Origin of the sequence: Gallaecimonas xiamenensis 3-C-1, assembly GCF_000299915.1 — a bacterium.
GTDB classification, from domain to species: domain Bacteria; phylum Pseudomonadota; class Gammaproteobacteria; order Enterobacterales; family Gallaecimonadaceae; genus Gallaecimonas; species Gallaecimonas xiamenensis.
Map to the genome: position 1 here is coordinate 1 of NZ_AMRI01000013.1, position 53,410 is coordinate 53,410.

The window sequence follows — 53,410 nt, forward strand, 5'->3', positions numbered from 1 at the left end:
TGACATGCTCCGCCAGCAGCTGGCCGACACCGAAGAAGACCATACCTATTGGCTGGAAAAGCAGCTGCGCCTGATTGACCTGATTGGCTTGCCCAATTACATACAGGCCCAGATGTAACAGCAAAGAAAGCCGCCGCCAGGCGGCTTTTTTATGCCTGGTTCAGGGGCTGCAGGCAGACCAGTTTGCAGTCCTTGGCAGCGCTGGGCACCAGGGTGCTTTGCATAAAACGCTGCTCCACTGCGCCCCTGAAGAAACTTCGCTCTCCCCCTTCCCGGTATTGCACCGCCTGGGCCTGCCAGCAACGGCTGAATTCCTGGCTGGCGGCGCTGAGCTCTTCCACCCGCTCCTGCAAAGGCTGATCGGCCGGGTGGCAGGCAAAGTCGCTGCGAAATTCCGCCACCAGCCGCTGGGCCCTGACCGGCCAGTCGGCGATAAGGGTTCTGGCCAAAGGTGCCAGGAAGACAAATTCCAGGAGGTTGTAGCGCTCGGCGCTTTGGTCCAACCAACCGGCAAAGAGATTCTCGGCGCCGCTGTTCCAGGCTTTGAGATCCCAGCAGCGGTCCAGCAGGTAGGCCGGTACGGCCATCAATCCAGGCAGGGCCAGCAATTCGCCAGCCAGTTCCCCGGCCGGTGGGTCGAGCAGTTCCGGGTCACGTCGCCCGGCCAGTTCAAAGAGGGTGGCCCGCTCGGCAGCCGTCAGTTGCAGGGCCTGAGCCAGGCGCGCCAGGGCGTTGGCTGAAGCGCTGACCTGGCGACCCTGCTCTAAGAAGGTGACCCAGGTCATGCTGACCCCGGCGGCGTCGGCCAGTTCTTCGCGGCGCCAGCCAGGGGTGCGGCGGCGGCCAAAGGCACGGGCCGGGGGCGCCAACCGTTCACGGTGGGCACGGATAAACTGGCCCAGCAGGCGGGCGGCGTCAGGGCTCATGGCAGCTTTTGTACCAGTATAAAAACCTATCTTGTACCAGCTTAACTGACTCCCAACAATGGCCTGGCCTATCCAACCAAGGGAGATTTTCATGTCAGAACACCCCCATAACGCCCTGGTCAGCCGCCAGTTCGGTGCCATGGCCCAGGCCTATCTTGCCAGTGCTACCCATGCCAGCGGCGAAGACCTTGCATTGCTGACCGAGCTGGTAGGCCACAAGCCTCAAGCCCTGGTATTGGACATGGGCTGCGGCGCCGGCCATGCCAGTTTTACTGTGGCGCCACGGGTAGCCAAGGTGGTGGCCTACGACCTGAGTCCCGAGATGCTGGCGCTGGTGGCCACCGAAGCCGGGCGGCGCGGCCTTGGCAACATAGTGACCAAGCAGGGGGCAGCGGAACGGTTGCCCTACCCCGACGCCAGCTTTGACCTGGTGATGACCCGCTACAGCAGCCACCATTGGCAGGACATCCAGGCTGGCCTCAGGCAGATGCGCCGGGTGTTGAAGCCAGGCGGTGTCGGCATCTTTATGGATGTGATCAGCCCAGGCCGGCCGCTGCTGGACACCTGGCTGCAAAGCCTGGAATTGCTCCGTGATCCCAGCCATGTGCGTAATGGCTCACCGGCCCAATGGCGCCAGCTGCTGGCCGAGGCGGGTTTTGCCCTCACCGACCAGTGGCAGTTCAAGCTGCCCCTGGATTTTGCCGCTTGGGTAGCACGTATGCAGACGCCCCAGGTACAGGTGGACGCCATCCGCGCCCTGCAACGCCAGGCCAGCACAGAGGTAAGTGATTACTTCGATTTTGCTGATGACGGCAGTTTTCGCGTGGATACCGGCGTCTTTGTTGCCAGGGGTATCTGACCCAGACAGCTTCGGCGCCGCCCTGCCTTAAGGTTCCCCTAAGCAGCACAGGCCAAGCTCAGCGCCTTCACCATGGGGAGAGTGGTATGAAACCCGGACACACTGGCCTTAAGCGGATACTGCTGGCAGGCCGATACTCGATGCAGGGACTGGGCGCCGCCTGGCGCAGCGAAGCGGCGGTACGCCAGGAAATTGGCCTTATCCTGCTGGCCGTTCCCGCCAGCTTTTTCCTGCCGGTAACGGGCCTGGAACGGGCCTTGCTGATCGCCGCCGTGTTGCTGGTACTGGTGGTGGAACTGCTCAATTCCGCCATTGAAGCGGTGGTGGACCGCATCGGCCCCGAATACCACGAACTGTCCGGCCGCGCCAAAGATATGGGTTCGGCCGCCGTCCTTATTACCCTGCTGCTGGCGGCTTTGGTATGGCTAAGTATTCTCTGGCCCTGATCGGCGGCTGGGCCCTGGCCCTGCTGCTGGTGATTTGGCACGGCCCCGACTTTGCCCTGGCCCATTTCTGGTACGGCCTGGAAGGGGGCCAGTGGAGCCTGCAAAACCATTGGCTGGTCAAAGGCATCTTCCATGAAGGGGGCCGCCACCTGACCACCCTGCTTTATGTGGTGGTGCTGCTGGGCTTGGCCCTTAACTGGCGAAAGCCGGCGCGGCGCAACTGGCTCTACCTGGCCCTGACCCTGCCGCTGGTGGTGTTGGTGGTGGGCACCGTCAAGCACCTGGTGCCCATGGACTGCCCCTGGAACCTGATGTCCTTCGGTGGCAACAGGCCCTTTATTGCCCTGTTTGCCCAGAGGCCGGACACCATGCCGGCCAGCCTGTGCTTCCCTGCCGGCCATGCCAGCAGCGGCTATGCCTGGCTGGCGCTCTACTTTGCCCTGGGCAAACGCCGCTGGAGTTGGCTGCCGGGGATGCTGCTGGGGCTGAGTTTTGGCCTGGCCCAGCAGCTGCGGGGTGCCCATTTCCTGTCCCATGATCTGTGGACCCTGATGCTGAGCCTGACCCTGAGCTGGCTTATGGCCCGTTGGCTGCTTCCCACAACAGTTGCAGCGCCAGCGCGGTCAGCACCAGTTGAAATAGCCGATGAAAGCGCGCTTCAGACAGGCGCCCCAGCGTCTTAAGCCCAAGCCAGGTCCCCAATAGGCCGGCCAGGAACATGCTCAAGATCAGGGGCCACCAGTCCTTGAACACAAAGCCGGCCATGCCGAACACCAGGGCCTTGGGGGCGTGCTGAATGCTCATGGCCCCGGCGAAGGTGGCCACCGCCTGGAAGCGGTCGGCGCTGCGGGCCTTGATAAAGGCCGCCACCAAAGGCCCTGAAGCCCCCACAAAGAGCGACACAAACCCCGTCACCAAGGCCGCCAGCCCCAAACCGAAGCGCCCCAAGGCCCTTTTGGGCAGGGCCGGCCCCCAGCACAGATACAGCACGAAAAGGGCAATGGCCAGCTGCAAGACGCTGCCCGGCAGCTGCACCAGCAGCCAACTGGCAAGGGCCGCCCCGGCCAGGCTCAAGGGCGCGAACACCGCTAGGGTAGGCCAATGAATATGGCGCCAGGACAAGGCCCCCCGCCCCAGGTTGGACCCCAGCTGCACCAGGCCATGGACGGGAATGATGGCCGCCGGTGGCAGTATCAGCGCCATAAAAGCAATCAGGATGGCGCCACCACCGGCCCCAAGGGCGGCGGTGACAAAAGAGGTGAAGGCCGACATCAGCGTCAGCCCCCAAAAACTGGCATCCAACAAAGGCGGGCTCCTACCGGCGCCAGGCCGGCGTTACTGCTTGAAAACCTGGCCGTCTTTCATCACAAAGCTGACCTGCTGCATCAGCCTGATATCGGCCAGGGGGTCACCGGGCACCGCCACCAGGTCGGCCAGCTTGCCCGCTTCAACGCTGCCCAGCTTATCACTGACCCCCAGCAGACTGGCAGCGTCCCGGGTGGCGCTGAGGATGGCGTCCAGGGGTGCCATGCCCGCTTCCACCATGTAGCCAAATTCACGGCCGTTCTGGCCATGGGGATAAACACCGGCGTCGGTGCCGAAGGCGATTTTCACCCCGGCCTTATGGGCCTTGGCGAAGGTGGCCTGGATCAGCGGCCCTATGGTGCGGGCCTTGGGGCGGACGATTTCCGGGTAAAGGCCGTCGATTTCGGCGTTGGCCGCCGCTGTCTTTCCGGCAATGATAGTGGGCACAAACCAGGTGCCCGCCTTCTTCATGGCCTTGAAGACTTCGTCGTCCATGTAGGTGCCGTGTTCGATGGAGTCCACCCCGGCGTGAATGGCCCTGAGCATGCCTTCCTTACCGTGGGCGTGGACCGCCACCTTCATGCCGTAGTCCTTGGCGGTGGCGACGATGGCCGCCAGCTCGTCATTCATAAATTGCGGGTTCTGGCCTGATTTGGCCACAGACAACACGCCGCCGGTAGCGGTGATCTTGATGACGTCGGCGCCGTCCTTGTAGCGCTGACGCACCGCCTGGCGGGCCTCATAGGGGCCGTTGATCACCCCTTCGGCGGGGCCGGGGTTACCCATTAGGTGCATGGCGGAGCCGTTGGTGGGGTCGGCATGGCCGCCGGTGGTGGCAATGGCCTTGGCCGCCGTGTAGATGCGCGGGCCGGGCAGCAACCCCTTGTTGATGGCGTTACGCAGGGCCACGGTCACGTTGAAGGCGTCCCCCAGATCCCGCACCGTGGTAAAGCCGGCGTCCAGGGTGGTTTTGGCATAAACCACAGAGCGCAGGGCGTAGTCGGCGGGGTTGAGGGTGTAGTCTTCGCTGTAGCTGCCGGGGGCAAACTGGAAGGACAAATGGGTGTGCATGTCCATCAGCCCCGGCATCAAGGTGGCGTCCTTGAGATCCAGCACCTGGTCGCCGGCGGCCGGGGCCTGGTAGCCGGCCTTGACGGCGACGATGCGGTTGCCGTCCACCACCACGGTGCGCTCGGTCATGGGCGCCTTGCCGGTGCCGTCAATCAAGCGGCCTGCGTGGATCAGGGTGGCCGCCTGGCCGCCAAAGGCAACCAGCAGGGCGGTGGTGCAGAGGGTCAATCGCATGGCTATCGTCTCCTTGAAGGGCTTTGTCATTGATAACAAGGCATTTACATCAAGACTGCCTTGCTGCGACCAACCCCCGCCAGGGTGAGACAGATAGCCAAGAGTCCGCCCCCATCAGCCGGCATCTCCGAGGTATTGCCGTTAACCTAGCCAGGCAAGACAGTGGCTGAGGATTTGCTCTAGGCTGTAGGTTCAGCGCCCGCAGGATTTGTGGGGAGGCAGGCGGCTCGTGACGCTGGGAGCACCATTAACCACATAATTGAAAAGGAAGCACATTATGGCAATGCCAACGGCAGTAAACGGCCAAGTTACCGACGCCGTTTCCAAAGAAGACAGCAAAACCCCTAACGAGGCGCCAGCGCTGGCCGCCGGCGAATTGATGATGGCCGCCAGCCAGGCACTGGCCAACGCCGCCCACAACGCCCCAGCGGAGCAGCAAGACGATGGCGTTACCGCCCAGGCGGCATTGACGCAGGGCGTGGATACCCTGCTAAACCTCGATGCCGCAGCTGGCGAGGTGGGGACCGGCAGGCCCTGAGCCCGCACCGGCACTCTGGCGGTATCGGCTGCCTAGGCCGTTATCGCCACCTTGAGGACCGCAAGCACCGGTGACTTCATCAACCCACCATATAGGTGCCGGTACCGAAGGCGATATGGTCGCCGGCCTCGTTGTGCAGCTCCATGCGGGTCACCGCCACCTTGTTGCCAGCGCGGATAATGGTGGCGGTGGCCACAAACGCCTCGCCCCGGCCCGGGCGCAGGTAATCCACCCGCATGTCGATGGTGCCCATCTTGCCGAACTTGTCGGCCAGTTCCCTGACGGTGGCACCGTCGAATTTGTCGGTCACCGAAGCGATGGCGGCCAGGCCCCCCACCACGTCCAGCACCGAAGCGGTCACGCCGCCGTGGAGGATCTTCTGTACCGGGTTGCCCAGCAGGTCGTTCTTCATGGCAAAGCGCACTTCCACTGCGTCGGCCTCGTAGCGGGTCACCTTCAGGCCCAGCACCTTGTTAAAGGGCATCTGGGCGGTGAAAAGATCACCAACAAAAGCCAGGATCTCGTCCCGGGTTAGCGGGGTTTGGGTTAAAGACGTCATTTCCTTCCAACCTAATTTTTTGATTCTGCTGATTTTTATCTTGAGTAACCGCCGTATCACGGCCCACCAGAAAGACAAGGCTCCCTCCTTCCATTACAATGGCCGGCGCTATGAGCATGTCCCAAGCCCCCGTCTTTGTGAAGTCCTCCGATGAGTCGCCTCAGTCTGTGCTGGCGTCCGTGTTCGGCTATGACCAGTTCCGCCCAGGCCAACAGGCGGTGGTGGACGCCGTGGTGGCGGGGCGCGACGCCCTGGTGATCATGCCCACGGGGGGCGGCAAGTCCCTCTGTTACCAGGTACCGGCCCTGGTACTGCCCGGCACTGCCATCGTGATCTCGCCGCTGATCTCTCTGATGAAAGATCAGGTGGACCAGCTGCTGGCCATGGGGGTGCGGGCCGCTTACCTGAATTCGGCCCTGCCCAGGGACCAGCAATGGCAGGTACTGAACCAGCTGCATCACGGCGAACTGGATCTGTTGTATGTCTCCCCCGAGCGCCTCAGCCAGCCGGACTTCCAGCAGCGGCTCCTTGAGATCCCCATCAGCCTGTTCGCGGTGGACGAAGCTCACTGCATTTCCTCCTGGGGCCACGATTTTCGCCCCGAGTACATGGCCCTTGGCCAGCTGAAACGGCATTTCCCACAAGTGCCGTTGATGGCCCTGACCGCCACCGCCGACAAGGCCACCCGCCAGGATATCCAGCAGCGCCTGGGCCTGGACGACCCCTATTTCAACCTGTCCAGTTTCGACCGGCCCAATATTCGCTACCTGGTGGTGGAAAAGTTCAAACCCATCAACCAGTTGCTGCAATATCTGGAAGGCCAGCGCGGCCAGAGCGGCATCATTTACGCCGGCTCGCGCAAAAGGGTGGACGACATTGCCCAAAAGCTCCGGGGCCAGGGCTTTAACGCCGCCGGCTACCACGCCGGGCTCAGCAATGACGAGCGCCAGTTCGTGCAGGACGCCTTCCAAAAAGACGAAGTGGACATAGTGGTGGCCACCGTGGCCTTCGGCATGGGCATCAACAAGCCGGACGTGCGCTTTGTCGCCCACTTCGACCTGCCCAAGAACATCGAGTCCTACTACCAGGAAACCGGCCGTGCCGGCCGTGATGGCCTGCCGTCCGAGGCCTGGATGCTGTTTGAGCCGGGCGATGTGGCGCGGGTACGCAGCCTGATTGAGCTTTCTGAAAACGAGGCCCAGCAGAAGGTGGAGCTGATGAAGCTCAACGCCATGGCCGGCTTTGCCGAGGGCCTGACCTGCCGGCGCCAGGTGCTGCTGAACTACTTCGGCCAATACAGCGGCGAGCGCTGCGGCAACTGCGATATCTGCCTGGACCCGCCCCAGACCCTGGACGGCACCGAACTGGCCCAAAAGGCCATGAGCTGCATCTACCGTACCGGCCAGCGCTTCGGGGTTGGCCATATCGTCGAGGTGCTGCGCGGTGGCCAAACGGCCCGCATCAAGGAACTGGGCCACGACAAGCTCAGCACCTGGGGCCTGGGCAAGGACCAGGGCCACGATTACTGGGTCAGTATCATCCGCCAGCTTATTCACCACGGCCTGGTGATGCAGGACATCACCCGCCAGAGTGCCCTGGTGCTGACCGAGGCGGCCCGGCCGGTGCTAAAAGGGGAGCGGCCGCTGCTGCTGGCGGTGCCGCGCCTGGTGACCCGTGTCAAACAGACCCGCGCCACCGACAACAGCGCCGCCGACAAGGTGCTGTTTGCCCGCCTCAAAAAGCTGCGTAAGCAACTGGCCGACGAATTCGAAGTGCCCCCCTACGTGGTGTTCAACGACGCCACCCTGGCAGAGATGGCCAGCCATTTCCCTACCTCTGACGCCGAGCTGCTGGCCATCAGTGGCGTCGGCCAGACCAAGCTGTCGCGCTACGGCGAGCCCTTTTTGGGCCTTATCACCGACTACCTCAACAAGGGCTAAGGCCGGCTGGCGATCAGCCTTCCAGCCAGGGGGCCAGGCTGTCGAAGCCGGTCTGCTTGCCGTCAAAAAGCCGCAACAACAACACCCCCAGGATCTGGGCCAAGGCGCCTTGGGCTTTGTCTTCACCCGTGATGGCCGCCAAGGCGGACAGGTAATGGGCTTTGGCCTGCGCCAGTTGGCTGTCGGCAGCGATGGCGTCATTGTCGCGGCCCCTTATGTAGTCCAGCAGCAGGGTCAGCTCACCGGCAAAGTCGGCTTCCATGGCCAGGGCCAGGGTTTCCAGGGCAGCCTGTTGCTGCTGGCGGCTTGGCTGTTCTGCCAAGACCAGCTCCGGCAGGGCGGTGCCGTAGACCGAACTGGCCGCAAAGAGCGCTTCCTTGCTGGCAAAGTAGTGATAGAGAACTCCCTTTGACACCCCCAGAGCATCGGCCATGGCCCGCATGCTCAGGCCGTGGTAACCCTTGGCCCGAAAGACTGCCACGGCGCGGCTGGCCAGTTCCTGGCGGTATTGCTGATGGTCGACACGTTTTGGCATGGGAACTCCTTTTTAGACCACTCGGACTATAAAGAATTGACAGCCCTCAGCCAACGCCGTAGCTTTTATGGACCACTTGGTCTGCAAAAATAACCATGGAACGGATAGCGGAAAACCTCTGGGTGGCAGAGGGTCCTTCGGTGCCCTTCTTCACCCTCCCCTACAGCACCCGTATGACCCTGATCCGGTTGGCCGATGGCCGGCTTTGGGTGCACAGCCCCATAGCCTTGACCCCGGAGCTCAAGGCCGAGGTTGACGCCCTGGGCCAGGTGGCCTACCTGATAGCCCCCAACCAACTGCACCACCTGTTTCTACAGGCATGGCAGCAGCAGTATCCAGGGGCCTTGAGCTTCGGCACCAAGGGCGTCATGGCCAAACGCCCGGACCTCACCTTCCAGCATTGCCTGGACCAGCACTTCACCAGTCCCTGGCCCGAGATCAGCGCCCTGCTTTTTACCGGGTCCAAGGCCATGGAAGAAGCGGTGTTCCTGCACCAGCCGTCGCGGACACTGATCGTCACCGACCTGGTGGAAAACTTTGCCCCCGAAACCTTTACCCCCTTGAAGCGGCGACTGGCGGCCTGGGCCGGCATACTGGCCCCCAACGGCAAGATGCCCCTGGACTGGCGACTCAGCTTCTTGTTCAGCAAGACACAAGCCAGGCGCCATGTGCAGCAGCTGCTGGCCTGGCAACCACAGCGGCTGATCATGGCCCACGGCCTGATGGTGCAAAACCAGGTACCGGCCTTCCTGGCCCGGGCCTTCAGCTGGGTGGGGCCACTGGAGCAGAGCCAGCCATAAAAAACGGCAACCCTGGGGTTGCCGTTCAGCATGCCATTGGCGAAAACGCAGCAGCCTTGCTAGCCCCTTGGGCGCTTGATAAAGCAGGTGGCGTAGCCGCTGGCCAGCAACTTGCCGTCGGCGCTGCGGATGCTGCCTTCGGCTATCCCCAGGGAACGGGAGATATGGGTGACTTTGGCCTCGGCAATCAGCGCCTCATCCATGGGCAGCGGCCGCATCATTTTGACGGCAAGGTCGACAGTGCCATAACTGACCCCGGCTTCCAGCAGGCTGTGCACGGCGCAACCGGTTACCGAGTCGAGGACAGTAGCGGCAAAGCCCCCATGGACCCCGCCCATGGGGTTGCAGTGGCGCTGGGTAGCGCGGCACCCCAGGGTCACTTCCCCCTGGCCCACCGTCAGGTTGTACATGCCCATGGTGTCGAAAATGCTCGGCGGCGCGATATCACCGCTGATGATGGCCTGGAGGTGCTCAAAGCCGGTTAGATGGGAAATAGACATAATGGCTCCCGGTTAGAAAGGCTGGAAAAGTGCCTCAAGGGCGGCCAATGGCAAGGCGGCAATAGGGCAGCAGCACCCAGGCCACCAGGAGGCCACCAAGCAGTGCCTCGAGCAGGATAAAGAGATGGATCTTGGTGGAGATGCTGGTAAAGGGCGCAAAGCGGTAATGGCCCAGGGTCAGCATATTGCAAAGCCCATAGACCGCCAGCAACAAGGTACCGGCGCGGTAGCGCCCCCATTTCACCCAAAGGTACCCAAGGGGGGCCAGGGGCGTCATCAACACCCAGAACAGGTCAATCATGTGGGTATTGATCCAGACCGGCTCGGGATAGTCGGCAAAGAACAGCATGTTGTCGAGGTAATGCAAGATGCTGCTAAGGAAGGTAGCCAGCACCAGCCATTTGAGGGCGCGTAGCCAGGCAGAAGCCGACATCAGGCCGCCTCCCCTTTGGCCGCCTGGGCCTTGAACCAATCGAGGCTGGCCTGCCACAGGGGCGCGGCGTTTTTGCGAAAATACCCCATATGGCCAATGCGGCCGCCCAGGGCGTTGGGCGACAGGTTGACCCTGGTGATGGGGGCCTGGCTGTAGTGCTGGATGAAGGCGTCCCGCGATTCGGGCATGGCCCAGAGGTCGTCCAGGGCATTGGCGGCCACTATGGGGCTTTGTACCGACCGGTAGAGCTGGTCGATGCCGGCCATGGCCGGGTCGTCAAAGAAGTAGTGGGGATAACGGCACCAGTGGCGCCACTGCAAGAAGGCATTCTTTGGCAGATCTTCCCCCATGCCGAGCACCTTCCAGGCGCAATAACCCTTCCACCAGGTCAGCACCGGCAATACCAGGTGCCACATGGTCAGCACCTTGAGCTGCTCCAGCCGTGGCATGTAGCCATGCCAGCCAGCGCCGGTACCGAACACATAGAGCCCCGCCACCTTGTGGTGATTGGGCAGCAAGCCGAAGGCATGGCCGCCGTAGGAATGGCCGATGACAAAGAGCGGTGCATCCCCTTTGGCCATAAGGTCCACCGCCGCTGCCAGGTCGCGCTTGCCCCAATCCAAAAGATCCATCTCAAAGTCTTTGAGGCTGGGTGGTTTTGACTCGCCAATGCCCCGGTAGTCGAAGGTCAGGCTTTCAAAGCCCTGCTCACTGGCAAACTGGGCAAAGCGACGATAAAAACCCTGGGGCACACCGGTGGCGCCGGCCACGATCACCCGCCCCTGCAATGGTCCTTGCGCCGGGTAGCGATAACCCTGCAGCCGGTATTGATCGGCGGTGTAAAACGACACGGATTCCATCTGCGCCTCGCATTATAACAAGTGTCTTAAGTTGACTCAGATGCTAACCTATGACGATTGTTATAACAAGGGTGTGGACCTATGAGTAAGAACGCCTCGGACGGACGTCAGCGGGTCATCGAAGCGGCCGCGTCCATGCTGGCCATGCACGGCTTGCAGGGTGTCAGCATTCGTGAGGTCACCAAGTTTGCCAAGGCGCCGCTGGGATCCACCTACCACAACTTTCCCGGCGGCAAATACCAGATAGTGGCGGAAGCCATCGACTGGGCCGGGCAGCAAACCTTGGCCCGGTTAAGGGCTTGCCTGGCACAAGACCCGCAGAACGGCCTGCAGGCCTTTTTGCTGCAGTGGCGCCAGCGCCTGCTGGATTCGCAGTTTCGTTTTGGCTGCCCGGTGGTGGCGGCGGCCATCGAGGCCTCCCAGGAGCCAGAAGCAGAACAGGTAACGGCGGCAGTATCCCAGGCCTTTAGCGCCTGGCAACGGCTACTGGCCGAACACCTGTTGACCCTGGGCCATGGGGCCACGGCGGCGCAAACCCTGGCCCTTAGCATCATCGCCAGCATAGAGGGGGCCGTGGCGCTCTGCCGTGGGCACCAGAATATCCAGGCCTTCGATGCCATAGTGGAATGCATTCCCCTACTGGTCGGCCGCAAGGTGGCTTAATAAAAAAGGGCAGCCATCAGGCTGCCCTTTTTTATTAAGCCATGACCGGCATCAGGCGGGGACGTCAAAGGCCAGGAAGCGGGTACCGGCTTGAGCCACGAACGCCTTTTCTTCACCGGCGCTCAGCTCCAGGCCGTCCCCCGGGCCCAGCAGCAGCTCTCCGCTGGCAATGCCACCCTCGATGACATGGAGATAACGCTTGCGGCGGCTCTGGGCCTTGAAGCTCACTTCGTCGCCTTCCTCCAGGCGGTACTGGGCCAGTTCGGCGTCCTGGTTGATGGCCAACAAGCCACCTTCCCCTGCCAACACCACTTTGCCTTGTTGCTCAGGTACTTCGGCTTCCTGGTAGCTGGGGTCCAGGCCACGGCTGTGGGGGGCAATCCAGATTTGCAGGAAGTGCACAGGTTCGCTGTCGGAGCCGTTGTATTCGCTGTGGCGAATACCGGTACCGGCGGACATGCGCTGCACCATGCCCGGCACCAGGTGGCCGATGTTGCCCTGGGAGTCCTTGTGGGTCAGCTTGCCTTCCAGCACCACCGAGATGATCTCCATGTCGCTGTGGCCATGGGTACCGAAGCCGGCCCCGGGAGCGACGGTGTCGTCGTTGATCACCAGCAGGGCGCCGCTACCTGTCCACTGGGGATCGTAGTGGTGGCCAAAAGAGTAAGTGTGCTTGGAGTCCAGCCAGCCGATATGGGTGGGCAGGCGGTCTTGGGCTTTACGAATACGCATTTGAACCTCCTCAATGTTGATGGGCTCATGATGGCTTAGAGATAATCGAACAAAAAGCGACGAAAATTGACTCAACCATTCTATAAAGTCGATTTATTTCCAACCCTGGCCCTATGGGACACTAAAGCCTTGAGGAGGAGCCATGGCCCTGATGTTCGATAACCGCTTCGCGCGGGACTTTCCCAGCCTGTATAGCGCCCAGGCTCCGGCCGGCTTCGATACCCCGGAGCTGCTGCTGCTCAATGAGCCCCTGGCCACACAATTCGGCCTGGCCGGCCAGCCGCAGCAGTTGGCCGACTGGTTTGGCGGCAAGGCCGACCTGCCCGGTGCCCAGCCCCTGGCCCAGAAGTACGCCGGCCACCAGTTCGGTGTCTATAACCCCTTCCTGGGGGACGGTCGTGGCCTGTTGCTGGGGGAAATCAAAGACAACCAGGGCCAATTCTGGGATCTGCACCTCAAGGGGGCCGGCCCCACCCCCTATGCCCGTGGCGGTGACGGCCGGGCCGTGCTGCGCTCCTCCATTCGTGAGTTTCTGGCCTCCGAAGCCCTTTTTCACCTGGGGGTCCCCACTACCCGCGCCCTGTGCCTGGTGGCCGGCGAGCTGCCGGTGCAGCGGGAGAGGGTGGAACGGGGCGCCATGCTGACCCGGGCGGCACGCAGCCATATCCGTTTCGGCCATTTCGAACACTGCTTCCACAAGGGTCTGGTGGAGGAACTCAAAGGGCTGAAACAGTATGTGGTCGAGCGCCATTGGCCGGATTTGGCCGATCAGCCCGACAAGCTGTTCTTCGAGCGGGTAGTGCACAAGACGGCGCAGATGATCGCCTATTGGCAGGCCTACGGTTTCGCCCACGGGGTGATGAACACCGACAACTTCTCCATCCTCGGGGACACCTTCGACTTTGGCCCCTACGGTTTCTTGGACGACTACCAGCCTGGCCTTATCTGCAACCATTCCGACCACAGCGGCCGCTACGCCTTCGACGCCCAGCCCAGCATTGCCCTTTGGAACCTCAACTGCCTGGCCATGGCCCTGAGCCCGCTGATCGCCTCGGACGATCTGGTGGCGGCCCTCAAGCAGTTCCAGCCGGCCCTGGCTGGCCATTACCTGAAGCTGATGGGCAAACGCCTGGGCCTGGAGAAAGCCGGCCAGGACGATGTGGAGCTGATCAACAACCTGCTGGCCATGCTGGCCGATGAGGGCCAGGACTACAGCCTGGCCCTGCGCTGGCTGAGCCAGGCCCAAAAGGGCGACAGCCTGATACCCTGTCGCGACCACTATGTAGACAGGGCCCGCTTCGACGCTTGGGGCCAGCAATACCTCAAGCGCCTTAGCGAACAGGATCTGACCGACGAGGACCGCCGCCAGGCCATGGACGGGGTAAACCCCCTTTATGTGCTGCGCAACTACCTGGCCCAGAACGCCATCGCCGCCAGCGAGCAAGGAGACCACAGCGAGCTGCGCCACCTCTATCAGCTGCTGCAAAACCCCTTTACCCAGCAGCCGGGTATGGATGACTACGCCAAGCGGCCCCCGGACTGGGGTAAACACCTGGAAGTGTCCTGCTCCAGTTAAGCCTTCATTCTTTTAACGAGTAACCCATGGCCTTTGACCAAGACAACGCCACCCTGCTGCTGCCCCTGGATACCGACTGGGAGCGCTTTGCCGACGATATCCAGCCCTGGCTGGCCCGCCTGGAACTGACAGTACTGCGCCAGGAAAGCGGCGCCGACCGCCACCAATGGTGGGTCAGCTTTGAAGGCACCGAGCTGCGGCTGGAATATGAAGATCTCAGCGCCAGCACCTGGCTGGCGGCGGAAGATGATGAGGGCCTGGAAGTGCTGGCCTTCTTGGCCAAGTGGGCCAAGCTGGGCTGAACAGCCGCTTTAACTGGCCACCTTGGTGGTGTTGCGCCCGGCACTCTTGGCCTGGTAGAGGGCGTCGTCTGCGGCCTTGACCCAGGCCTGGGCGTCGCCCATGTCGGCCGTCAGTTGGGCGATACCGGCGCTAATGGTAATGGTGATGGGCTTGCCGTCCAGCCGCGCCGGCCGCGCGGCCAGGGCAGTGCAAAGGCGGTCGGCCAGTTGGCAGGCCTGGACGGCATCGGTGTCGGTCAACAGCAAGGCAAATTCCTCGCCCCCGTAGCGCCCTGCCTTGTCAGTGGTGCGCAGCTTGTTGCTCAGCAAGGTGGCGGTGTGCTGCAACACCATGTCGCCGGCTTGGTGGCCGTGGGTGTCATTGACCTGCTTGAAGTGGTCGATATCGAACATCATCAGGGTGCTGGTGCGGCCAGAACGGCGGCAGCGGGCATATTCCTCGGCCAGCATCGCCTCCCAAGAGCGGCGGTTGAGCAGGCCGGTCAGGGGATCGGTGCGGGACAGCACCGACAAACGCTGGTTCATGTCTTCCAGGGCCAGGCGGGAGTTGGCCGCTTCGGTCACGTCGTAAACCACCAGGGCTATCTTGTCGACGCTGCCGTCGGCACCGGCAATGGGCATGAAGGTCAGGTTCTGGTACATGGCGCTGGATCTGCCGGTTAATGACCGGTAGGAGCTGAACGCAAAGAGGTGGGGCCGCTGCTCCCAGGTGGTGAAGGTGACGGTGTTAAGGGCCATCACCGTTTCCACCCGCTGGCGCAGCCAGTCCTGGGGCAGTTCGGGGAACAGGGCAAACAGTTCCTGCCCTTCCACGTCCCGGGCCGCCTTGCCGGAATGGTTGGCCATGAAATCGTTCCAGAAGGTAACGATGAAGTGCCTGTCCATCACCAGCAGGCCCACGTCCAGGTACTTGAGGACCCCCAACAGTTGCTGCAGTTCGAGAAGGGACAGGCTCATCATCTCAGTTCACCAACTGGGTCAGGCGCCTTTCCAGGGCCGGCAGAGAGTCAGGGGTGACCAGCAACACCAGTTCCTGGTGTACCTCTTCGTCGGGGATCTGGTAGCCAAAACGGATACACAGCACCGCTTTGTCCCCCAATTCCGCCAGCACTCTCTGGTCAGTGCGGTCCAGGATGATGGGATGGCCCTGGCTGAATTCCAGTTCCAACTGGGAGGCAATACCCTTGAGGCAGGCACCGATCAGGATGGAAGACAGCTCTGTCATCAACGCCCTCTCTTCGGGCTGGCGGCTACTGAGGCTCATCAGGGCGGCGATACGGTGGGCTTCTTCGCTGGACAATTCCATCAGCACTTCGCCACAGATGCCGGCCCCCACAAAGCCTTGGCTGATCACCTGGTGGCCGGGGCGGCTTTGCCATTGGTCGATAAGGGCACAGAGCTCGCTGGCGGTCATAGCCTGAATGCGGGGCACGGGGATCTGTACGAAGACATTGAAGATGCCCGCCATCAGGCCGGCAGCGCGGCCCATGGCGACGTTGGCCACTTCCCTGAGTACTTCCATGCGGTCGGTACCGGCAATGGACTCCTGGGGTGAGGGGGGCGCCTCACTGAGGGACTCGCTGCACAGGCCAAGGGCCACCAGTTCGGCAAGCAAATCGTCACGGTTCAGGGGTTTTTGCAGGAAGCTTAGCGCTCCAAGGGCCAGTACTTTCTCCCTGGCCTTGGGTTGGACGTCGCCGGAGATCACCACCACCTGGCAGCGTGACGACTGGGCACGCAGCTGCGCCAGTACCTGGTAGCCGTCCAAGTCTGGCATGTTCAAGTCGAGAAACAACAGATCCCCTTTGCCTTCAGCAATCAGCGCCAGGGCCTCTCGGCCACTGGCAGCAAAATGCTGCTGCTCGGCAAAACCGCTGGGAAGCGAGCGTGCCAGAAAATTACGGGCAAGGCGGGAGTCGTCGCAAATGATGACGCTGTAGCCCAAAATTCAAACAATTCATCAACATCTAAGACGGCTAGTGTCGTTTCTTTATACAGCTGTCGTCAACCAAAAAAAGCATTTGCCTTTCACTGATCAGATATCTTGCCTAGTTGCCTGCCCGACTGACTGACAGCCAGGGCTGGCCACACCAGCAGCCAGGAAAAACTCAGGGACAACAACAGATCCAAGGGCCAATGCATGCCCAACACCAGGCGCGACGCCATCATTGCCAGCGCCCAGGCCAGCATCAAAGCGCCGCTGAGCCAGGCCCTGGCCCGCCAGAACAGCACTATGGCAAACAGCGCCAGGGTAACCGCAAATTGGGTATGCCCGGAAGGCAGCGAATAACCCCGTTCGGCGCGCCAGTGGCCCTTTAGCCAGCCGGGAATGGGGGCCGCGTCGATCAGCCGCTCCTGGGCCAGGCTGTCCAGGTGGTAGAACTGCCCCTGATGCTGCTGGTCCAGGTACTGTACATAGGGACGGGGCTCCTGAAAGCTGTGCTTGAGCACCCCTTTAACCCCTTGGCCGGCCACCAGGGCACAGGCCAGGCAAAGACCGTGCAGGCCAGTGGTGCGCCAAGACCACCCCAGCCGCCACTTGAGCCAGGCCAGCACCAGCAGTGATGTCATGATGGCCATGGGAAAAGAACCGCTCAGGGTCAGCCATAGCCAGGCAGGCGCCTGGTCGGCCATGGCCGCTACCTGCCAATGCCAACCCGAAAAGAGCACAACGGCCGGCAACAGGGCCAAACCTAGGGAAAGAGCGAACAGATTCAGGGCAAGGCGCATCTTGATCTCCGGCAAACCAGGCACTACCCTAACGGCCCGCTCAAGGAGCGGTCAATCGTCAACCCGGGTTCCCTCACCCCGCTATCAAAAAGGTAAGCTCATGCTGACTGCTTCCCAAGGCCGTTACCTGGCCAAACTGATCGCCTTCCACATCCTGGTGATCACCGCTTCCAACTATCTGGTGCAACTGCCCTTCACCCTTTGGGGCCTGCATACCACCTGGGGCGCCTTTACCTTTCCCTTTATCTTCCTGGCCACAGATCTGACGGTCAGGCTGCTGGGGGCCGAACCGGCCCGGCGGGTGATTTTCTGGACCATGATCCCGGCGCTCTTTGTCAGCTACGGGGTCAGTGTGCTCTTTCCCCAGGGCAATTTTGCCGGTTTCGAGCAAGCAGGGGCCTTGAACCTGTTCGTGGCCCGGATCGCTTTGGCATCTTTCCTGGCTTATGTGCTGGGGCAGGTACTGGATGTGCAGATCTTTAACCGCATGCGCCGTCTGGGGCCATGGTGGCTGGCTCCGGCCGCCTCCACCGTGCTGGGCAACCTCTTCGATACCCTGGTGTTTTTCTCTGCGGCCTTCTACCAGAGTGACGATCCCTTTATGGCCAGCCACTGGCTGCAGATCGCCTGGATGGATTACGGCTTCAAGCTGCTGATAAGCCTGGTTTTCTTCTTGCCGCTTTACGGGGTGCTGCTCAATTGGTTGCTCAAATGGGCGGAGCCGAGACCGGCCGCCGCCTGAGCCTCAGCCCTGGGCTTCGATGAGGTAAACGCAGCGGCGGCCGTCCGCCAGCAGATGTTCGGTGCGGCTGACCTTGGCGTCACCGGCGAAGCATTCGTTGAACAGGGCCAGCTCTGACCGGCAGAACTGCTGGCAGTGCTGGGCTGCCGTACAGATGGGGCAATGGTTCTCTATCAGCAACCAGCGCCCCTCTTCAGGCTGCTCCACCTCCGCCATGTAGCCTTCGGCGCTGCGCAGCTCCGCCAGGCGTTCCACCTTGGCTGCCAGGCTGGACAGGGGCGCCATGGCCAGACGATAAGCCTCGCGCATCTGTTGCTCCCGGTGGCCGATAAGGGCGTCCAGGCCGTTGTCGCCGAACAGGCTTTTTACCCCTTCGATCAGGGTCAGGGTCAGGTCAGCATGACGCTCGGGAAAACGGGCATGGCCAGCTTCGGTCAGCCGCCAAACCCTGGCCGGGCGGCCAATGCTGCGCTTTTCCATAAAGCTTTCCACCAGGCCTTGCTGCTCTGCAGCAAGCAGGTGCTGACGGGCGCCCATGGCGGTCATCCCAAGATCAGCCGCCAGCACTTGGGCTGTCTGCTCACCTCGGGTTTTCAACAAGTAAAGGATGCGATTGATACTGGGCATGGGCCCATTATGAGCGGGAACGGCGACGGGACTCAACGACTAAGGGCTTGAGGCGAAAAGATCAACAGGGTGCCTTGACAATTAAATAAGAACCATTATCATTTGAGGTGCGTTCCAGTTACGCACTGATGCATTCAAGAGGCTTTGGCTGCATCGCACGACATTGCTCACATTGCTTCCATATGGAAAAAGGCCGGCGACCATGCCGGCCTGTTTTTATCCTCAGAATACCTTTTGGCGCTGTCCTTCAACCTGCACGCACTGGTAACGGTCTCGTCCACCTTCCTTGGCTTGGTAAAGAGCCTTGTCCGCCTGTTCCAGCAGGGGTTTAACCCCTTTGAGATCGCCGCTGGGGTAGCCGCTGGCAATGCCGATGGACAGGGTCACCCAGCTGCTGATGGGAGAGTCTGGATGGCGTATGGCCGCCTGGCGGATATTGGCCTGGATCTTGTTGGCCAGCCCTTTGGCCTCCAGCAGGCCGGAGCCGGGCAGGATCATGGCGAATTCCTCACCACCGTAACGGGCTACCACGTCGCCGGCCCGGCGCACCGACGACATCAGCAGGAAAGCCACCTGTTGCAGGCAACGGTCCCCTTCCAAGTGGCCGGCACTGTCGTTGAAGCGTTTGAAGAAGTCGATATCGATCATCAGCACCGTTAAGGGCTGGGACTGGCGGGCACAACGAAGCCATTCCTCTTCCAATTCCTGGTCGAAAATGCGGCGGTTAACCAGTTGAGTGAGGGCGTCGATGCGGGACAGCTGCTCCAGACGCTGGTTAACTTCGGCCAGCTCGTGGTTGCGTTCGGAAAGGGCCCTGTTGAGCTCCCGCACCTGGTCTTCGTTGATCAGGGCCTCGGTGATGTCTTCCCGCAGTATCAGCAGATGCCTTACCTGTTGCTCATCATCACAAAGGGGCACCTTACGGGTGCGCAGCCAGCGCACCCCGTTGGGGGTGGTGAAGGCTTCCTTGTCCACCAGCTGCAGGCGGCCGCTGTGGATGGCGGCCCTGTCGCTGGCGATGGTGGCCTCGGCTTCGGCCTCGGGCAGTAAGTCCCGGTCCGAGCTGTCGATCAGTTGGTCACGGCTGCGGCCCAGCAAATCCTCGGCGGCGCGGTTGACCTGCACATAGGTGAGGTCATCGGCGTTTTTTACCTGCAGGGTCAGCGGCAGGTTTTCCACCAGGGACCCCAGGAAACGCTCCCGCTCACGAATGCGCTGGTTGGCCTGTTCCAACTCGCGGGTACGCAGCCTGACCTGCTTGCCGATCACAAAGGCCTGGCCGGTCACCAGCAGCACGGTACAGCCCACCACAGACACCAGCAGCAACCCCCCCACCAGGATCAGCCAGAGGCCGGCATTGGCCTGGGTCAGCACATAGTAGTCGGGGTAGTGGAACCGCAGCAGCCATTCACGACCGCCGCTGCTGAGGCTGCGCTCCACCCACAGGCCCTGGCCCGTATCGAAATCCTCCGAGGGCGGCGGCAGGAAATACTGCTGTGACGCCTTGTCCTGGGCCGACATCTGCAAGGGGGACTGAGCTATGGCATTCAAGGCGCCGCTCAGCACAGAGTTGGCGTCGATCACCGCCAAGACATACCCCATCATGGTGCCATCGGCATGGCGAACCGCCCTGAAGGCCAGGAAGCTCTTGCCGTTCTTGCTCTGCACCAGGGACAGCACATCGCTCAGGCTAGTACGGCCCGACACCATGGCCCTGGTCATGGCGGCCTCGCGGCCGGGATGGGAGCCTGGCGCATAGCCAAGAGCCCTTTCGTTGCCTTCCAGGGGTTCGAGGTAATAGATGGGGTAGTAAAAGGCGGTAGGCGGGGCCGGTATCATCTTGCCGTCAGGGCCTTGCACCGTAAAATGAAAAGCCCTGCCCAGCTCGCTGCTGGCCTTCTCTTCCATGGCCAGGCGCTCCTGATGAGCGACCCTGGGTACCCATTCCAAGGCCCTCAGGCCCGGCATTTCCTGTAACAGCTCGCTGGCCGCTCGGTGAAATTCCAACCGCGATACATGTTCCGAGCTGCGGAAGATCTGGGCCAGGCCGGTCAGGGAATTGAGGTAATGGTCGGTACGGGACTGTACCGCCGCCGCCAGCACGTCGGACTGGCGCTGCAGTTCCAGCCCCACCCTGCTGCGCTGGCTGCTGGCGATCTGCTGGGTGCTCCACAACAGCCCCGCCACCAGCATCACCATGGTCAAGCCTGTCCACAGCAGCCGGGAGCGGCCAGGCCTGTTGGCCCAGAGCAGAATAAAGGGGGACAGCAGGGCCACCCCCATGGCGTCTCCCGTCCACCAGGTCAGCCAGCCGGTCAAGGCTACACCGGGGGGATTCACCCCCGCCAGGCTCAGGGTCACCTGGCCTATGCTGGCGGCCACCACCGAACTGAGCAGGGCCCCCTTGCCCATCAACTGCAGGATCTCTCCCAGGGTCGCCAACTGCCAACGGCGCTTGTACGCCAGCAGCCAGGCACCAAACAGCCCTTGCAGGGTGGCACCGCTGGCGATGGCCAGGGGCACCAGCCAGGCGGACCAAAGACCCGACAGCAGGGCTTCAGGCTGGCCCACCACCAGGGCGTTGGTGAGGAAGGAACCGAAGAAGATACCGGGCCAGATGCGATGGCCCCAGGTGAGGAGGGCTACCAGGGCCACACCGGCAGCAGGCCAGATGGGGCTGGCGTAACCTGGAGGCAAGGCCAGTTGGATACCCAACCAGCCTGCCACGAAATACGCGAAGGCGACCGTCAATAGTCGCTGGACCAGAGTTCCGCTCAAGTCGCCTCCGTGGCTTTCAATCACTTAGCCAAGCTAGCAGAAGCCGCCGGCCAAGTCACATGCCATGTCAGGCCAAGCGCAGCACTTCCTCTACCAGCTTGTCGATGCCGCTCTTGGCTTCCAGAATGTTGCCCGCCAGCATGTAGGCCGGGGTAGACACCACCTTGCGGGCCTCATCGACCCTGAACTGGTCTACCGGGCAGGCCTGGTGCACACCGCCCATGGCATCGAAGGCCCCTGCAGTGGCTTGGTCCGTGCCTATGGTGCCCTCAACACCCTGGCCATAAACCCGAGGCAGTATGGCTGGCGCTATGCAGATATAACCCGCCGCCTTGCCGGCCTGGGCAAAATCCTGGCAGGCAGCCAGCACATCGGGCTGCACCTGGCATTCGGCACCCTTGAAGGCGAAATCCGACAGGTTCTTGGCGGCACCGAAGCCGCCAGGCAGGATCAGGGCATCAAAATCAGCGGCCTTGAGGCCTTTGACGTCCTTAATCTCCCCCCGGCAGATCCGCGCCGCTTCCACCAGCACATTACGCCGCTCGGCCATCTCTTCCCCGGTCAGGTGGTTGATCACATGGTGCTGGTCCACATTGGGTGCAAAGCACTGCACCTGGGCACCGGCCTGGGCCAAGGCCAGCAGGGTCAGCACGGACTCGTGGATCTCGGCGCCATCAAAGACACCGCAACCGCTCAAAATCACTGCGACTTTTTTCATCCTTACCTCCTAATTCTTCCAAGCCATGGTAGGTCAGGCCTGGCGACCCTGTCACCGTTCACCCGGCCAAATTGGCTATTGCACATCTTTTAGGCAGTGCTAGACTGCATCCTTGTGTGTCAAAACACAGCCCCATTCGACTAACAAAAAGGATTTTGGTTATTCACAAGCAAGGACAGGCTATCCACATTTCCATCACCCTTTAACTCTTACCGCTGACGCCAGCTGTGGCGCCGCTTGTAGCGTGACTCCCCACAGCGCCATCCGCCGAGAATGGCCGCTGCCTCTTATTTATTCAACAGACTTATCCACAGGCCGAAACACCTCCTGCCATCCCCCTTCTTTGGGCGCCCTTACGTTTCCTCAGGGCCAGCGCTGTGGCATCCTTGGCGCCATTAAGGATCACCTGGACTCCCATCATGGCAACCATTCCCGACAACCCCCTTATCCTGGTAGACGGCTCTTCCTATCTTTACCGTGCCTACTATGCACCGCCGCACCTGACCAACTCCCAGGGGGAGCCCACCGGCGCCGTTTACGGGGTGGTCAACATGCTCAAGTCCCTGTTGCGCCAGTTCAACCCCTCCGAGATGGCGGTGGTGTTCGACGCCAAGGGCAAAACCTTCCGTGACGAGCTTTTCGAGCAGTACAAGGCCCACCGCCCCTCCATGCCCGACGACCTGCGCAGCCAGGTGGCGCCGCTGCATGCCCTGGTCAAGGCCATGGGCCTGCCGCTGATCATCATCGAAGGGGTGGAAGCGGACGACGTCATCGGCACCCTGGCCAAGAAAGCCTCCGCCGAGGGCCGCCACGTGCTGATCTCCACCGGCGACAAGGACATGGCGCAATTGGTGGATGACAAGGTGACCCTGATCAACACCATGACCAACAGCGTCCTGGACCCGGCCGGGGTGGTGGAAAAATTCGGGGTAGGCCCCGAGCTCATCATCGACTTCCTGGCCCTGATGGGGGACAAGGTGGACAACATCCCCGGAGTACCCGGGGTCGGCGAGAAGACCGCCCTTGGCCTGCTGCAAGGCATAGGGGGGATGGACGCCCTCTACGACAACCTCGAGAAAATCGCCGAGCTCAGTTTCCGTGGCGCCAAGACCATGGGCAAGAAGCTGGCCGACAACGAAGACCAGGCCCGCCTCTCCTACCTGCTGGCCACCATCAAGACCGACGTAGACTTGAGCGAAGAGCAGCTGGACATGCGCATCAAGGCCGAAGACCGTGACGCCCTGGTGGAATGGTACGGCAAGCTCGAGTTCCGCCGCTGGCTGTCGGACGCCCTGGAAGGCAAGGCCCCGGAGCAAAACCCGACACAGGCCAGCACCGGCAACGCCGAAGAAGAAACCATCGAGGACCCGGCCGGCATAGACCGCAGCCAATACCAGTTGGTCAACACCGAGGCGGCCCTCAAGGAGTGGATCGCCAAACTGGAAAAGGCCGAGCTGTTCGCCTTCGACACCGAAACCACGGCCCTGGATTACATGGTGGCCGACCTGGTGGGCTTTTCCGTGGCCCTGGCGGACGGGGACGCAGCCTATATTCCCTTCGGCCACAGCCTGCTGGACGAGACCCCCCAACTGGAAAGGGGCCTGGTGCTGGACGCCTTCAGGGCCCTGCTGGAAAGCGACGACCACAAAAAGGTGGGGCAGAACCTCAAGTACGACATGAGCGTGTTGGCCAACCACGGCATCACCCTCAGGGGCATCGCCTTTGACACCATGCTGGAAAGCTATGTGTTCAACTCAGTGGCCGGCCGCCACGACATGGACAGCCTGTCCCTCAAGTATCTGTCCCACAAGACCATCAGCTTCGAAGATATCGCCGGCAAGGGTGCCAAACAGCTGACCTTCGACCAGGTGGCCATCAAGGACGCTGCCCTCTATGCCGCCGAAGACGCCGACGTTACCCTGCGCCTGCACCAGAACCTGTGGCCCAAGCTGCAAAAGGAACCCAGCCTGCAGGCGGTCTTCACCGACATCGAGCTGCCCCTGGTGCCGGTGCTGTCCCGTATGGAACGCAATGGCGTGCTGATCGACAAGCATCTGTTGGCCAAGCAGAGTGAAGAACTGGCCGAGCGCATCCAGGCCCTGGAAGCCAAAGCCCACGAGCTGGCCGGGGAGGAATTTAACCTGGGCAGCCCCAAGCAGCTGCAAGCCATCCTCTTTGACAAGATGGGCATCAAGCCCCTGAAGAAGACCCCTTCCGGGGTGCCTTCCGTGGCCGAGGAAGTGCTGCAAGAACTGGCCCACGACCACCCCTTGCCCAAGGTGATCATCGAATACCGGGGCCTGGCCAAGCTCAAGTCCACCTATACCGACAAGCTGCCGCTGCTGATCCACGACAAAACTGGCCGGGTCCACACCAGCTACCATCAGGCAGTCACCGCCACCGGCCGATTGTCCTCCTCAGACCCCAACCTGCAGAACATCCCGGTACGTACCGAAGAAGGCCGGCGTATCCGCCAGGCCTTTGTTGCCCCCAAGGGCCGCAAGATCCTGGCAGCGGATTACAGCCAGATTGAACTGCGCATCATGGCCCACCTGTCTGGTGATGATGGCCTGCTTACCGCCTTCGCCCAGGGCAAGGACATCCACGCCGCCACCGCCGCCGAGGTGTTCGGTGTGCCCCTGACCGAGGTCAGCAGCGAACAGCGCCGCCGTGCCAAGGCCATCAACTTCGGCCTTATCTACGGTATGTCGGCCTTCGGCCTGGCCCGCCAGTTGGATATTGGCCGCAACGAAGCCCAGGGCTATATGAACACCTATTTCGAGCGCTACCCAGGGGTGCTGGACTATATGGAGCGCACCCGTCAGGGCGCCGAGGAAAAGGGCTATGTGGAAACCCTGTTCGGCCGTCGTCTCTACCTGCCGGAGATCAATGCCCGCAACCAGGCCCGTAAAAAGGCCGCCGAGCGCGCTGCTATCAACGCCCCCATGCAGGGTACCGCCGCCGACATCATCAAGAAAGCCATGATCGCCGTGGATGCCTGGGTCAACCAGCAAGCCGACAAGGTCAAGCTGCTGATGCAGGTGCATGATGAACTGGTGCTGGAGGTAGACGAAGACTTTGCCGACGAGGCAGCCAAAGCCATCAGCGCCCTGATGGAAGCGGCGGCCGAGCTCAAGGTGCCGCTGCTGGTAGAGCCAGGCATGGGCAGCACCTGGGATGAAGCTCACTGACCTCAACCTGTAATATTTTTACCAAAAGCCAGGCTTCACCGGCGAAACCACCGCGATTAAGATCGCATTACCGTGCAAAGATGAAAAAAAACTACATGAAGTGCTTTTAATCTGAGCAGTGCCTCGCTAGACTGCTCGGGTAGGGTACAAAAGACCCCGTTAACGGGTCTTTGTTTCACGTAGTGGATTTGGCTACATAGCCGCCTCGCTCAAACGAGCGGGGCGTTTTTTTTGCCCTGCCTTCATTCCAGCCGTTCAAAGTAAAATCATTGATAAACAATGGTTAACGACACTTTCACCCTTGTCTCAAAAAAAATTTAGAGCAAATACTTCAAATCGCTCAAAAAGTGTTGTACCTTGTAATTGCTGCATAACCTCATGGCTTGGCAACGAGCCTGTGGTGATTTTCTGCTGACATATTAGCTTCTCCCCCAATAAGCTAATATTTCTCGACCGGTGGTTTTACCACCGGTTTTTTTTGTCTGAAATTCAGCACCTTATAAAAAAGGCCCCGCGTGGGGCCTTTTGTCATTGTTCGGCATCGGTCTCTGGTTCGTCTGGCAACTCGTCGGCCAGGCTCAGCCAGCCGGCCAGGTGACGACGCACCTCATCCAGGCCAAGGCCCCTCAGAGCCGATATGGCCATCACCGTCACGTCGCCGCCAAAGGCCAGAGCCGCTTCCCGGCACTGCAGCAGGGTTGTCTTGCGGGCACCGCTCTTGAGCTTGTCGGCCTTGGTCAGCAGCGCCAGCACCGGCAACCCGGACTCCACCGCCCAGTAGATCAGATCCTGATCAATCTCCTTGAAAGGATGGCGGATATCCATCAGCACCACTACACCGCGCAGAGACTCGCGCTTTTCCAGGTACTCGGACAGGCTGGCCTGCCATTTTTCCTTGAGCTCCAAGGGCACCTTGGCAAAGCCGTAACCGGGCAAGTCCACCAGGCAATGGCGCGGATCGGCCAGGCTAAACAGGTTGATCAGCTGGGTACGGCCCGGGGTCTTGGAGGTACGGGCCAGCTGTTTTTGGCCGGTAATGGCATTAAGGGCACTGGACTTGCCGGCGTTGGAACGGCCGGCAAAGGCAATTTCCACCCCTTCATTGCGGGGTAGGTGGCGAATATCAGGCGCAGAAGTGATGAATCTGGCTTGTCGGAAATCGATCTCAGGGGTCGGACGCATCAGCTCTCCCGCGCGTAAACTACAGACAAATTGGATTTTTTGTGTACACTACGAACAACCCTGAACCTAAATTCAGGGCTACCGGACCTGACCGGATCAGGTGTTATTGATCGGGTTGCAGCCAGGGACCGCTCGCAGAATTCTAACATGCCTGGGCGCTCGTGCTATGGGCACGACTCAGCCAGGTACCCGAGCAATACAACCAGTTGGAACGCCATGAAGAAGATTGCACTCGCAGTGATGCTCCTGGCCGGTACCTCCAGCCCCTTGTTCGCCCAGGGCGACGCCGAGGCAGGCAAGGCAAAATCTGCCGTTTGTGCCGCCTGTCACGGACCTGACGGCAACAGCCCGGTAGGCATGTACCCCCGCATTGCCGGCCAACACGCCAGCTACATCCTCAAACAGCTCCAAGACCTGAAACTGGGCATGACCTCAGGTGGCAAGGAAGGGCGCTATGACCCCGTCATGAGCTCCATGGCCGCCCCCCTGTCCGACCAGGATATGGAAGATCTGGCGGCCTACTACGCCAGCCAGACCATGACCATGGGGGCCACCCCAGAAAGCGTGGTGGATACCGGCCACAAGCTGTTTATGGGTGGCAACCTCGAAAAAGGCATACCCGCCTGTACCGCCTGCCACGGCCCCAGAGGCGACGGCCATAGCCTGGCCCGCTACCCCGACATCTCCGGCCAGCATCCAGAGTACATCAAGAGCCAGTTGGAAAAATTCCGCGCCGGCCAGCGGGCCAACGACCCCAACGGCATGATGCGCGATGTGGCGGCGAAACTCAGCGATAACGACATAGAACTGCTGTCAAAATACCTGACCGGGCTGCATTAAGGGATTTGAAAGCGGATGAAAAGGCACCAGTTGGTGCCTTTTTTGATAACTGTGATCGAGCACGGAATTTTGGCAATACATTAACAAAATGGCTGCAGAAAGGTTGCACCACCGGGTGGGCGGGAGTAACTTCACCGACGTCGCAAGGTTTGCAGGGTTGCCCACGGCACGGGCGCCCAAACGAAGGAAACGGTAATAAGGTCAGGAAGGCCAAGCATCGACAAACCTGTGGGAAAAGCGCTAATCAACCGAGAAAAAAGGGGTAAGGCGACCATGAAGGTCCCAAGCCTCCAAGGATGAAAAAGAAAGCGCCAGGATCGGCGTAAAAATAATAACCATGCAAGGATAGCTGGCAAAAAAAAGATGGAAGCCCGTTAGACCGAAAAAAAACAATAACGGTCGTATACGATGGGAGACGTGTCAACTTTCGACACAAGGGATAAGGCGATCGCATCAGCATCGCCTTTTTCTTTATCCAGCGCTCCCGTAGAATAAGCCCCCATGCACCCATGTCCCCTCTGTAACGGTACCCTGGCGCCCTTTGGTGCCGACCGCCGACGCCCTTATTTTCGATGTGCACATTGTGCCCTGGTCTCAACGGACCCGGGTTGCCACCTCGATGCCGGCGCAGAGAAGGCCCTGTACGACATCCACGACAACCAGCTGGACGACCCGGGTTACCGGCGTTTCCTGTCGCGCCTGACCGGGCCATTGCTGGCCAGGTTGGCACCAGGCAGCCAAGGCCTGGACTTTGGCTGCGGCCCTGGCCCGGCGTTGGCCGCCATGTTGACCGAGGCGGGCATGCAGATGCGGCTCTACGATCCCTACTATGCACCGGACCCAACAGCGCTGGCGCAACAGTACGATTTTGTGACCTGCACCGAAGTGGTGGAACACTTCAACCACCCGGCGGACAGCTGGGCCAGGCTGGCCGGCCTGGTCAAGACTGGCGGCTGGCTGGGGGTGATGACCAAACTGGTAATAGACCAGGACCGTTTTGCCAACTGGCACTACAAAAATGACCCCACCCATGTGAGCTTCCACAGTGAAGCTACCTTTGCCTGGTTGGCCGAGCGCTTCGGCTTTATCTGGCAGCGGGTGGATACCGATGTGATCCTGCTGCAAAAAAGGTAGGCAGAGATGACCCGAATTAAGAAGACCCGCGCCCCGGGTAAACTGGGCGCTTCCAAGAAAGTCGATACCGGCAACACCAAGCTGAGCACCGCCAAGGGCAAACGCCACAAGGCCGGTAACAAATCCGGCAGCCGCCAGGCGGTAGCCGGCGCCAGCACCGGCAACGGCGGTCGCAAGGGCGGCCAGGGCAAGGACCAGCGCCTGGGTTCCACCAAGCCGGTAGCCCTGGTCAGCCCCCAGGCTGCGGCGCCGGCCGCCAAGAAAGCCAAGGCGCCCAAGCAAGCCAAACCCGAGCTGGATCTGGTGGCCCAGGCCGCCCTGCTGGAAAACCTGGAGAACGACGAGCGGCTGAACGCCCTGCTGGACCGCCTGGACGAAGGCCAATTCCTTAGCAGCGAGGAAGAGCAGTACGTCGAAGAGATGACCACCAAGATCGAACAGCTGATGACCGCCCTTGGCATCACCGATGACGAAGACGAACTGATCGACGACATCGACTGGGATGACGAGGAAGAGCCGGCATGAGTGCCTGGACCATAGCAGCCGTTATCGGTGCCCTGATCGTCGTCGCCCTGGCTTTCTACGCCGGCAAGCTGCTGTTCATGGTCAAGGCCCAGCGCCAAAAGGAAGAGGCCTTCCTGGCCGAGCACAACCAGAAGCTGGAAAAAAGCATCCGCATCATCGCGGCGGCCATGCTCGAGGACCAGTGCGAGCTGTCCGAAGGGGTGATCCGCATCCGGGTACTGATGGACCACCTGCTGCCCTACCAGGCCTACGGTGACCGCTTCCCGGCCCTGTTCGACCTCTATGAGCGGGTCAAGGACCTGCCCACCCATGAGGCCCGCCAGGCTCAGGACAAAAAGGAAAGGCGCCGCCAGGACCGGGAAAGGGAAGGCTGGGAGCGGGAGCTGGCCGACGCCATCAAGGCCGAAGCCGCCCAGCTCAAGGACTTTCGTCATTGAGTCAGATCAAGGGACCTTGAGCCGGAGGGCGCCATAATGGCGCCCTCTTTGCTTTGTGGAGCCCGGCCGTGCACTTCGACCCTGAGCTTATCCGCCGCTATGACATGGCGGCCCCCCGCTACACCTCCTACCCCACGGCCCTGAGCTTCACCGAAGCGGTCAGGGGCGACCAATGGCGTACCGCCGTGCAGCAGGCCCGCTCCCGTAAACTCAGCCTTTATGTGCACATCCCCTTCTGCCGGGAGCTCTGCTACTACTGCGGTTGCAACAAGGTGGTGACCCGCCACGGCCACAAGGCCGATACCTACCTGGATCACCTGGCCAAGGAAATCGCCTACCAGGCGCCCCTGTTCGCCGACTTTGAGGTGCAGCACCTGCACCTGGGGGGCGGCACCCCCACCTTCCTGGACCAGGCCCAGATGACCCGGCTGATGACCCTGCTCAAGGGCCATTTTCGCTTTGCCCCGGCCTTCCACGGCGCCATCGAAGTAGACCCCAGGGCCCTGGCCGTCAAAGACCTCGACTGGTTGGCGGCCCTGGGCTTTAACCGCCTGTCCATGGGCGCCCAGGACTTCAATCCCAGGGTGCAGCAGGCCATCAACCGGGTGCAGAGTACCGAGCACCTGACCGCACTGATGGCCAGGGCCCGCCAGTTGGGCTTTGGTTCCATCAACCTGGACTTCATCTACGGCCTGCCGTTCCAGGACGCCGCCAGCTTCCGCCAGACCCTGGACCAAGCCCTGGCCCTGGCGCCGGACCGCTTCTCCATCTTCAACTATGCCCACCTGCCGGAGCGTTTTGCCGCCCAGCGCAAGATCAAGGACGACAGCCTGCCGGCCCCCGCCGAGAAGCTGCGCATGCTGGGGGGCGCCATAGGCCAGCTGACCGAGGCCGGTTACGCCTTTATCGGCATGGACCACTTCGCCCGCCAGGACGATGAACTGGCCCTGGCCCAGCGCCAGGGCCGCCTGCACCGCAACTTCCAGGGCTATACCACAGACGGGGACTGCGAGCTTTTGGCCCTGGGGGCCTCGGCCATCAGCCAGGTGGGGGGGCTGTACGTACAGAACGAGAAGGACTTGCGGGCCTACCAGCAGGCCACGGCCGAGCATGGCCATGCCAGGGTCAAGGGGTACCAGATGAGCGACGACGACAAGGTGCGCGCCGCGGCCATCGGCGCCCTTTTGTGCAACTTTCGCCTGGACTGGCCCAAGCTGGACCAGGCCTTCGGCATCGACAGCCGCGCCTATTTCGGCGAAGACCGCCAGCTGCTGGCACCCTTTATTCAAGACGGCCTGGTGCATGAAGACGAGCAGGGCCTGACGGTCACCGAACAGGGGCGGCTGTTGGTGCGCACCATCGCCACCGCCTTTGACAGCCACCTGCGCCGCCAGGTGCGCCAACACCGCTTTTCCCGGGTGATATGAAAAAGGGCCTGGCGGCCCTTTGTTACTGCTTGGCGCTGATCAGCGCCTTTTTGTCCGCCTCGCTCAGGAAGCTCATGGCCAGGCCATGGCGCTGGCAGGCGTGGATCTGTTCCAGGCTGAGCCCGGCCTTGGGAGCCGCCACCTGGTATTCGTAGTCCAGCTCCACGGCGCTGACGCCGGGGTCGTCGGTGTTGAGGCTGACGGCGATGCCGCTGGCCAGGAAGGTGCGGATGGGGTGCACCTCATAGCTGGCCACGGTGGAGGTGTGGATATTGGAGGTCAGGCAGGACTCGATGCCGATACCCTGCTCGGCCAGGTAGGCCAGCAGCTTGGGATCTTCCACCGCCTTGACGCCGTGGCCGATACGCACGGCCCCCAGCTCACGCAGGGCATGCCAGACCGACTCCGGGCCGGCTGCCTCACCGGCGTGAACGCTGACCTTGAGGCCGGCGTCCTGCACCTGGCGAAAATGCGGCTCGTACAGGGGGCCGGGAAAGCCCAGCTCGTCGCCGGCCAGGTCCACCGCCACTACCTTGTCCCTGTTGGCCAGTATGGCGTCCAGTTCCCGCTGGCACTGGGCGGTGCCGAAGGTGCGGCTCATGATGCCAATCAGGTTGGTCTTGACGCCAAAATCCTTGCTGCCCGCCGCCACGCCGGCGGCCACCGCTTCCACCACCCCATGGGGATCCAGGCCATGGCTCATGGCCATGTACCAGGGGCTGAAACGCAGTTCGGTGTAGTCAATGCCGACCCGGGCCGCGTCTTCGACGTTTTCATAGGCCACCCGGTAGCAGGCGTCGTAGTCCCCCAACACCTTGACCATCCAGTCCAGTTTGGCCAGGAAGGCCACCAGGCTGGGCTCGTTCTCAATTACATGCACATAAGGCTTCATGCCCGCTTCGTCCTGGGCCGGCAAGCTGACGTTAAAGCGACGGGCCAGGTCGATGATGGTGCCCAGGCGCACGTTGCCGTCCAGGTGCCGGTGGATATCCACCAAGGGGAAAGTCTTATCAATCATCACGGGTATCCGCTTATGCTCTAGTTAGACACAGTGTAACGGATGCCCTTTATGAGCCACAGCGCCTGCTTCAGTTATTGCCTTGGAGATCGCTTCGATCTGGATATTTTGCCACCGCTGTTGGCTGCCGAGGGCCATGTGCTGCGGATCAAGGACGCCTTGCAGGTACAACTGGCCAGCGGCCTGGTGTTTGCCTTCGACTACGGGGTACTGGTGTGCTGGGGCCTGGACAGGGACGCCAGCCAGGCCCTTTGCCAGCGCCTGCAAAAGGCGGTGCAGGGGCCCATCAAGGCGACGGTGGACGAAATCAGCTTTGCCACCAACAGCCAGCTCGACCGGCTCCATATCCAGCACGACCACTTCCAGTTCCCCACCGACGCGCCCCTGGCCAAGCTGGCGGTCAGCCACGCCCTGGCCCAATCGGTCAAGCTGGAGGCCTTCGAAGAACAGGTGGTGGCCAATATCCGCGACACCTCGGCCATTCCCGAGACCCTGGCCGCCAAGGGCAAAATCCGCCTGCCAAGGCGGCGCCTGGCCATTCTGCGCGGCCGCCTCTACCTGGCCAAGAGCCGGGTTAACCTGCATTTTGACCTGTTGGACAAGCCCGACTTCTTCTGGGACCACACCGAGCTGGACCCTTACTACGATCTGAGCCGCGCCAACCAGGAGCTGGACAGCCGCCTGACCATCCTTAACAAGCGGCTGGAGGTGATAGGGGAACTGCTGGAGATCCTGGCGGACGAGGAGCACCACAAGCATTCGAGCTTTCTCGAATGGATCATCATCTGGCTGATCAGCATCGAGATCCTCATCTTTATCTTCCACGACTACCTGGGCTGGTTCTGATGCGCTATCTTGTGCGCCCCCAAGGAGGCCCTCGATGATAGACAACCACTGGCAACCCCAATGCAGCCTGGACGCCCTTAAGCGCCGGGCCCGGCTCTTTGCCGATATCCGCGCCTTTTTTGCCGCCCGCCAGGTACTGGAAGTGGACACCCCGGTATTGTCGCAAGGCAGCATCTCCGACCCCCACATCGAGGTGATGACCAGCACCTACACCGGTCCCCTGGCCCCAGAAGGCCTGACCCTCTACCTGCAGACCTCCCCGGAATTTGCCATGAAAAGGCTGCTGGCGGCCGGCTCCGGCTGCATTTACCAGCTGGGCAAGGTGTTTCGCAACGAGGAAGCCGGCCGGCGCCACAACAGCGAGTTCTGCATGCTGGAGTGGTATCGCCTGGGCTTTGACCACCACCAGCTGATGGACGAGATCCGCGACCTGCTGGTGGCGGTGGCGGGCCTGGATGCGGCCAGCATCGAAAAGGTCAGCTACCTGGAGGCCTTCCAGCGCACCCTGGGCATCAACCCCCACACCGCCAGCCTCGAGCAGCTACAGGCCCTGGCCCAGCAGCACGCCCATTACGGCCAGACCGAGACCGACCGGGATACCCTGCTGAACCTGCTGGTAAGCTTTGTTATCGAACCCAGCCTGGGCCTGGCAGGGCCGAGCTTCCTGTACGACTACCCCGCCAGCCAGGCGGCCCTGGCCCGCACCACCAAAGACGCCCAGGGCCACGCCGTGGCCTGCCGCTTCGAGCTTTTTATCAAAGGGGTAGAGCTGGCTAACGGCTACTTTGAATTGACCGATGGCGCCGAGCAGCGCCGCCGTTTGCTGGCGGACGGGGAAAGCCGCCGGGCCCTTGGCCGGCCCTATAACAACCCGGACCTGCGCCTGGCAGACGCCTTGGAAGCCGGCCTGCCGGACTGCGCCGGCGTGGCCCTGGGAGTGGACAGGTTGCTGATGGTGATCCTGGGGGCTAAGGACATCAGCCAGGTGATGCCCTTTAGCCTGGCCCGGGCCTGAGCCCGGCTCAGGCCGGGCTGCGCATGGTGCCTATCTGACGGTTCACTTCGGACACCACCCGCAGCTTTTCGGTGCTGGGTTTGCCCGGGGGCAACAGACGGCCCCGCTGAAAACGAAAGGCACCTATGCCCCGGATCCAGATCACCCCTTCGAAAAAGGCGGTGACATGTTTGGCTACTTGCTTGACGTGGTACTGGGGAAACTTACGCACTACTTGCTCCTCCCAAAAAGACGGTCCCGAGTCTAGCGACTGCTTATGACAGTCTTATTGACTAGGACGGCCCTCTGGGGTTCCCCCTTTAATACAGATTTGTGCCCTGGGTCAGTTTTCAGTTATCCAGGGCCTGGGCCCGCTGGCGCAGGGGGTCGGGCAAGGTCTTTTTCGGCTCCACCCCCAGCTCCAACAGCATCTCGGTCTGGCGCACCAGATTGCCCTTGCCCGCCGACAGCTTGCCCATGGCCTCGCTGTAGCGCTTCTGGGTGTTGTCCAGGGCGCTGCCCAGCTTTTCCAGGTCTTCGACGAAGCCGACGAACTTTTCATAAAGGGCGGCGGCCCGGCCGGCGATCTCCTGGGCGTTGCGGGACTGCTGCTCGTAGCTCCACACCCGCTTGATGGTGCGCAGCACCACCAGCAGGTTGGTGGGGCTGACCATCAGGATGTTTTTTTGCAGCGCCTCGGTGAAGAGCTGCTGGTCCGCCTCCATGGCGGCAAAAAAGGCACTCTCGATGGGGATGAACATCAACACATAGTCCAGGGCGTTGACCCCATTGAGGCGCTCGTAGTCCTTGCCACCCAGGCTGCGAATGTGCTGGCGCAAGGCCTGCACATGGGTGCGCAGGGCCGCCTCTCGCTCCAGGTCGTCTTCGACGGTGAAATAACGCTCGTAGGCCACCAGGGACACCTTGGAGTCGATGATGATGTCTTTCTGGTCCGGCAGATGTACCACCACGTCCGGAATAAAGCGCTCGCCCGCCTCGTCCTTGAGGGCCACCTGCACGTCAAACTCGTGGCCCTTGCGCAGCCCCGACTCTTCCAGCACCCGGTTCAGGACCATCTCCCCCCAGTTGCCCTGGAGTTTCTTGTCGCCCTTGAGGGCGCGGGTCAGGGCCTGGGCCTCTTCGCTCATCTGGCGATTCAGCTCCTTGAGGGCCTTGAGTTCGTTCATCAGCCCCTGGCGCTGCAGGCGTTCGTTGTCGTAGACGCTGTCCACCTTCTTGTGAAAATCCCCCAACTGCTGGCGCAGGGGAGCCAGCAGGTGTTGCAGGCTGTCGCTGCTTTGCTTGGAGAAGGCGTCGGCTTTTTGGTCGAAAATGCGCTGGGCCAGGTTCTGGAACTGCTCGGAAAGGCGCTGTTCGGCGTTTTGCAAGGTGGCCAGTTTTTCCTGGGCGGCACGCTGCTGCTCTTCCAGGCGGGCCTGCAATTCGGCGCGCTGCTGCTGGCTGCGGGACAGGGCCTGGCGGGTCTCTTCCAGGGTGTCGGTCTGGGCGTCCCGCTCTGCCATCAACACCTCCAGGCGCTCGCTCTGTGCTTCGTGACGGCTTTGCAGGCTGCCAAGAGCCAAGGCCAGGCGGCGGTTGTCGCTGCGGCTACGCCACAACAGCGCCGCCAGCAACAGCACCAGGGTGCCCAGCGCTGCTGCCAACCATGGCCAGGGTAGAGCCGTCATGAAGCCACCTTGCGGTAATGGAGTTGCACCAGGCCGCTGTCGAAGGTGCGGATCCCGGCCAGGTGCCAGTCCTGCTGGCGGCCGGTGGGCAGGAACAGGGGAATGCCTTCCCCCAGGGTGACCGGGATCAGCGACAGTATCACTTCGTCCACCAGGCCCTTGTCCAAGAAGCCCTGCAAAGTCTGGCCGCCCCCTACCAGCCACAGCTGGCGGTGCTTGCCCTTTAGGCTGTCCAGCAAGGCCTCGGCGCTACCGGTAAAAGGGGTGACGGGGCCGGCTTGAAGGTTGTCGGCACTGGTCAGCACATAGGTGGGCTTGCCTTCGTAAGGCCAGGCGCCCATGGTCATCACCTCGTCGAAGGTGTTACGGCCCATGATCAGGCCGTCCATGCGGGCCCAAAAGTCACCATACCCGTAGTCTTCCCCGGCCTTTTCGACCTTGGCCAGCCATTCCAGCTGGCCCTTGGGCCCGGCAATGTAGCCGTCGAGGCTGATGGCGATGTAAAGGGTCAGTGTCGGGGTGGTGGACATCTTTGCTATGCTCCTTGCATCAATGGCTTGCCTATCTTACCCATGTTCACACTGCACCCCCAACTGGCAAAGGACAGCCTGGCTGTCACCGAGCTGCCCCTCTGTTCCCTGCTGATGAGCAAAGACGCCAATTACCCCTGGTTTATCCTGGTGCCCCGCCGGGACGGCATCAAAGAGATCTACGAACTGAGCGACGCCGAGCAGGCCCAGTTCTGGCAAGAGTCGGCCCGGGTGTCCCGGGTGCTGATGGGCCACTTTGGCGGCCACAAGCTCAATGTGGCCGCCCTTGGCAACATGGTGCCTCAACTTCATGTGCACCATGTGGTGCGTTTTGAAGGGGACGCCGCCTGGCCCAAGCCCATTTGGGGCCAGGTCCCGGCCAAAGACTTCGCCGCCGGCGAAGCCGAGGCCCGCATCGACGCCATCAAGGCTCTGCTGGCCTGAATCGACCGGCACCCTCCCCTTGCCCCAGCCGGCCTGGCTGGGGTTAACTGTTTGAAAATCGATAGAATGGAGTACCAGATGGGTATCATCACCTGGTTAGTGCTCGGCCTGGTGGCCGGGATTTTAGCCAAATGGATCATGCCGGGCCGCGACGGCGGCGGTTGCCTTGTCACCATAGCCCTTGGCATAGCCGGCGCCTTTGTGGGCGGCTGGCTGGGCACCTTTATGGGCTTTGGCCCCGCCACCGGCTTTAACCTTGGCAGCATCTTCACCGCCGTGGCCGGCGCCCTGGTGCTGCTGGCCCTGTATCGGGTGCTGCGCCGCTAAGGCTTTTTGAGCAGCGACAGGGTATGGGCCAGGGCTCCTGGCCCCAAGGAGGGGCCATGGCCAGGTATCACTACCTTGGCCTGGCCGAAGCGCTGCTCAAGGGCCGTTATCGCCACCGGCCAATGGCCCAGGTCGGCGTCTTCCAGGTTGCCAAGGGACTTGGCCTCTTCATCCTTGACCAGGCAACCGCCAAAGAGCACCGATTGCCCGGCAAACCAGACCACCAGGTTGTCCGGGCTATGTCCAGCCCCCGGATAGTAGAGTTCAGCCGGCCCCAGTTTTAGCTGGCTGCCCGACCATACGGTCAGCCTGGGTTCCTTAAGCAGGGCCGCCGTGCTTTCGTGGGCCCAGACCGGCAAGCCGGCGTCCAAAAACACGCCCATGCCGCCGCGCCTGTCCAGGTGGGAATGGGTTAAGACCACGTCCACATCCTTGATGCCTTTGGCCTGTATCCAGTTCAGCAGCTCCCGCCCCTGGACCAGGTCCCAGCCGGTGTCCACCAGCAGCGCCTTGTTGCCTTGCAGATAAATGACCCCATTGGTGGGCACCTTGCCATAAGGGGCGAAATCCCCCACCAGGGTGTAGCGATAGAGGTGGTCCGACAGGGGCTTGATGTCCATTGCGTGCAGGGAAAAGCTCCCCAACAGAGCCAGCAACCAGGGGGTCTTCATGGTAGGTCCTTTAAAAAAGCCCACGCCGTCAACGGCATGGGCACAGAATGAGGATTAGGGGCCCATAATGCCATCAGCCTACCTAAGCCAAGGCTGAACAAGCTAGCCGCCCTTCTTTTGCGCCAGCGCAAAGTTTACCCAGCCCAAAAGCGGACAATGCGCACAGCCAAAGAGGAGCTTAGTTATGAAGCGCTGGATCAACACCCTGAAACTCGACTACTTCGAAAGCCTGGCCCTGCTGACCATGAGCCTGGTGGCGGTGATCGCCACCCACCTGGAAGGCTGGCCCGTTGACTGGCTACGCTGGCCGGCGATGTTGGTGCTGGCCGTCTCCATCGGCTGGTTTGGCTACCGCCACCTGCTGCGCCCGGGGCGCAGTCACTGAGACAAGGGGCAACCTTGCCGTTACAATGGGCGACCAGTACCCGGAGCTTGTCGCCCATGGAAAAAGAACTGCACAGCCTCAGCCCCCTGGCCCAACGGGCCTTCGCCGCCGCCCTGGCCCAACGCATGTTGCCCAATTTCCTGCTGTTTGCCGACATCACCGAACAGACAGAGGCCGGCCATGCCCTGCAGTCGGCCCTGGACACCGTCTGGGAAAAACTGCTGACCCCCAAAGCCAAGATCAACTTCGAAAAGCAGCAGCTGAAGCTGGCCGAGCTGGAGCCTGACCCGGCCCAGCACGACTTCTTCGGGGTCTATCCGGCCTTGGATACCTATATGGCGGTGATGGCGGTGCTGGCCGCCATGCAGGACAAGGACGAACAGCCGGCCTTGGACGTCAGCCGCCTGTCCCGTGGGTCGGTGCAGTTCTATCTGAATATCCAGGCCGAGACCACCCTGGACTACGAGGCCCTGGACCAGGAGCCGTTGTGGCAGGAAGAACGGGACTTCCAAGAACAGCTGCTGGCCCTGCTGCAAGGGGATCTCATCGAAGAGCAGCTGCGCGACGCCAAACTGATGGGCCGCAACGATGGCATCTCCAATCTGGGCATAGGGCTGGAAGAGTAAGGACTGGCTCACAATTTCGGCATTGCCCCTGCCAAAAGCCTAAAAAAGCGATAGCTGAACTTAAAGAACTCCCGGCGATAAGGCGCTTAGCTCTAGCATCTTGTTGTTGTGGAGTTCCCCATGAAACGCACCCTGGCCCTGTGCCCTCTTTCGCTGCTTGCCCTTAGCCTCGGTGCCCAGGCCCAGGACGCCCGCGTCCAAGCCATGGGCGGTGCCGGCAGCGCCAACGCCAGCTACCTGGCAGCCCCCTTCTACAACCCGGCCTTGCTGTCGAACTTCGACGAAAGTGACGACATCGGCCTGCTGCTGCCTGGCCTGGCCATACGCGGCCGGGACGAAGACAACCTGCAAGACCAGATTGATCACTTCCAAGACCTCAACGATGCCCTGAGCGCCATTCAGCAGGATCCGTCCAACGCCACCCAGGCCCAGACCGAACAGCTGATCAGCCAGTGGCAGGACGCCCTGCGCCAGATGAACGGTGACACCCTGGACGGGGAGCTGGAACTGGGCCTGGCGGTGGCCATTCCCAGCCGGACCCTGGGCATGGCCCTCTTTGCCAGCCTGCGCGCCCAATTCCAAGGCCGGGTCAATATCGACGGTGACGACCTGGATTGGACCCCGGTAGAACTGCCCAACCAGGACTTTGACAATCTTCAGTCCAACGCCCAGATCCTGGGCCTGGCGGTGGCCGACCTGGGCCTGACCTTCAGCCACGGCTGGGATCTGGCCAGCGGCGATCGCCTGATGCTGGGGGTCAGCCCCAAGGCCCAGCGCCTCTATACCTACCTGTACCAGGCGGACGTGAACAATTTCGATGAAGACGACTGGGACAACAGCCAGTACCGGGAAGAAAAATCCGGCCTGAACCTGGACCTGGGCCTGGCCTACCAACACGGTGACTGGCGCCTGGCCCTGAGCGGCCGGGACCTGTTCAAGCAGGACATCGAGTCGGCCCTGGTGGCTGGCCAACGCTTCAGCTACAGCCTCAAGCCCCGCCTGACCCTGGGTGGCGCCTACGATAACGGCTGGCTGGCGGCCACCTTGGAAACCGAGCTGACCAAGACCGAACTGCCGTCCCTCAAAGATGAGCAGCAGCAATGGCTGCGGGCCGGCCTGGAACTGGACGCCTTCCAATGGGCCCAGCTGCGCCTGGGTTACCGCCATGACCTGGAAGGCAGCCAGGACGACGTCCTCACCGCCGGCATCGGCATCTCCCCTTTTGACACCCTGCACCTTGACCTGGCTGCGGAGACGGGCAAGGACGACCACCTTGGTGCTGCCCTGACCCTCTCCTTCACCTTCTGAGTCACGCCCCTCCTAAGAGGGGCGCTTTTTATGCGCTTTTCATTTACCATTTGCGCAAGCCCAACGCTTTGCAGGCCCTGTAATACATGGACTTTTTCGCTGCCGCCGTCACCCTGTTCCTGATCATGGACCCCTTGGGCAACATGCCGGTGTTCATCTCCATCCTTAAACACTTGCCCCCCAAGCGCCGCCGCCTGATCCTGGTGCGGGAGCTTTGCCTGGCCTTAGGGGTAATGTTGATCTTCCTGTTCGGCGGCGAGACGGTACTGCATTTTCTCGGCCTCAAGCAGGAGTCGGTGTCCATTGCCGGCGGTATCATCCTCTTTCTGATCGCCATCAAGATGATCTTCCCAAGCCCAGGCGGCGTTACCGGCCTGGCGGTGGGGGAAGAGCCCTTCCTGGTGCCCATGGCCATACCGCTGATGGCCGGCCCCTCCATCCTGGCGTCCCTGATCCTGATGTCCAATCAGGCCCCCAATCAGCTGGGTTTGTTGACCCTGGCCCTGGTAGGTGCCTGGGCGGTCAACGCCGTGATCCTGCTGTTCTCGGAAGTGCTGATGAAGATCATGGGGGAGCGGGGCCTGACCGCCATGGAAAGGCTGATGGGCATGATACTGGTGATGATCGCGGTGCAGATGTTCCTGGACGGCATCGCCCGCTACCTGGCCTGAAAAAAATCCCGCATCAGCGGGATTCTTTTTCCATCTTGGCCAGCAGCGCCTTGCGCCGCTCGTTGGCGGCGATGCCACCGAAGATAAAGACATCCACCTTGCCGGCCAAATCCAGCTGCAGCACCTTGCTAAACAGCACCACCTGCAGGCCGTGCAATACCACCAGCACCCCCAGCACGATGTAAAACAGGTTCTCAAGGGGCGCCTCAAGGGGGCGGACCAGGTTGATAAGGCACAGGGCCCAAACCCCGGCCATCAGCAGGCGGCGGATCATGTTCATCATTCAGTTTCCTCACGTTGATAGAGCCTGGCCTGCACCTGGCCGGCATTAAGCTCACGGTGCAGGCGCCAGTTACCGGGGGCCTCCAGGGCCAGGCCCTGCTCCACTTCCACATAGACCCAGGCCGACTCGGCCAGCCAGCCCTGGCTTTCCAGCAGGGCCAAGGCCTTGGCGGCCAGGCCCTTGTGAAAGGGCGGGTCCACAAACACCAGGTCAAAGGGCTGGGACGCCGGCTTTTGCAGGTAGGCCAGCACGTCTGCTTCCACCACCTGGCCCTTGTCGCTGCCAAGGCGGCCCAGGTTGTCGGCCAGTTGGCGGGCCACTGCCTTGTCCTTTTCCACCAGCACCAGGGCGCTGGCGTGGCGGGACAGGGCCTCAAAACCCAGGGAACCGGCCCCGGCAAAACAGTCCAGCACCCTGGCCTCCAGGGTCTGGCCCTGGAGCCAGTTGAACACCGTTTCCCGGACCCTGTCGGTGGTGGGCCTTAAGCCCTCGGCGTCCCACACCGGGAGCTTGCGGCCCCGGTACTGCCCGGAGATGATGCGAATTTGTCCGCTTGTGCCTTTGACTGCCATGGCGGTTCTTTGTCCTTGGGGTTAGACTACCGGCTTTAAAAATCCCGCTATTCTAGCCCCCAGACAGCAGATTGCCATGAGCAAAAAGAAAGGTTTGTTTTCCTGGCTTGGCCTGGGCCGCGACAAGGCCGAGCCCGAGCAGAAGCCCCAAGACGCCCCCCAGCCGCCTCCCGCCACCCCAGAACCCCTGCCCGAAGCCGAGCCGGCGGCAAGCGAAGCCGTGCCCCTGGAAGTGGAAGCCGAGCTGGTAGAGCCCCCCTTGGTTGAAGAGCCGGCGCCAGTCCTGGAAAGCCAGCCTGAAGCCGAAGCCGAAGCCGAAGCTGTAGCCCAAGCCGAAGCCGAAGACGAAGCGGAGGCCGAAGCCAAAGCCGAAGCCGAACCGGAAGCCGAAGCCAAACCCGAAGCCGAAGCAGAAGCCGAGGCCGAAGCCGAAGCAGAAGCCGAGGCCGAAGCCGAAGCAGAAGCCGAGGCCGAACAGGATGCTGCGCCTGCCGTCGAGGAAATCAAGGCCGATTTGGCCACCCAAGCCGCCAAGGCCCATGCTGGCCGTGAAAAGCCCGGTTTCTTCAGCCGCCTTCGCCTCGGCCTCAAACGCACCCGTGAAAACATCGGCGCCGGCTTCCTGGCCATTTTCCGTGGCAAGAAGATCGACGACGAGCTGTTCGAAGAGCTGGAAACCCAGCTGCTGCTGGCCGATGTCGGGGTGGAAACCACCAGCCGCCTGATCGACCGCCTTACCAAGCAGGCCAGCCTCGGCCAGCTCAAGGACGGCGAAGCCCTCTATGATCTCCTGAAAAAGGAGATGCACGCCCTGCTGGAACCGGTTTCCAAGCCCCTGGTCATCGACCGCAAACCCCATGTGATCTTGATGGTCGGGGTCAATGGCGTTGGCAAAACCACCACCATCGGCAAGCTGGCCCGCCAATTCAAGGACCAGGGCAAGTCGGTGATGCTGGCCGCCGGCGACACCTTCCGCGCCGCCGCCGTAGAGCAGCTGCAAGTCTGGGGGGAGCGTAACGACATCCCGGTGGTAGCCCAGCACACCGGCGCCGACTCCGCTTCCGTGGTGTTTGACGCCCTGCAGGCCGCCAAGGCCCGTAACGTGGACGTGCTCATTGCCGATACCGCCGGTCGCCTGCAAAACAAGGCGCACCTGATGGAAGAGCTCAAGAAAATCGTGCGGGTGATGAAGAAGCTGGATCCGGAAGCGCCCCACGAGGTGATGCTGACCCTGGACGCCGGTACCGGCCAGAATGCCCTGAGCCAGGCCAAGATCTTCAGCGAAGCAGTAGGCCTGACCGGCATCACCCTCACCAAACTCGATGGTACCGCCAAAGGTGGGGTCATCTTTGCCATTGCCGACAAATTTGGTATTCCTATCCGATACATAGGTGTGGGCGAAGGCATAACCGACCTGCGGACCTTCCATGCAGGCCAGTTTGTGGACGCCCTTTTCGAGACAGAGGAAAAATGATCCGTTTCGAGCAGGTCTCCAAGGCGTATTCCGGCGGTGCCCAGGCACTGCAGAATGTCAGTTTCCATCTCGGCAAAGGCGAGATGGCATTCCTGACCGGCCATTCCGGCGCCGGCAAGAGCACCCTGCTCAGGCTGATCACCCTGCAAGAAAGGCCGTCCGCCGGCAAGGTGAGCATCAACGGTCACGACATCAGCAGGCTGCGCTCGGCGCAGATCCCTCTGGTGCGCCGAGACATCGGCATCATCTTCCAAGACCATCGGCTGTTGATGGACAAGACGGTGTTCGAAAACGTGGCCCTGCCGCTGATCGTGGTGGGCTTTACCGCAGGCGAGATCCGCAAGCGAGTGCAGACCGCCCTGGGCTGGGTGGGGCTGTCGGACAAGGCCCATTGCTACCCCATACAGCTGTCCGGTGGCGAGCAGCAGCGGGTGGGCATAGCCAGGGCCGTGGTCAACAAGCCGCCGCTACTGCTGGCAGACGAACCCACCGGCAACCTGGACCCGAAACTGTCCATGGACATACTGCGCCTCTTTGAAGACCTCAACAGCCTGGGGATCTCGGTGTTGGTGGCCACCCATGATCTGGGCCTTATCGCCCGCATGCGTCACCACACCTTTACCCTCAAGCAAGGCCGGATGCTGGGCGACTCCCTGGCGGGAGACGACCTGTGAGCCTGTTATTTGAAAACCGCACCGTCGGGGCCAGCGCCGCCAGACCAGGCCTTGGCAGCCGCCTGCTGATGTACTTCGTACGCCACGTCCAGCAGGCCGTCGGTAGCCTGGGGGAGCTGTACAAGGCACCCCTGGCCAGCCTGCTGACCATAGCGGTACTGGGCTTTTCCCTGACCCTGCCCACCACCTTCTATGTGCTGCTCAAGAACGTGGAGGCGGTATCCGGCCAGTTCGACAAGGCCTCCGAGATCACCTTACTGCTCAAGGACAGGATCACGGAGGACGACGCCGCCAAGGCCGCCACCCGCATTGGCCTCTACCCGGAAGTGGCCGAGGCCAGGCTTATCACCCGTGACGAGGCCCTCACCGAGTTCCGCCAAAAAAGTGGCTTCGGTGAAGCCCTGGACTACCTTGACGACAACCCCCTGCCCAATACCCTGATCGTGGTGCCCACAGACCGCCATGCCGGCCCCAAGGCCGCCGAGGCACTGCTGGACAAGCTCAGCAAGGAAAGGGAAGTGGCCCAGGGCCGCCTGGACCTGGACTGGCTCAAGCGCCTGGACGCCCTGGTGGGCATGGTTCGTGACGGGGTAGCCCTGGTAGCCGCCCTGTTGCTGGTGACCATGGTGCTGGTGGTGGGCAACACCATCAGGCTGATGATCGAACACCGCCGCGACACCATCAATGTGATGAAGATGGTAGGCGCCACCGACGCCTTCGTGCGCCGGCCCTTCCTTTATACCGGCCTCTGGTACGGCTTGGCCGCCGGCCTGCTGGCCGCAGCCCTGGTCACCCTGGGGCTCTGGTGGCTGGAACGCAGCGTGGCGCGGGTGGTGGACCTTTATCAGACCCAGTTCCGCCTGGATGGCCTTGACGGCCAGGAATGGCTGGCATTGCTGGGGTTGTCGGTGGCCCTGGGCCTGGGCGGCGCCTACCTGGCTGTCTGGCGCCACCTCAAGGCCATGGACCCGGCTTGATCCCGGCGGAACTTTTTCATACAGTTGGGCTCTTAGGTACGGGTTTTGTGACCTACATCCGGTTTTTTGAGGGAGTGAGATGAGCGACCATCTGCAATCCATGGCATTGACCTTACCTGCCAGCGGCAGCCTCGAGGCATACGTCCATTCGGTGAACAGCATCCCCATGCTGAGCGCCGAGGAAGAGCACGCCCTGGCCACCCGGCTGCAGGAAGACGGTGACCTGCAGGCGGCAAAAGCCCTGATCATGTCGCACCTGCGTTTTGTGGTGCATGTGGCCCGCAGTTATTCAGGGTACGGCCTGCCCCAGGCCGACCTTATCCAGGAAGGCAACATCGGCCTGATGAAGGCGGTCAAGCGCTTCGACCCCACAGTGGGAGTGCGCCTGGTGTCCTTTGCCGTGCATTGGATAAAAGCCGAGATCCACGAATATGTGCTGAAAAACTGGCGCATCGTCAAAATCGCCACCACCAAGGCCCAGCGTAAGCTGTTCTTCAACCTGCGCTCCAAGAAAAAGCGCCTGGGTTGGTTCAGCCATGACGAAGTGCAGATGGTGGCAGAGGAGCTGGGTGTCAGCCCCTCTGAGGTACGGGAAATGGAAGCACGCATGAGCTCTCCCGACCAGGCCTTCGAACTGGCCAGCGACGATGACGACGAGTCCTACGCCCCGGTGCACTACCTGGAAGACAAAGGGTCTGATCTGGCCCAGAGCATCGAGGAAGAGCAATGGGAAGCCCAATCCCACGCCCGCCTTGGCCACGCCCTGGCAGTGCTGGACGAGCGTAGCCGCGACATACTGCAAAGCCGCTGGCTGGACGAAGACAAGGCCACCCTGCAGGAACTGGCGGACAAGTACCAGGTCTCTGCCGAGCGGGTACGCCAGCTCGAGAAAAACGCCTTGAGCAAGCTCAAGAGCGCCATGGTGCATTAAGCAAAAAGCCGGCGACAGCCGGCTTTTTTCATGAAAAGGGCCTTGCGGCCCTTTTTGCGTTTACAGGGCTTTTTGCCAAGCCTCGCCGTCCACGGCTTCAAAGCCCAGGGCCAGCAGGAAATCCCCTACCATGGCCCGGTTTTCCACCGGGTAGTCGCTGGCCAGGGCCCGGACCTGGGCCAGGCCCATGTCCTTGGCCCGCTCCAGGGCCTTTTGCATCAGGTAACGGCCGACGCCACGGCGGCGGGTTTCGGAGCGCACTCCCAGGTTCACCAGGCGGTCGCCGTCCAGACGCACGGCGCCGATATGGCGGTCGTTAAAGGTGGCGATAAACCAGAATGGGGCTTGCAGATCGGCCGGCAGGTGGCCGTAGAGCTTGCCAAGGTCCGTTTCCATCTGGGCGGAAACGGGGGGGTTGGCATGGATAGTCAAACGCATGAGCGGGTCCTTACAGGTCCTTAGCCTCGGTTGGGCACCAGTGTACCAGAAGACGCCACCTGGACTTCAGGCAAGAGGCTGGTCACAGGCACCAGCTGAGTGTCCTGCAAATTTGCCAGTTTTTGCTTGAGAAAGGCCAGGGTAGCGCTGTGGGGATGGGCGATCACCACCACCTGGCCGTCGCGCTTGGCCAGGCGCAGGGCCCGCTGCCATTGGCTGTCCAGGTCGGTCAGATCGTTGTCCAAGAACACCTTGCGGGCTACCGCCGGCACACCGGCGTCCAGGGCAGCAGCCAGGGCCTGTGAAGCGGCGGAGGTGCGCGAATCGACAAAGTAGAGGCGGGGGGGAGCCAATATCGCCATCAGCCAGTCCATACGCTGTCGGTCCTGGGTCAAAAGGGACCCCATATGGTTATTGACCCCCTTGGCCTGGGGAATGGCGGCGATGGCCTGGTCGACAATGTGCTCGAGCTGGTCGCGGCTCTGGGTCAGGGTCAGGGTGTCGGCCTCCAGGGGCCTTTGGCCCAGGGGTTCCATGGGCAGGTGCAGCATCACCGGCTGGCGAGCCTCTGCGGCCAGCTGGGCACCATAGGGGGTATGGGGCAACACGCTCAGGGTAACGGCTTCAGGCAGGGCCAGGGCCCGGGCATCGTCCTTGCTGTAGCCGATGTCGTCGAGGATAAGGGCCAGCTTTGGCTGGGCTGCGGCCAGGCAAGGCAGCAGCCCCAGAAACAGGGCAAAACAGCGCACGGTGATCCTTGTTGTTATACGTGTTGGTCTTCCAGGAAGCGCAGGGCCTCCCACAGCAGGGCGTCATCGGCCCATTCCCCGCCCACGGCCAGTTCTGCCTGGTGGGTCAGGGGGTAATGGCTTTTCATGCGAGAACGCAGCTTGGCGTCTCCCATCAGGCTGCCGGCCTTGAGATCGGGCTCTATGCCCTTGCCCTGGATGGACAGGCCATTGGGAGTCAGGTAATGGGCTGTGGTGATCTTCAACGCCCTGTTGCCGTCCGACAAGGGGATCAGGCTCTGGACGCTGCCCTTACCGAAGCTCTTTTCACCCAGCAGCAGGGCACGGCCCCTGTCCTTGAGGGCACCGGCCAGGATCTCGGCGGCCGACGCCGATTCCTTGTCAATCAGCACCAGCAGCGGCAGGCTCTCGAAGGGGTCACCGCTCTTGGCGTCAAAAACCTGGTTGGCGTAGTCGGCCCGGCCATGGGTGCTGACGATGGGCCCCTTGTCCAAAAACAGATCGGCCAGGTCCACGGCGGCAGGGAAAACCCCACCGGGGTTACCGCGAAGATCCAAGATAGCGGCCTTGGGCTGGTGTTGCTTGAGGGCCTGGGTCACTTCCGCCGGAGTGGAATACTGGAACTGGCTGATGCGCAGCCAGAGCCGGTCACCGTCCAGGGGATAGGCGCTCACCGAATGCACTTCCACTTCCGCTGGGGCCACCTGGAAGCGCAGCATCTTGCCGGCCCTGTCGATATCCAGGTTCACCTCCCCTTTTGGGGCACCCCTAAGGCTGGCCACCAGGGCGTTCAGGCTCTTGCCGGCAACGGCGGCGCCGTTGATGGCAAGCACCCTGTCACCGGCCTGGATACCGGCCTTGGCGGCGGGGGACTCGGGGATGGGCTGGGTCACCAGCAGGTGCTGCTGGTCATCGAAATTCACTTCCAGGCCAAGGCCTGAGTAATGGCCGTCGGCCATTTCCTGAAGGGCACGGATATCCTCCCCTTCCAGGTACTTGGAGTAGTCGTCCAGGGAGGACACCAGCCCTTTGAGGGCCTTATCGGCCAGCTGTTCCTGATCCACCGCTTCGACATAGAAATGGCTGATCTGTTCCAGGGTTTCGCTGACCCGCTGGTCGGCACTCATCACCCCCTGGCCAGCCACGGCCAAACCCAGTCCAGCCAAGGCTACCCCTGTTACCAACCCTGCCAACCAGGATCCCATGGACATGCTTCCCTCCTTAGATCAGCGGCACCAACGTGCCGGGTCTACGGCCTGCCCCTCGCGACGTATCTCGAAGTATAGCCCCGGCTCATTTTGGCCCCCGGAGCGGCCCACCAGGGCGATCTGCTCGCCGGCGGTTACCTCGTCACCTACGCCCCGAAGCAGTGCCTGGTTCTGGCCGTACAGGCTCATGTAGCCGTCACCATGCTGCACTACCAGCAGCAGGCCAAAGCCCCGCACCCAGTCGGCATAGACCACTGTACCGCCGGCCACGGCTTTGACCTTGGCCCCTTCGGCGGCGTTGATGATCACTCCTTTCCATTCGATACCGGCGGCCCTGTTCTTACCGAACAGTTTTTGCACCCGGCCATCCACCGGCCAGGCCAACTTGCCTTCCTGGCCCTTGAGGGTCTGGGTGCCGGCCCTGAGCCTGGCCTTGCGCTCGGCTTCCTTGATCAGTTGGTTCAGGGCGTTCCTGTCACCCACCAGTTGCTCCAGTTCACTGGACTGGTTCTGGATCTGGCGGCTGAGCTTGTCGATGGTGCCCTGGCGCTGCTGCTTTTGTCCGGCCAGGGACTGCTGGCGTTCCTTGGCCTGGCTGCTGAGGCTGGCCAGGCGGGCCAGGGCCCGGTCCAACTGCTGCTGGGTGCCTTGCAGCTGGGCCTTGGTGGCCTTGAGTTCTTTGAGTTGGTCGAGGCGGGCGTCGTTGAAGCGCTGGTAGTAACCCATCATCCGCTCCATTTCCCCCAGAGATTGGAGGTTGAGCAGCATCTTCAGGTAGTCGTCCTCACCGCTGGCGTAGGCGGCCCTGAGCTGCTTGACCAGCAGCGCCTGCTGGGCCTTGGATTCGACCCTGAGCTTGTCCAGCTGCTGCTGCAACTGTTGCCGTTGCTGCTGCTGTTCGCCCTGCTGGCGGCCCAGCCGCTCCAGTTCGGCGCTCAGCTTGCCTATCTCGGTGTCAATCTTCTTGAGGTTGCCCTGCAGCTGCTGCCGCTCGGCCTTTTGGCGGGCTATGGTCTGGCGGGTTTCCTTGATCTGCTGGTCAACCTGCTTGAGCTGGTCCTTGTCGACGGTGGCCAGACAGCCAAAGGCGGCCACCAGGGCCGCCAAGGTCAGGCTCGTGACAAGGCCGCGCCTCATTCAACGATAAACAGCGGTTTGCCGGTCATTTCGGCAGGCACCGGCATCCCCATCAGGGTCAGCATAGTGGGGGCGATGTCGGACAGTACCCCCCCTTCTACCGCCTTGGCCGGGCGCCCCACATAGATCAGCGGCACCGGGTCTGAGGTGTGGGCGGTATGGGGTTGGCCTGACTCGTGGTCCAGCATCTGCTCGGCGTTGCCATGGTCGGCGGTAATAAGGCACTCGCCCCCCACCTTGGCCAGGGCCTGGGTGACCCGGCCGATGCAGTGGTCCACCGCTTCACAGGCCTTGACCGCCGCCTCGAAGACGCCGGTATGGCCGACCATGTCGCCGTTGGGATAGTTACAGACGATAACGTCGTAGTCCCCGGACTCGATGGCCGCCACCAGCTTGTCGGTGAGCTCGGTGGAGTTCATCTCCGGCTGCAGGTCGTAGGTGGCCACATTGGGGGACGGGACCAGGATACGGTCTTCACCGGGGAAGGTCTGCTCGACACCACCGTTAAAGAAGAAGGTGACGTGGGCGTATTTCTCGGTTTCGGAGATGCGCAGCTGGGTCTTGTCGTGCTTGGCCAGCCATTCACCCAGGGTGTTGGACAGGCTCTCTGGCGGGTAGGCGCAACTGGTGTGGATATCGGCGGCATACTGGGTCAGCATCACGAAGTCGGCCAGGGCAGGGCGCTTGGCCCGCTCGAAGCCGCTGAAACCGTCGTCCACAAAGGCACGGCTCATCTGCCGGGCCCGGTCGGCCCGGAAGTTCATGAAGATGACGGCGTCGCCGTCGGCCATGGCCACCGGCTCACCGACGGCGGTGGCCTTGACGAATTCGTCGTTCTCGCCCCTTTCATAGGCGGCGTCCAGGGCGGCCAGGGCGTCGGGGGAGTGGAACTGGGCCTTGCCCTGGGTCAGCAGGTCGTAGGCGGCCTGCACCCTGTCCCAGCGGTTGTCGCGGTCCATGGCGTAATAACGGCCCACCAGGCTGGCGATGCGGCCCTTGCCCAGTTCGGCGCACTTGGCGTTGACCCTTTCCAGGGAAGCCTTGGCGCTACGTGGCGGAGTATCACGGCCGTCCAGGAAGCCGTGCAGGTAAATGTGCTCGGCGCCACGGCGGGCCGCCAGTTCCATCATGGCCAGCAGGTGCTCTTCATGGCTGTGCACACCACCTGGGCTCAGCAGGCCCATGATATGTACCGCCTTGCCCTTGGCCACGGCTTTGTCCACGGCGGCGCACAGGGCCGGGTTGTCGAAGAAGTCGCCGTCGTTGATGGCTTTGCCGATGCGGGTCAGTTCCTGGTAGACCACCCGGCCGGCGCCCAGGTTGACATGGCCCACTTCGGAGTTACCCATCTGACCGTCGGGCAGGCCCACGTCCAGGCCGGAACCGGAGATCAAAGAATGCGGTTTTTCGGCCCAAAGTTTGTCAAGGTTAACGGTGTTTGCCGCAAGAATGGCGTTGTTTTCCGGATTTTCCCGGTAACCCCAGCCATCCATGATGATCAATACCAGCGGTTTCTTGGCCATGACGTTACCCACATCGCGCTTTTATCCATCGAATTGCGCCTAGTTTAAACACAAAGGCCTGTCACAAACCAGCGGCAGGGACTGGCTTTGAAGGGGCACCAAGGTATACTCAAGGCCCCTAAAATTCTGTGGATAGGCAAGCATGACCCTGTCAGAACTCACCGCTTTTCTCGGCAACCACCTGATACTGACCACCCTCTGGGCGGTTCTCTTTATCCTGCTGGTCGCCTCCCTGGTACAGGGTGCCCTGTCTGGCATCAAGAAAGTCAAAGCCCAGGAAGCGGTCTTCCTGATCAACCAGGACAATACCCTGGTGGTCGACGTCCGCGCCCAGGCCGATTTCAAGAAAGCCCATATCGCCGGTGCCCTGAACCTGTCCAAAGACACTTTGTTAAAAGGTGATGTAAGCCGCCTTGAAAAGCACAAAGACGCCCCCATCATCCTGGTATGCGACATGGGCCACAGCGCCTCGCAGGTTGCCAAACAGCTGAGCAAGGCCGGTTTCAAGTCCTTGTTTGTGCTCAGCGGCGGTATCCAAGGCTGGCGTGACGCCGGTATGCCGGTGAAAGGTTAAGGAGTCTTTAATGGCCAACATCGTTATTTACACCAAAACCGGATGCCCCTACTGTGTACGGGCCAAAATGTTGCTGACCGAAAAACAACAAGGGTTCAAGGAAGTCTGCAATGACAATGACACCGAACGCCGCCAGCATATGCTGGAGCTGACCGGTGGTCAGAGCTACACGGTGCCGCAGATTTTCATCAACGATCAGCTGATCGGTGGCTGCTCCGATCTGGAAGCACTTAACGCTGCCGGTAAATTGGACGCCCTCTTAGGCGCCTGAGCGAACCCATAACGACAACGACACATTAAGACAGGTTAAAATCATGGCTGAAGAACAGAACAACGCCCAACAGCAGGCGCCCCAATTCCATATCCAGCGCGTCTACACCAAGGATATCTCCTTCGAGACCCCCAACTCCCCGGCCATCTTCCAAAAAGAATGGAAGCCGGAAGTGAAGCTGGACCTGGACACCCGTTCCAACAAGCTGGCTGACGACGTTTACGAAGTGGTACTGGCCCTGACCGTGACCACCACAGTGGAAGGCGAGACCGCTTTCCTGTGCGAAGTGCAGCAAGCCGGTATCTTCACCATCGGCAACATGCCTGAGCCGCAGCTGGCCCACACCCTGGGCTCCTTCGCCCCGAACATCCTGTTCCCCTACGCTCGCGAAGCCGTATCCAACCTGGTTAACCGTGGCACCTTCCCGCCCCTGAACCTGGCCCCGGTCAACTTCGACGCTCTGTTCGCCCAGTACGTGCAGCAGCGCGCAGCCCAGGCTGCCGACGGTGCCGCCGAGGAGGCCCAGGCCTAAGCCTGAGAAAAACGCATGACAGCCGAGCAACCGGCCATTTGCGTCCTGGGGGCGGGGTCTTACGGCACCGCCCTTGCCATTTCTTTGGCACGCAATGGCAACCGCATCCTTCTGTGGGGGCATAACGCCACCCACCTGGCCGACCTGGCCAAAGAGCGGCAGAACCGCCGCTATCTGGAAGGTATTCCCTTCCCCGACAGCCTGGAAATGGAACCGGACCTGGCCAAAGCCGTGTCCAGTTGCCGCGATATCCTGGTGGTGGTGCCGTCCCACGCCTTCGATGACGTGCTTAACCAGATGAAGCCGCATCTGCGCCCGGACGCCCGTGTGGCCTGGGCCACCAAGGGCCTGGAACCGGACACCGGCCGCCTGCTGCAGGACGCCGCCCGTGAAGTGCTGGGTGACACCATGCCTCTGGCCGTGGTCTCCGGCCCCACCTTCGCCAAGGAGCTGGCCGCCGGCCTGCCCACGGCGATCTCCATCTCCAGTACCGATGAAGACTTCATGCACCGGCTGGCGGACCTGCTGCACTGCGAAAAGCGGCTGCGCACTTACGCCAACCCGGACTTTATCGGGGTGCAACTGGGGGGCGCGGTCAAGAACGTCATTGCCATAGGCGCCGGCATGGCCGACGGCCTCGGCTTCGGAGCCAACGCCCGCACCGCCCTGATCACCCGTGGCCTGGTGGAACTATCCCGCCTGGGCGCTGCCCTGGGGGCCGATCCGGCCACCTTTATGGGCATGTCCGGCCTGGGGGATCTGGTACTGACCTGTACCGACAACCAGTCCCGCAACCGCCGCTTCGGCCTGGCCCTGGGCCAGGGCAAAGGGGCCCAGCAGGCCATGGACGAGATTGGCCAGGTGGTAGAAGGCTACCGTAACGCCAAGGAAGTCTTTGAACTGGCCAAGCGGCTGGGGGTGGAAATGCCCATCACCGAGCAGATCTACGCCGTGCTCTACGAAGGGCGCGACCCCAAGGAGGCCTCCAAAAACCTCCTGGCCCGGGAACGCAAATCCGAATCCCTGTCATGACAAACCGGCCTTATGGCCGGTTTTCTTTTTGAACAGTTCCCTTCCCTGATATGCCTTTGCAGCGGCGACAAGCAGCCACTAGATTGCTGGTCAGAAAATCAACAAGCGCAAGGATGCCACATGCTAGAGCTGCAAAACTCCGTGGGGTTGTCGGGCATCAACCTGCCCGGTGACGTCAAACTGGTGCAGATACTGCTGAACCTGCACAACACCCCGGCCAAGCACATAGGTGAGGACGGCCTGTGCGGCAATAAGACCATCAAGGCCATCATCGCCTACCAGAACCGCATCATGCCGGGCTGGAAGGCCGATGGCAGGATTGACCCGGGTGGCCGCACCTTTATGAAGCTGCTCAGCGAGATCAGCCCCAAGGACCAGGACAAGATTGCGTTGTCCCTGCATTCGGGCAAGAAAGCCAAGCTGGTCAAGCTCAGCCCGGCGTCCACCCAAGGGGTCAACGTTACCTACAGCAGCACGGTTCCCGCCAACAAACGCCTGGTCAGCGACTACGCCATCAAGGTGGTGAAAAAGGCCTTGGCCGATGCCGGCATGAAAAAGGCGGTGATCACCAGCACCCTGCGCTTCCCGTCCGAACAGGCAGCCATCATGTACCGCAACGCCAAGATCAGCCTGGCCAAGCAAAAGCAGCTCTATGGCAGCAACGGCGACAAGGTGCTGGATGTCTACGCCGCCAATAAGACCAAAGCCCAAAGTGAGGTGGTGGCGCTGATGACCAGCAAGATTGAGGAACTGGCCGAGGACGGGCGCAAGGTGTCCAAGCACTGCACCTCGGTAGAGGATTACGGCCGCCTCAACGTCTTCGACATCGGGGTCAACTCCACCCGGGCCGCCGACCCGGACCATTTCAACCTCAACAAGTTGACCACCGCCCTCAAGGCCTTGGCCACGGACGGTTA

General features: G+C 61.8%; 61 protein-coding genes and 1 pseudogene (1 of these 62 cut by a window edge). 34 read left to right on the plus strand and 28 right to left on the minus strand.

All coding sequences use genetic code 11. The features are described from left to right. Positions 1–118 (plus strand): annotated as a pseudogene (locus B3C1_RS10220) (bacterioferritin); the annotation flags it as partial. A gap of 31 nt (positions 119–149) precedes the next feature. On the opposite strand, the gene B3C1_RS10225 reads toward B3C1_RS10220, so the two are convergent. After that, positions 150–926 carry a helix-turn-helix transcriptional regulator gene (locus B3C1_RS10225; protein WP_035481832.1) on the minus strand — a complete coding sequence of 259 codons (777 nt, stop codon included), beginning with the start codon at positions 924–926 and terminating at the stop codon, positions 150–152. A gap of 91 nt (positions 927–1,017) precedes the next feature. Between B3C1_RS10225 and B3C1_RS10230 the strand changes: the two genes are divergently transcribed. From B3C1_RS10230 to B3C1_RS10240, 3 genes are all read left to right on the plus strand, one after another. Then, positions 1,018–1,785, plus strand: a complete 768-nt coding sequence (locus B3C1_RS10230; protein ID WP_008484663.1) for a class I SAM-dependent methyltransferase — start codon at positions 1,018–1,020, stop codon at positions 1,783–1,785. An 86-nt stretch (positions 1,786–1,871) separates the two neighbouring features. Further along, the gene (locus B3C1_RS10235; protein WP_008484664.1) at positions 1,872–2,231 is read left to right on the plus strand and encodes a diacylglycerol kinase; all 360 of its coding nucleotides are present in this window, start codon (positions 1,872–1,874) and stop codon (positions 2,229–2,231) included. Further along, positions 2,207–2,914 (plus strand): phosphatase PAP2 family protein, encoded by a 708-nt coding sequence (locus B3C1_RS10240; RefSeq protein ID WP_083858306.1) that lies wholly within the window; start codon positions 2,207–2,209, stop codon positions 2,912–2,914. The genes B3C1_RS10235 and B3C1_RS10240 overlap by 25 nt, the downstream gene beginning before the upstream one ends. On the opposite strand, the gene B3C1_RS10245 is transcribed toward B3C1_RS10240, so the two are convergent. Both B3C1_RS10245 and B3C1_RS10250 read right to left on the minus strand, forming a co-directional pair. Then, positions 2,808–3,536 carry a TSUP family transporter gene (locus B3C1_RS10245; RefSeq protein ID WP_035481790.1) on the minus strand — a complete coding sequence of 243 codons (729 nt, stop codon included), beginning with the start codon at positions 3,534–3,536 and terminating at the stop codon, positions 2,808–2,810. The genes B3C1_RS10240 and B3C1_RS10245 overlap by 107 nt on opposite strands. 30 nt (positions 3,537–3,566) lie before the next feature. Continuing rightward, positions 3,567–4,841 carry a metal-dependent hydrolase family protein gene (locus B3C1_RS10250; protein ID WP_008484668.1) on the minus strand — a complete coding sequence of 425 codons (1,275 nt, stop codon included), beginning with the start codon at positions 4,839–4,841 and terminating at the stop codon, positions 3,567–3,569. 277 nt (positions 4,842–5,118) lie between these two features. Between B3C1_RS10250 and B3C1_RS10255 the strand changes: the two genes are divergently transcribed. Continuing rightward, positions 5,119–5,379 (plus strand): RebB family R body protein, encoded by a 261-nt coding sequence (locus B3C1_RS10255; protein ID WP_035481795.1) that lies wholly within the window; start codon positions 5,119–5,121, stop codon positions 5,377–5,379. A 79-nt stretch (positions 5,380–5,458) separates the two neighbouring features. Here B3C1_RS10255 and B3C1_RS10260 read toward each other — a convergent pair whose 3' ends face one another. Beyond that, positions 5,459–5,938, minus strand: a complete 480-nt coding sequence (locus tag B3C1_RS10260; protein WP_008484670.1) for a thioesterase family protein — start codon at positions 5,936–5,938, stop codon at positions 5,459–5,461. 116 nt (positions 5,939–6,054) lie between these two features. Between B3C1_RS10260 and recQ the strand changes: the two genes are divergently transcribed. Next, positions 6,055–7,878 (plus strand): DNA helicase RecQ, encoded by a 1,824-nt coding sequence (gene recQ / locus B3C1_RS10265; protein WP_008484672.1) that lies wholly within the window; start codon positions 6,055–6,057, stop codon positions 7,876–7,878. Positions 7,879–7,891: 13 nt separating this feature from the next. Here the strand turns inward: recQ and B3C1_RS10270 are convergent, their stop codons facing one another. Beyond that, positions 7,892–8,413, minus strand: coding sequence for a TetR/AcrR family transcriptional regulator (locus B3C1_RS10270; protein ID WP_008484673.1), 522 nt, complete (start codon positions 8,411–8,413; stop codon positions 7,892–7,894). Between the two features lie 95 nt (positions 8,414–8,508). On the opposite strand from B3C1_RS10270, the gene B3C1_RS10275 reads away from it, so the two are divergent. Beyond that, positions 8,509–9,213 carry a DUF4336 domain-containing protein gene (locus tag B3C1_RS10275; protein ID WP_008484674.1) on the plus strand — a complete coding sequence of 235 codons (705 nt, stop codon included), beginning with the start codon at positions 8,509–8,511 and terminating at the stop codon, positions 9,211–9,213. A gap of 59 nt (positions 9,214–9,272) precedes the next feature. On the opposite strand, the gene B3C1_RS10280 is transcribed toward B3C1_RS10275, so the two are convergent. From B3C1_RS10280 to B3C1_RS10290, 3 genes are read right to left on the minus strand one after another with little or no spacing between them, the layout of a single operon-like run. Continuing rightward, positions 9,273–9,713, minus strand: a complete 441-nt coding sequence (locus tag B3C1_RS10280) for a PaaI family thioesterase (RefSeq protein WP_008484675.1) — start codon at positions 9,711–9,713, stop codon at positions 9,273–9,275. Positions 9,714–9,747: 34 nt separating this feature from the next. Further along, the gene (locus tag B3C1_RS10285) at positions 9,748–10,146 is read right to left on the minus strand and encodes a hypothetical protein (RefSeq protein ID WP_008484676.1); all 399 of its coding nucleotides are present in this window, start codon (positions 10,144–10,146) and stop codon (positions 9,748–9,750) included. After that, positions 10,146–11,006, minus strand: coding sequence for an alpha/beta hydrolase family protein (locus B3C1_RS10290; protein WP_008484677.1), 861 nt, complete (start codon positions 11,004–11,006; stop codon positions 10,146–10,148). The genes B3C1_RS10285 and B3C1_RS10290 overlap by 1 nt, the downstream gene beginning before the upstream one ends. Positions 11,007–11,087: 81 nt before the next feature. Between B3C1_RS10290 and B3C1_RS10295 the strand changes: the two genes are divergently transcribed. Beyond that, complete coding sequence (locus tag B3C1_RS10295) at positions 11,088–11,669, plus strand: TetR/AcrR family transcriptional regulator (RefSeq protein WP_008484679.1); 582 nt, start codon at positions 11,088–11,090, stop codon at positions 11,667–11,669. 51 nt (positions 11,670–11,720) lie between these two features. Here the strand turns inward: B3C1_RS10295 and B3C1_RS10300 are convergent, their stop codons facing one another. After that, on the minus strand, positions 11,721–12,401 hold the full coding sequence (locus tag B3C1_RS10300) for a pirin family protein (RefSeq protein ID WP_008484681.1): 681 nt from the start codon (positions 12,399–12,401) through the stop codon (positions 11,721–11,723). A gap of 142 nt (positions 12,402–12,543) precedes the next feature. Between B3C1_RS10300 and B3C1_RS10305 the strand changes: the two genes are divergently transcribed. Beyond that, positions 12,544–13,977: a protein adenylyltransferase SelO gene (locus tag B3C1_RS10305; protein WP_008484682.1), complete on the plus strand. Its 1,434-nt coding sequence runs from the start codon at positions 12,544–12,546 to the stop codon at positions 13,975–13,977. Between the two features lie 26 nt (positions 13,978–14,003). Further along, complete coding sequence (locus B3C1_RS10310; RefSeq protein ID WP_008484683.1) at positions 14,004–14,279, plus strand: DUF3630 family protein; 276 nt, start codon at positions 14,004–14,006, stop codon at positions 14,277–14,279. Positions 14,280–14,288: 9 nt separating this feature from the next. On the opposite strand, the gene B3C1_RS10315 is transcribed toward B3C1_RS10310, so the two are convergent. From B3C1_RS10315 to B3C1_RS10325, 3 genes are all read right to left on the minus strand, one after another. Further along, a complete protein-coding gene (locus B3C1_RS10315; protein ID WP_237750990.1) occupies positions 14,289–15,236 on the minus strand; it encodes a GGDEF domain-containing protein in 948 nt (315 codons plus the stop codon). 4 nt (positions 15,237–15,240) lie between these two features. After that, the gene (locus B3C1_RS10320) at positions 15,241–16,224 is read right to left on the minus strand and encodes a response regulator (protein ID WP_008484685.1); all 984 of its coding nucleotides are present in this window, start codon (positions 16,222–16,224) and stop codon (positions 15,241–15,243) included. 83 nt (positions 16,225–16,307) lie between these two features. Then, positions 16,308–17,009 (minus strand): phosphatase PAP2 family protein, encoded by a 702-nt coding sequence (locus tag B3C1_RS10325; RefSeq protein WP_051012910.1) that lies wholly within the window; start codon positions 17,007–17,009, stop codon positions 16,308–16,310. 100 nt (positions 17,010–17,109) lie between these two features. Between B3C1_RS10325 and B3C1_RS10330 the strand changes: the two genes are divergently transcribed. Further along, positions 17,110–17,751 (plus strand): 7-cyano-7-deazaguanine/7-aminomethyl-7-deazaguanine transporter, encoded by a 642-nt coding sequence (locus B3C1_RS10330; RefSeq protein WP_008484688.1) that lies wholly within the window; start codon positions 17,110–17,112, stop codon positions 17,749–17,751. A 3-nt stretch (positions 17,752–17,754) separates the two neighbouring features. Here the strand turns inward: B3C1_RS10330 and B3C1_RS10335 are convergent, their stop codons facing one another. From B3C1_RS10335 to elbB, 3 genes are all read right to left on the minus strand, one after another. Continuing rightward, positions 17,755–18,378: a helix-turn-helix transcriptional regulator gene (locus tag B3C1_RS10335; RefSeq protein ID WP_008484689.1), complete on the minus strand. Its 624-nt coding sequence runs from the start codon at positions 18,376–18,378 to the stop codon at positions 17,755–17,757. Positions 18,379–18,600: 222 nt separating this feature from the next. Continuing rightward, positions 18,601–21,156: a diguanylate cyclase domain-containing protein gene (locus tag B3C1_RS10340; protein ID WP_192813368.1), complete on the minus strand. Its 2,556-nt coding sequence runs from the start codon at positions 21,154–21,156 to the stop codon at positions 18,601–18,603. 67 nt (positions 21,157–21,223) lie between these two features. Then, positions 21,224–21,874 (minus strand): isoprenoid biosynthesis glyoxalase ElbB, encoded by a 651-nt coding sequence (elbB, locus tag B3C1_RS10345; RefSeq protein ID WP_008484691.1) that lies wholly within the window; start codon positions 21,872–21,874, stop codon positions 21,224–21,226. A 419-nt stretch (positions 21,875–22,293) separates the two neighbouring features. Between elbB and polA the strand changes: the two genes are divergently transcribed. Further along, entirely contained in the window at positions 22,294–25,065 is a 2,772-nt protein-coding gene (polA, locus tag B3C1_RS10350; protein ID WP_008484692.1) for a DNA polymerase I, read from the plus strand. Positions 25,066–25,593: 528 nt separating this feature from the next. On the opposite strand, the gene yihA is transcribed toward polA, so the two are convergent. Beyond that, positions 25,594–26,247, minus strand: a complete 654-nt coding sequence (gene yihA / locus B3C1_RS10355; RefSeq protein WP_035481798.1) for a ribosome biogenesis GTP-binding protein YihA/YsxC — start codon at positions 26,245–26,247, stop codon at positions 25,594–25,596. Positions 26,248–26,463: 216 nt separating this feature from the next. Between yihA and B3C1_RS10360 the strand changes: the two genes are divergently transcribed. The 5 genes from B3C1_RS10360 (at position 26,464) to hemN (ending at position 30,610) form a co-directional block, all read left to right on the plus strand. Then, positions 26,464–27,087 (plus strand): c-type cytochrome, encoded by a 624-nt coding sequence (locus B3C1_RS10360; protein ID WP_035481800.1) that lies wholly within the window; start codon positions 26,464–26,466, stop codon positions 27,085–27,087. 501 nt (positions 27,088–27,588) lie between these two features. Beyond that, positions 27,589–28,221 (plus strand): class I SAM-dependent methyltransferase, encoded by a 633-nt coding sequence (locus tag B3C1_RS10365; protein ID WP_008484696.1) that lies wholly within the window; start codon positions 27,589–27,591, stop codon positions 28,219–28,221. Positions 28,222–28,227: 6 nt separating this feature from the next. After that, on the plus strand, positions 28,228–28,746 hold the full coding sequence (gene yihI / locus B3C1_RS10370) for a Der GTPase-activating protein YihI (RefSeq protein WP_008484697.1): 519 nt from the start codon (positions 28,228–28,230) through the stop codon (positions 28,744–28,746). Next, positions 28,743–29,183 carry a DUF2489 domain-containing protein gene (locus B3C1_RS10375; protein ID WP_008484698.1) on the plus strand — a complete coding sequence of 147 codons (441 nt, stop codon included), beginning with the start codon at positions 28,743–28,745 and terminating at the stop codon, positions 29,181–29,183. The genes yihI and B3C1_RS10375 overlap by 4 nt, the downstream gene beginning before the upstream one ends. A 53-nt stretch (positions 29,184–29,236) precedes the next feature. Then, a complete protein-coding gene (hemN, locus tag B3C1_RS10380) occupies positions 29,237–30,610 on the plus strand; it encodes an oxygen-independent coproporphyrinogen III oxidase (protein WP_035481802.1) in 1,374 nt (457 codons plus the stop codon). 22 nt (positions 30,611–30,632) lie between these two features. Here hemN and add read toward each other — a convergent pair whose 3' ends face one another. Beyond that, positions 30,633–31,628, minus strand: a complete 996-nt coding sequence (gene add / locus B3C1_RS10385) for an adenosine deaminase (RefSeq protein ID WP_008484700.1) — start codon at positions 31,626–31,628, stop codon at positions 30,633–30,635. Between the two features lie 51 nt (positions 31,629–31,679). Between add and B3C1_RS10390 the strand changes: the two genes are divergently transcribed. Together B3C1_RS10390 and epmA are read left to right on the plus strand one after the other, a co-directional pair. Beyond that, positions 31,680–32,474, plus strand: a complete 795-nt coding sequence (locus B3C1_RS10390) for an RMD1 family protein (RefSeq protein WP_008484702.1) — start codon at positions 31,680–31,682, stop codon at positions 32,472–32,474. A 34-nt stretch (positions 32,475–32,508) separates the two neighbouring features. Beyond that, positions 32,509–33,489, plus strand: a complete 981-nt coding sequence (gene epmA / locus B3C1_RS10395; protein ID WP_008484704.1) for an EF-P lysine aminoacylase EpmA — start codon at positions 32,509–32,511, stop codon at positions 33,487–33,489. A 7-nt stretch (positions 33,490–33,496) separates the two neighbouring features. On the opposite strand, the gene B3C1_RS10400 is transcribed toward epmA, so the two are convergent. The 3 genes from B3C1_RS10400 to B3C1_RS10410 form a co-directional block, all read right to left on the minus strand. Next, positions 33,497–33,700: a DUF1107 family protein gene (locus tag B3C1_RS10400; protein WP_008484706.1), complete on the minus strand. Its 204-nt coding sequence runs from the start codon at positions 33,698–33,700 to the stop codon at positions 33,497–33,499. A gap of 118 nt (positions 33,701–33,818) precedes the next feature. Further along, on the minus strand, positions 33,819–35,156 hold the full coding sequence (locus B3C1_RS10405) for a DNA recombination protein RmuC (protein WP_008484707.1): 1,338 nt from the start codon (positions 35,154–35,156) through the stop codon (positions 33,819–33,821). Beyond that, a complete protein-coding gene (locus B3C1_RS10410; protein ID WP_008484708.1) occupies positions 35,153–35,686 on the minus strand; it encodes a dihydrofolate reductase family protein in 534 nt (177 codons plus the stop codon). The genes B3C1_RS10405 and B3C1_RS10410 overlap by 4 nt, the downstream gene beginning before the upstream one ends. A gap of 42 nt (positions 35,687–35,728) precedes the next feature. On the opposite strand from B3C1_RS10410, the gene B3C1_RS10415 reads away from it, so the two are divergent. Both B3C1_RS10415 and B3C1_RS10420 read left to right on the plus strand, forming a co-directional pair. Further along, positions 35,729–36,130 (plus strand): HIT domain-containing protein, encoded by a 402-nt coding sequence (locus B3C1_RS10415; protein WP_008484709.1) that lies wholly within the window; start codon positions 35,729–35,731, stop codon positions 36,128–36,130. Positions 36,131–36,208: 78 nt separating this feature from the next. Then, positions 36,209–36,457: a GlsB/YeaQ/YmgE family stress response membrane protein gene (locus tag B3C1_RS10420; RefSeq protein WP_008484710.1), complete on the plus strand. Its 249-nt coding sequence runs from the start codon at positions 36,209–36,211 to the stop codon at positions 36,455–36,457. On the opposite strand, the gene bla is transcribed toward B3C1_RS10420, so the two are convergent. Next, positions 36,454–37,128 carry a subclass B1 metallo-beta-lactamase gene (gene bla, locus B3C1_RS10425; RefSeq protein WP_008484711.1) on the minus strand — a complete coding sequence of 225 codons (675 nt, stop codon included), beginning with the start codon at positions 37,126–37,128 and terminating at the stop codon, positions 36,454–36,456. The genes B3C1_RS10420 and bla overlap by 4 nt on opposite strands. Before the next feature lie 184 nt (positions 37,129–37,312). On the opposite strand from bla, the gene B3C1_RS10430 reads away from it, so the two are divergent. From B3C1_RS10430 to B3C1_RS10445, 4 genes are all read left to right on the plus strand, one after another. Beyond that, complete coding sequence (locus tag B3C1_RS10430) at positions 37,313–37,513, plus strand: hypothetical protein (protein ID WP_008484712.1); 201 nt, start codon at positions 37,313–37,315, stop codon at positions 37,511–37,513. Between the two features lie 56 nt (positions 37,514–37,569). Further along, positions 37,570–38,139 carry a YjaG family protein gene (locus tag B3C1_RS10435; protein WP_008484713.1) on the plus strand — a complete coding sequence of 190 codons (570 nt, stop codon included), beginning with the start codon at positions 37,570–37,572 and terminating at the stop codon, positions 38,137–38,139. Positions 38,140–38,259: 120 nt separating this feature from the next. After that, positions 38,260–39,447: a conjugal transfer protein TraF gene (locus B3C1_RS10440; RefSeq protein WP_008484714.1), complete on the plus strand. Its 1,188-nt coding sequence runs from the start codon at positions 38,260–38,262 to the stop codon at positions 39,445–39,447. Between the two features lie 86 nt (positions 39,448–39,533). Further along, a complete protein-coding gene (locus tag B3C1_RS10445; RefSeq protein ID WP_008484715.1) occupies positions 39,534–40,118 on the plus strand; it encodes a YhgN family NAAT transporter in 585 nt (194 codons plus the stop codon). Positions 40,119–40,131: 13 nt separating this feature from the next. Here B3C1_RS10445 and B3C1_RS10450 read toward each other — a convergent pair whose 3' ends face one another. Both B3C1_RS10450 and rsmD read right to left on the minus strand, forming a co-directional pair. Next, positions 40,132–40,401: a DUF1145 domain-containing protein gene (locus B3C1_RS10450; RefSeq protein WP_035481808.1), complete on the minus strand. Its 270-nt coding sequence runs from the start codon at positions 40,399–40,401 to the stop codon at positions 40,132–40,134. Continuing rightward, positions 40,398–40,973, minus strand: coding sequence for a 16S rRNA (guanine(966)-N(2))-methyltransferase RsmD (rsmD, locus tag B3C1_RS10455; protein ID WP_008484718.1), 576 nt, complete (start codon positions 40,971–40,973; stop codon positions 40,398–40,400). The genes B3C1_RS10450 and rsmD overlap by 4 nt, the downstream gene beginning before the upstream one ends. A gap of 76 nt (positions 40,974–41,049) precedes the next feature. Between rsmD and ftsY the strand changes: the two genes are divergently transcribed. The 4 genes from ftsY to rpoH all read left to right on the plus strand — a co-directional run bounded on the left by ftsY (position 41,050) and on the right by rpoH (position 45,029). Further along, the gene (ftsY, locus tag B3C1_RS10460; protein WP_008484719.1) at positions 41,050–42,447 is read left to right on the plus strand and encodes a signal recognition particle-docking protein FtsY; all 1,398 of its coding nucleotides are present in this window, start codon (positions 41,050–41,052) and stop codon (positions 42,445–42,447) included. Next, entirely contained in the window at positions 42,444–43,121 is a 678-nt protein-coding gene (gene ftsE / locus B3C1_RS10465; RefSeq protein ID WP_008484720.1) for a cell division ATP-binding protein FtsE, read from the plus strand. Before ftsY ends, ftsE begins: the two co-directional genes overlap by 4 nt. Continuing rightward, positions 43,118–44,098: a permease-like cell division protein FtsX gene (ftsX, locus tag B3C1_RS10470; protein WP_008484721.1), complete on the plus strand. Its 981-nt coding sequence runs from the start codon at positions 43,118–43,120 to the stop codon at positions 44,096–44,098. The genes ftsE and ftsX overlap by 4 nt, the downstream gene beginning before the upstream one ends. Positions 44,099–44,177: 79 nt before the next feature. Beyond that, a complete protein-coding gene (rpoH, locus tag B3C1_RS10475) occupies positions 44,178–45,029 on the plus strand; it encodes an RNA polymerase sigma factor RpoH (protein WP_008484722.1) in 852 nt (283 codons plus the stop codon). A gap of 60 nt (positions 45,030–45,089) precedes the next feature. Here the strand turns inward: rpoH and B3C1_RS10480 are convergent, their stop codons facing one another. The 5 genes from B3C1_RS10480 to gpmM are packed head-to-tail and all read right to left on the minus strand — an operon-like array spanning position 45,090 to position 50,084. Then, positions 45,090–45,467, minus strand: a complete 378-nt coding sequence (locus B3C1_RS10480; RefSeq protein WP_008484723.1) for an acetyl-CoA sensor PanZ family protein — start codon at positions 45,465–45,467, stop codon at positions 45,090–45,092. Positions 45,468–45,487: 20 nt separating this feature from the next. Continuing rightward, positions 45,488–46,216 carry a divergent polysaccharide deacetylase family protein gene (locus tag B3C1_RS10485; protein ID WP_008484725.1) on the minus strand — a complete coding sequence of 243 codons (729 nt, stop codon included), beginning with the start codon at positions 46,214–46,216 and terminating at the stop codon, positions 45,488–45,490. A gap of 14 nt (positions 46,217–46,230) precedes the next feature. Further along, a complete protein-coding gene (locus B3C1_RS10490) occupies positions 46,231–47,427 on the minus strand; it encodes a S41 family peptidase (protein ID WP_008484726.1) in 1,197 nt (398 codons plus the stop codon). A gap of 15 nt (positions 47,428–47,442) precedes the next feature. Next, positions 47,443–48,561: a murein hydrolase activator EnvC family protein gene (locus B3C1_RS10495; protein ID WP_008484727.1), complete on the minus strand. Its 1,119-nt coding sequence runs from the start codon at positions 48,559–48,561 to the stop codon at positions 47,443–47,445. Further along, the gene (gene gpmM, locus B3C1_RS10500; protein WP_008484728.1) at positions 48,558–50,084 is read right to left on the minus strand and encodes a 2,3-bisphosphoglycerate-independent phosphoglycerate mutase; all 1,527 of its coding nucleotides are present in this window, start codon (positions 50,082–50,084) and stop codon (positions 48,558–48,560) included. Before gpmM ends, B3C1_RS10495 begins: the two co-directional genes overlap by 4 nt. A gap of 142 nt (positions 50,085–50,226) precedes the next feature. On the opposite strand from gpmM, the gene B3C1_RS10505 reads away from it, so the two are divergent. The 5 genes from B3C1_RS10505 to B3C1_RS10525 form a co-directional block, all read left to right on the plus strand. Then, entirely contained in the window at positions 50,227–50,658 is a 432-nt protein-coding gene (locus B3C1_RS10505; protein WP_008484729.1) for a rhodanese-like domain-containing protein, read from the plus strand. 10 nt (positions 50,659–50,668) lie between these two features. Further along, positions 50,669–50,929 (plus strand): glutaredoxin 3, encoded by a 261-nt coding sequence (grxC, locus tag B3C1_RS10510; RefSeq protein WP_008484731.1) that lies wholly within the window; start codon positions 50,669–50,671, stop codon positions 50,927–50,929. A 43-nt stretch (positions 50,930–50,972) separates the two neighbouring features. After that, on the plus strand, positions 50,973–51,461 hold the full coding sequence (gene secB, locus B3C1_RS10515; RefSeq protein ID WP_008484732.1) for a protein-export chaperone SecB: 489 nt from the start codon (positions 50,973–50,975) through the stop codon (positions 51,459–51,461). A 15-nt stretch (positions 51,462–51,476) separates the two neighbouring features. Continuing rightward, positions 51,477–52,493 (plus strand): NAD(P)H-dependent glycerol-3-phosphate dehydrogenase, encoded by a 1,017-nt coding sequence (gene gpsA, locus B3C1_RS10520; protein WP_008484733.1) that lies wholly within the window; start codon positions 51,477–51,479, stop codon positions 52,491–52,493. A 120-nt stretch (positions 52,494–52,613) separates the two neighbouring features. Continuing rightward, on the plus strand, positions 52,614–53,410 hold the 5' portion of the coding sequence (locus tag B3C1_RS10525; protein ID WP_008484734.1) for a peptidoglycan-binding domain-containing protein. 100 nt of this gene lie beyond the right edge of the window; 797 of the gene's 897 nt are visible here — the first part of the coding sequence; its start codon is at positions 52,614–52,616; its stop codon lies beyond the right edge, outside the window.

Bases quoted from the DNA above. Each gene is read 5' to 3' on its own strand.
- B3C1_RS10300 (WP_008484681.1), bottom strand. From the start codon at position 12,401: ATGCGTATTCGTAAAGCCCAAGACCGCCTGCCCACCCATATCGGCTGG.
- B3C1_RS10285 (WP_008484676.1), bottom strand. From the start codon at position 10,146: ATGTCGGCTTCTGCCTGGCTACGCGCCCTCAAATGGCTGGTGCTGGCT.
- ftsY (WP_008484719.1), top strand. From the start codon at position 41,050: ATGAGCAAAAAGAAAGGTTTGTTTTCCTGGCTTGGCCTGGGCCGCGAC.
- rpoH (WP_008484722.1), top strand. From the start codon at position 44,178: ATGAGCGACCATCTGCAATCCATGGCATTGACCTTACCTGCCAGCGGC.
- B3C1_RS10305 (WP_008484682.1), top strand. From the start codon at position 12,544: ATGGCCCTGATGTTCGATAACCGCTTCGCGCGGGACTTTCCCAGCCTG.
- B3C1_RS10430 (WP_008484712.1), top strand. From the start codon at position 37,313: ATGAAGCGCTGGATCAACACCCTGAAACTCGACTACTTCGAAAGCCTG.
- B3C1_RS10450 (WP_035481808.1), bottom strand. From the start codon at position 40,401: ATGATGAACATGATCCGCCGCCTGCTGATGGCCGGGGTTTGGGCCCTG.
- polA (WP_008484692.1), top strand. From the start codon at position 22,294: ATGGCAACCATTCCCGACAACCCCCTTATCCTGGTAGACGGCTCTTCC.
- bla (WP_008484711.1), bottom strand. From the start codon at position 37,128: ATGAAGACCCCCTGGTTGCTGGCTCTGTTGGGGAGCTTTTCCCTGCAC.
- add (WP_008484700.1), bottom strand. From the start codon at position 31,628: ATGATTGATAAGACTTTCCCCTTGGTGGATATCCACCGGCACCTGGAC.
- elbB (WP_008484691.1), bottom strand. From the start codon at position 21,874: ATGAAAAAAGTCGCAGTGATTTTGAGCGGTTGCGGTGTCTTTGATGGC.
- B3C1_RS10295 (WP_008484679.1), top strand. From the start codon at position 11,088: ATGAGTAAGAACGCCTCGGACGGACGTCAGCGGGTCATCGAAGCGGCC.
- B3C1_RS10490 (WP_008484726.1), bottom strand. From the start codon at position 47,427: ATGTCCATGGGATCCTGGTTGGCAGGGTTGGTAACAGGGGTAGCCTTG.
- B3C1_RS10260 (WP_008484670.1), bottom strand. From the start codon at position 5,938: ATGACGTCTTTAACCCAAACCCCGCTAACCCGGGACGAGATCCTGGCT.
- B3C1_RS10330 (WP_008484688.1), top strand. From the start codon at position 17,110: ATGCTGACTGCTTCCCAAGGCCGTTACCTGGCCAAACTGATCGCCTTC.
- B3C1_RS10415 (WP_008484709.1), top strand. From the start codon at position 35,729: ATGTTCACACTGCACCCCCAACTGGCAAAGGACAGCCTGGCTGTCACC.
- yihI (WP_008484697.1), top strand. From the start codon at position 28,228: ATGACCCGAATTAAGAAGACCCGCGCCCCGGGTAAACTGGGCGCTTCC.
- B3C1_RS10240 (WP_083858306.1), top strand. From the start codon at position 2,207: ATGGCTAAGTATTCTCTGGCCCTGATCGGCGGCTGGGCCCTGGCCCTG.
- B3C1_RS10275 (WP_008484674.1), top strand. From the start codon at position 8,509: ATGGAACGGATAGCGGAAAACCTCTGGGTGGCAGAGGGTCCTTCGGTG.
- B3C1_RS10445 (WP_008484715.1), top strand. From the start codon at position 39,534: ATGGACTTTTTCGCTGCCGCCGTCACCCTGTTCCTGATCATGGACCCC.
- B3C1_RS10365 (WP_008484696.1), top strand. From the start codon at position 27,589: ATGCACCCATGTCCCCTCTGTAACGGTACCCTGGCGCCCTTTGGTGCC.
- B3C1_RS10420 (WP_008484710.1), top strand. From the start codon at position 36,209: ATGGGTATCATCACCTGGTTAGTGCTCGGCCTGGTGGCCGGGATTTTA.
- epmA (WP_008484704.1), top strand. From the start codon at position 32,509: ATGATAGACAACCACTGGCAACCCCAATGCAGCCTGGACGCCCTTAAG.
- B3C1_RS10410 (WP_008484708.1), bottom strand. From the start codon at position 35,686: ATGTCCACCACCCCGACACTGACCCTTTACATCGCCATCAGCCTCGAC.
- B3C1_RS10290 (WP_008484677.1), bottom strand. From the start codon at position 11,006: ATGGAATCCGTGTCGTTTTACACCGCCGATCAATACCGGCTGCAGGGT.
- gpmM (WP_008484728.1), bottom strand. From the start codon at position 50,084: ATGGCCAAGAAACCGCTGGTATTGATCATCATGGATGGCTGGGGTTAC.
- B3C1_RS10310 (WP_008484683.1), top strand. From the start codon at position 14,004: ATGGCCTTTGACCAAGACAACGCCACCCTGCTGCTGCCCCTGGATACC.
- B3C1_RS10270 (WP_008484673.1), bottom strand. From the start codon at position 8,413: ATGCCAAAACGTGTCGACCATCAGCAATACCGCCAGGAACTGGCCAGC.
- B3C1_RS10480 (WP_008484723.1), bottom strand. From the start codon at position 45,467: ATGCGTTTGACTATCCATGCCAACCCCCCCGTTTCCGCCCAGATGGAA.
- grxC (WP_008484731.1), top strand. From the start codon at position 50,669: ATGGCCAACATCGTTATTTACACCAAAACCGGATGCCCCTACTGTGTA.
- B3C1_RS10325 (WP_051012910.1), bottom strand. From the start codon at position 17,009: ATGCGCCTTGCCCTGAATCTGTTCGCTCTTTCCCTAGGTTTGGCCCTG.
- B3C1_RS10250 (WP_008484668.1), bottom strand. From the start codon at position 4,841: ATGCGATTGACCCTCTGCACCACCGCCCTGCTGGTTGCCTTTGGCGGC.
- yihA (WP_035481798.1), bottom strand. From the start codon at position 26,247: ATGCGTCCGACCCCTGAGATCGATTTCCGACAAGCCAGATTCATCACT.
- secB (WP_008484732.1), top strand. From the start codon at position 50,973: ATGGCTGAAGAACAGAACAACGCCCAACAGCAGGCGCCCCAATTCCAT.
- B3C1_RS10440 (WP_008484714.1), top strand. From the start codon at position 38,260: ATGAAACGCACCCTGGCCCTGTGCCCTCTTTCGCTGCTTGCCCTTAGC.
- rsmD (WP_008484718.1), bottom strand. From the start codon at position 40,973: ATGGCAGTCAAAGGCACAAGCGGACAAATTCGCATCATCTCCGGGCAG.
- B3C1_RS10225 (WP_035481832.1), bottom strand. From the start codon at position 926: ATGAGCCCTGACGCCGCCCGCCTGCTGGGCCAGTTTATCCGTGCCCAC.
- B3C1_RS10235 (WP_008484664.1), top strand. From the start codon at position 1,872: ATGAAACCCGGACACACTGGCCTTAAGCGGATACTGCTGGCAGGCCGA.
- B3C1_RS10390 (WP_008484702.1), top strand. From the start codon at position 31,680: ATGAGCCACAGCGCCTGCTTCAGTTATTGCCTTGGAGATCGCTTCGAT.
- B3C1_RS10435 (WP_008484713.1), top strand. From the start codon at position 37,570: ATGGAAAAAGAACTGCACAGCCTCAGCCCCCTGGCCCAACGGGCCTTC.
- B3C1_RS10375 (WP_008484698.1), top strand. From the start codon at position 28,743: ATGAGTGCCTGGACCATAGCAGCCGTTATCGGTGCCCTGATCGTCGTC.
- B3C1_RS10335 (WP_008484689.1), bottom strand. From the start codon at position 18,378: ATGCCCAGTATCAATCGCATCCTTTACTTGTTGAAAACCCGAGGTGAG.
- B3C1_RS10230 (WP_008484663.1), top strand. From the start codon at position 1,018: ATGTCAGAACACCCCCATAACGCCCTGGTCAGCCGCCAGTTCGGTGCC.
- B3C1_RS10315 (WP_237750990.1), bottom strand. From the start codon at position 15,236: ATGAGCCTGTCCCTTCTCGAACTGCAGCAACTGTTGGGGGTCCTCAAG.
- B3C1_RS10505 (WP_008484729.1), top strand. From the start codon at position 50,227: ATGACCCTGTCAGAACTCACCGCTTTTCTCGGCAACCACCTGATACTG.
- B3C1_RS10495 (WP_008484727.1), bottom strand. From the start codon at position 48,561: ATGAGGCGCGGCCTTGTCACGAGCCTGACCTTGGCGGCCCTGGTGGCC.
- B3C1_RS10255 (WP_035481795.1), top strand. From the start codon at position 5,119: ATGGCAATGCCAACGGCAGTAAACGGCCAAGTTACCGACGCCGTTTCC.
- B3C1_RS10405 (WP_008484707.1), bottom strand. From the start codon at position 35,156: ATGACGGCTCTACCCTGGCCATGGTTGGCAGCAGCGCTGGGCACCCTG.
- ftsE (WP_008484720.1), top strand. From the start codon at position 42,444: ATGATCCGTTTCGAGCAGGTCTCCAAGGCGTATTCCGGCGGTGCCCAG.
- B3C1_RS10280 (WP_008484675.1), bottom strand. From the start codon at position 9,713: ATGTCTATTTCCCATCTAACCGGCTTTGAGCACCTCCAGGCCATCATC.
- B3C1_RS10360 (WP_035481800.1), top strand. From the start codon at position 26,464: ATGAAGAAGATTGCACTCGCAGTGATGCTCCTGGCCGGTACCTCCAGC.
- gpsA (WP_008484733.1), top strand. From the start codon at position 51,477: ATGACAGCCGAGCAACCGGCCATTTGCGTCCTGGGGGCGGGGTCTTAC.
- recQ (WP_008484672.1), top strand. From the start codon at position 6,055: ATGTCCCAAGCCCCCGTCTTTGTGAAGTCCTCCGATGAGTCGCCTCAG.